Below are 56,029 nucleotides of genomic sequence, written 5' to 3'. Positions count from 1 at the left end.
CCGTTCTCTGGGGATGGATGTGTTTGAGGTGAAATTCTTGGGATTGAGGTTCTGGAGAGTTAAAGGCGGGTGCCGGTTGCGGCGTCGAACAGCGAAGCGCGCGTCGGATCAAAACCGATGCTCACGGTGTCGGCGTTGTTTGGCGTGCGCTCAGATGTCACCCGCACCGTGAAATTCTGATTTCCGAGCTTCAGCCAGACCAGCGTGTCGGAACCCATGGGCTCGACGACCACGACATTTGACATGGCTGTGAACGGCCATCCAGCGCCGCTGTTGAACGCGACATGCTCGGGCCGGATACCGAACACGGCCGCCCCCGGCACGGGCTCCTTTTCGAAAGCGTAGGTGGCAAGCGGGATCCGCACATCCTCGGCGGCGAAATACCAGTTGCCCTCGTCCTTCTCCAGCCTGCCGTCGAGGAAATTCATCGCCGGCGAGCCGAGGAAGCCGGCGACGAAACGGTTGACCGGGCGATTGTAGATCGTCTGCGGTGCATCGAGCTGCTGGATAACGCCGCCCTTCATCACCGCGATGCGGTCGGCCAGCGTCATCGCCTCGATCTGGTCGTGGGTGACGTAGATCATGGTGTTCTGCAGCTTGCTGTGCAGCAGTTTGATTTCGACACGCAGCTCCGCCCGCAGCTTGGCGTCGAGATTGGAAAGCGGCTCATCGAAGAGGAAGACGTCGACGTCGCGCACCAGCGCCCGCCCGATGGCGACACGCTGGCGCTGCCCCCCCGAAAGCGCCGACGGCTTGCGTTGCAGTAGTGGCTCGATCTGCAGGATTTCGGCGGCCCGCGCGATCCGCTTGGCGATCTCGTCCTTGGCGATGCCGGCGACGCGCAGCCCGAAGGACAGGTTCTTCTCAACCGTCATCTGCGGATAGAGCGCGTAGGACTGGAACACCATGCCGATGCCACGGTCCTTGGGTTCCTCCCAGGTGACGTTCTTGCCCTTGATGAAGATGCGGCCGTCCGAAACGTCGAGCAGGCCGGCGATGCAGTTGAGCAAGGTCGACTTGCCGCAGCCGGACGGCCCGAGCAGCACGATGAACTCGCCTTCGGCGACATCGATGTTGAGCGTCTCCAGCACCGACACCGCGCCGAAATTCAGCGACAGGTCCTGGATCGAGACACTGGGATTCCGGATTGAACCCATGGGATTTTCCATTCTTGTCATCATCATCCTTTCACCGCGCCGGCGGCGATGCCACGCACGAAGAGCTTGCCGGAAATGAAGTAGACGACGAGCGGTACAAGGCCGGTCAGGATGGTGGCGGCCATGTTGACGTTGTATTCCTTCACGCCTTGCACCGAGTTGACGATGTTGTTGAGCTGCACCGTCATCGGATAGGTGTCGGGGCGGGTGTAGACGACACCGAACAGGAAGTCGTTCCAGATGCCGGTCACCTGCAGGATGATAGCGACGACGAAGATCGGCAGCGACATCGGCAGCATGATACGGAAATAGATGCCCCAGAAGCCGGCGCCGTCGACGCGCGCCGCCCGGAACAGTTCCTCCGGCATGGAAGAAAAATAGTTGCGGAACAACAATGTCAGGATCGGCATGCCGAAGATGGAATGGACGATCACCAGGCCGCTTAGGCTGCCGTAGAGGCCGACTTCGCGCAGGATGATGACGATCGGATAGATCATCACCTGATAGGGGATGAAGGCGCCGACGATCAGGATCACGAAGAAAGTGTCGGCCCCCTTGAAGCGCCAGTTCGCAAGCGCGTATCCGTTCACGGAAGCGATCGCGATCGACAGGATGACCGACGGAACGGTGATGCGCACCGAATTCCAGAAGCCGCGCGAGAGCCCGTCGCAGTTGAGGCCGGTGCAGGCGCTGGACCAGGCCTTCACCCAAGGCTCAAAGGTGATCTCGAGCGGCGGTGAGAAGATGTTGCCGAGGCGGATCTCCGGCATGCCCTTGAGCGACGTCACCACCATCACATAGAGCGGCAGGAGATAGTACAGCGCCACCACGATGAGCGTGCCATAGAGGAAGATGTTGCGGCGCGAGAACACATGCCGCGGCTTCGGCCCTCGCGGCCCGGATGCCTCAAGCCCGATAGAGCCCGTGCCGGCAGGCAGGGAAGCGGCATGGTCAGACACGCTTCTTGCCTCCGAATTCGAGATAGGCCCACGGCACGATGACGACCACCACCGACAGCAGCATCATGGTCGAGGCGGCGAAGCCCTGGCCCAGGTTCTGGGCGAAGAACATGTAGTCATAGACATATTTGGCCGGCACTTCGGAGGCGATGCCGGGACCGCCGCTGGTCTGGGCGACAACCAGGTCATAGACCTTGACAATACCGGCAGCGATGATGACCAGCGCGGTGATGAAGACCGGGCGCATCATCGGGATGATGATGAAGAGATACGTCTTCAAGGTGGGTATCCCATCCACCCGCGCGGCCTTCCAGATATCCTCGTCGATGCCGCGCAGGCCTGCCAGCATCAGGCACATGATGAGCCCGGTGCCTTGCCAGAGCGCGGCGATCAATATGCCGTAGATGACGATGTCGGAATTGTAGAGCGGATCGAAGTTGAAGCTCTCCCAGCCGAGGCCGCGCACCACCCCCTGGATTCCGAACTCCGGATTGAGCAGCCATTGCCAGACAAGACCGGTGACGATGAACGAGAGCGCGAAGGGATAGAGGAAGATGGTGCGGAACGTGTCCTCGAAACGGATCTTCTGGTCGAGCAGCGCCGCCAGCAGGAAGCCGATTACGAGAGAGAACACCAGCGACAGCACGCCGTAGACCAGGAGGTTCTCAATGGAGACCAGCCAACGCGGCGTCGACCACAGCCGATAATACTGGTCGAGCCCGACGAAGTTCAGCCGCGGCAGCAGCTTCGAATTAGTGAAGGAATAGAGCACCGTCCACGCGCTGCCGCCGACGAAGATCACCAGTGCGGTGAGGACCATCGGAATAGAGGCAACCTTGGCGTTAAGGTTGCGGAAGAGTTGATTGGGGCGTTCGCTCTTGCTCATCTGCACAGCCGGGCTGGATCGGGTAAAGGCGGGAGGGTCAAGGCCGAAGGTTAGGGCCTTGACCCTGAGCTCCCGGCCCCGCGGCGGGCCGGGAGCGAGCGGTTCGTCGATCGTCAGTCCGCTGAGGCGACGATGTCGGCGAAGCGCTTTTGCGCCTCTTCCACGGTCATGTCCGGCTTGGCGAAGAACTCCGAGAAAAGGTCCTCCTTCTGCTTTTGGGTGTCCTGCGTCAGCAGCTGGTCGGTCCAGGGCATGACGCTGCCCTTGGCCAGGATGTCGAGCCCTTTCTTCATGCAGTCGTTCGCCGCCTGGAGGTCGATATCGCCGCGCACCGGCAGCGAACCCTTCTTGAGGTTGAAGGCGACCTGCGTCTTGGGGTCGAGCAGCGTTTCGGCCAGCGCTTCCTGCGCCTTGGACTTTTCAGCGTCTTGCAGCAGCGGGAAGTAGAAGGCGTCACCGCCGGTGGCGATGACCTCGTTCAGGCCAAGGCCGGGAAGACACGTATAGTCCTTGCCGGCGGTCTGGCCGGCTACCTGGAATTCGCCCTGCGCCCAGTCGCCCATGATCTGGCCGCCGGCCTTGCCGGCAATGACGAGATTTGTGGCCTGGTTCCAGTCCTGCACATTGGTGTTCTTCGCCATCTTGCGGGCATCGTCGGCGGCCTTGAACACCTTGGCGACCCCGGGCCCGGCAGCGAATTCCGCGTCCTTGTCGCGATAGACCTTCAAGAAAGTATCCGTGCCGCCGACCGCCGTAAGCAGCACGTCGAAGGTCCCGGAGGATTGCCAGGGCTGCCCGCCGACTGCGAGCGGTATGATGCCTGCTTTTTCCAGTGCAGGGGCGGCTGCGACATACTCGTTCCAATTCTTCGGCACCGGCACACCGGCCTTTTCGAAGGCAGCGTTCGACAGCCACAGCCACTGCCAGGAGTGAATATTGACCGGCACGCAATAGATCTTGCCGTCGAGGGTACAGCCGTCGAGCAGGCTCTTGGGCTGCACGATTTCCCTCCACTTGTCCCTGGTGGCGAGATCGGTCAAGTCGCGCATCAGACCGGCCTGCACCAATTCTTCCGCTTGCCGGCCGTGGTTGAACTGGGTGGCGCCCATCGGATCGCCGCCAGTGATACGGCTGATCATGATCGGCCGTGCCGTGCCGCCGGAACCGGCGATAGCGCCGTCGACCCAATGATTACCTGTCGCGTCGAACGCCTTGGCGAATTCGGCGACCGCCGCCGCTTCGCCGCCCGAAGTCCACCAATGGGTGACTTCCAGATCCGTCGCTGCCGCCGGGCCGGCGAATTGCAGCGCGGTTGTCACCGCCAACGCAGCGGTCATGACTTGGTATCGCATTTCGGCTCCTCCCAGAATCTGAAACGTTACAGATTTTCGATACGGCAATTGCGTTGGGCGTGCAACCCCCGAAATAGGAGCGGCCCGACATTTTTTCGAGCCGCGAACAAATCCGCAGGCCAATTGCCGGCCGTTGCGTCGCAGCAAGACAGGTTGCACTGCAAAAAATGATGCTGCACGCATGAAATTCGGCCAAATTCTGTTCCCGCTGGCAAGCCCTTGCCAACGTCCAACGACTTTGCCTCGAATGAAACGTCGCGCGTGCAGAGAACCTGCCCCGAACCGCTGCGCGATGGCAAGTGACAATCTGTAACGTTTCAGTGTATAGGATGTTCACCAGGCGGAGAGTCGCTGGCGAGCCGCAATCCGCCGATTGCCGGCCTGCACGGCAACTGCTATGCGCCTGACGGGCGGGGTGAATGGACAGACATCGAACGGAAAAGGACGACGAGGCGTCGGGACAGGGCCGGCCGACGCTGAAGACGCTTGCCTTCATGACCGGGCTGGGCGTCACCACCGTGTCGCGGGCGCTGAAGGACGCGCCCGAAATCGGCGCCGAGACCAGGCGGCGCGTCCAGCTCGTCGCCAAGCAGATCGGCTACCGCCCCAACCGTGCAGGCGTGCGCCTGCGGACCGGCAAGACCAACGTCATCAGTCTGGTGCTCAACACCGAGCACGAGATCATGAGCTTTGTCTCGGACATCATCTACGGCGTCTCGGAAGTCATCGCCGACACGCCCTATCACCTGATCGTCACGCCGTATTCACGCTCGCAGGATCCCCTGGACCCGATACGCTATCTGGTGGAAACCGGCTCTGCCGACGGCGTCATCATTTCGCGAACCCAGCCGAATGACCCCAGGGCCCGTTACCTGCTGGAGCGTGGCATCCCCTTTGCCACGCACGGCCGCACCGATATGGGGTTGATCCACCCCTATCATGATTTCGACAACTACGCGTTCGCGACCGAGGCTGTGCGCCACCTGGCCGGCATCGGCCGCCGCAGGCTGGCTCTGCTGGCACCACCAGTCGAGCTGACCTATCACCGCCATGCGCTGAACGGCTTTACCGATGCGCTGAGCGAGGTCGGCGCCAGCGAGATCCCGTTCAACACCGTTTCGATCGACCACTCGATCGAGCAGATCAGGATGAGGACCGCGCAGCTAATGCGTCGCGACGTCAGGCCGGATGGCTTCGTCAGCAGCGCCGCCGCCGCGACACTCGCCATCGTCGCCGGCATCGAGGACGCCGGCCTCAAGCTCGGCCGGGACGTCGACGTGGTGTCCAAGCAGTCGTCGGACCTGCTGCATCTGTTCCGCAGGGAATTGCTGGTCGTCAACGAGGACTTCCGGCTGGCCGGCGCCGAGCTGGCCCGTTCCGTGCTGGGCTGGATCGGCGGCGCCGCACCTGGCTCACTGCAGAGCCTGAGCGTGCCGACCGAAGTCCTGGCCTATCGCCGTCCCGACTAGAGCGGGATACGTTCAAATTGAACTGGGCATCCGGCTCCATCTATTTGCCTTAGCCGCATTTCTGCGACGCCAGTGATTCCACTTGCCTGCAAAAAACACGCTGCTGACTGGCAGCCTTGGGGCCGAAAGCGCCTGTCTGCTTTTTGGCGTCGAAACGCGGATAGCGGTCACTCCGACGGGACCACCGTTCGGATGGCACACGCACCGGATTGCAAATCAGCTGCAACATCAATGATTTCAACAGAGGCTGCGGCCATCGACGATCAGCCTCGCCAGATAGCCCTCCAGGATCTCGACCACGGTCGCTGGATCGCAGATGCAATCCACGTCGGCCACGAAGGCCGGCTCATGCGAGACCGGCATACCTTCGCCCGTCCGGCCCGCTGTGGTCCTCGTCTCGCCCTCCATGAAAGTACGAACATAATTTAATCCTTGCTTTGCGACTACCAAACGGCTATTGTCGTACGAACGTAATTCAAAACTTCAGGAGCTCATGATGACAACAACTCCGCAGGTTGCGCTCGTAACAGGCGCCACCTCAGGCATCGGCAAGGCCACAGCGATCGCCTTGGCCGCCGCAGGTTTCCAGGTGATCGGAACCGGCCGCAACACCGCGCAACTCACCGCGCCCGCCGGGGTGACCTACCTCGACCTCGACGTGACCAGCGACGAATCGGTCGCCTCAGCGGTCAAGCAGGTGATCGATCGGCTCGGCCACATCGACGTCCTGGTCAACAACGCCGGCGTTGGCACAACCGGCGCAGCCGAGGAGTTCTCGATTACCCAGACGCAGGACATCTTCGACATTAACGTCTACGGCATCATGCGGACGACCAAGGCGGTCCTGCCGCACATGCGCGTCCAAGGCCGCGGACGCATCATCAATGTCTCCTCCCTCAGCGGATTCGTCCCCAGCCCGTTCATGGCCCTCTACGTCTCGACCAAGCACGCGGTCGAAGGCTACTCCCAATCGCTGGACCACGAGGTTCGCGATTACGGCGTCCGGGTCCTGCTCGTCGAGCCCGGCCCGATCAACACTCCGTTCGCAGGCCACAGCGTGGAGGCCGACACCCCCATGCCGCTCTACGCGGCGGGACGGCGCAACTACGACGAGCTGCTGGAGAAGAACCTCAGCAGCGGCGACGACCCCGCCGTCGTCGCCAAGGTGATCGTCGCGGCGGCCACCGACCGGAACCCAAAACTACGGCGCACGGCCGGTACGACCGCCCGGATCATCAACGCGGTGCACCGCGTCGCCCCGGCCCGGATCTTCGACCGCGTCATCCGCAGATTCAACCGGATGCCGAGCTGATCGCTGCTTAGATCCACTGACAACTGACCAGGACATAGCGGTATCCGGAGCGCGAAACCCGGTTGAGATGGAGGAACGCATGGTGCGTTACACGAAAGAACACAAGCAGGAGACAAGGCAGCGGATCATTGCGACGGCCGGTCGACGGCTCAAGCGGGACGGTATCGACGGCTCCGGAGTCGCGACGCTGATGAAGGACGCGGACCTGACCAACGGCGCCTTCTACGCCCACTTCGAATCCAAGGACAGCCTCGTCGCGGAGGCGGTCACCGACCAACTGCACACACTGCACGCGAACATCGTCGAGCTGGCGGAGCCCGGCCTGGCCGGCCTCGAACAGATCGTGCGCTGGTACCTGTCGGCCCACCACCGGGACAACCCCGGCGACGGCTGCCCCAACGCCGCCCTGCTCGACGAGATCGGGCGCAGCGCGGACGCAATCAGGCAGGCGTACACCGACGGCGTGCTGGTCGTCATCGACGGCCTCGCTGCCCGCATGGCACCCGAAGATCCGCCCTCGGCCCGCGTGAAGGCGCTCAGCCTCCTCGGCCTGATGGCCGGGACGCTACAACTCTGCCGCGCCCTGACCGACCGACAACTCTCCGACGACCTCCTCGAGCAGGGCCTCCGCAACGCCCTGGCCCTGGTGGACGCCGAGCTCCGACCATGACCCTCATTTCTGTGACAAGCCCCGGCACACCCGGCGACGTCGCCCTCCATCAGACAGGAACCACGATGACCGAGCAACCCTTCAACCCACAACTGCGAGCCGCGCGGTTCCTTCCCCGCACCATCATCACCGCCGGAACGCTTCCCGCGCTCCGTGTCCTCACCAAGCTCACCGGGATCACCCGGCGGCCGGACGCGCAGGTCGTATCCGTGGACGCCAACGTGTCGGTACACGTCTTTCGCCCGGCTTCGGCCCGGCCTCGGACTCCTGCACTGTTGTGGATCCACGGCGGCGGAATGGTGCTCGGCGACGCGGCGCAGGACAGCGCCTTCTGCCGCCTGATCGCCGATCAGCTCAACATCGTCGTCGTCTCGGTGGAGTACCGGCTCGCGCCCGAGCACCCGTTCCCGGCGCCGCTGGAAGACTGCTACACCGCGCTGCAATGGCTCGCCGGCCAACCCGACATCGACCCCGCACGCATCGCCATCGGCGGCGCCAGCGCCGGCGGCGGTCTGGCCGCCGCGTTGGCGCTGCTGGCGAAGGAACGCGGCGAGATCCGTCCGGTCCTGCAACTGCTGTCCTACCCAATGCTGGATGACCGGACCACCACCCGCATCGACATCGACCCGCGGCGGCTCCGCCTCTGGAGCCCGGCCAGCAACCGGTTCGGCTGGCGCTCCTACCTCGGCCCAGCCACCGCGGACGGCAACGTGCCCCCGCTAGCCGCGCCGGCCCGCTATGACGACCTCTCCGGCCTGCCGCCCGCATGGATCGGCGTCGGCACCAACGACCTGTTCCACGACGAGGACGTCACCTACGCCCGGCGACTGCAGCAGGCCGGCGTCGCCAGCACCCTGCACGTAGTGCCCGGCGCCTACCACAACTTCGACGCCATCGAAGCGAAAGCCGCCATCTCCCAGGCCTTCGTCAAGGCCCAGACGACGGCACTGGACGAAGCACTCAACAGCGGCTGAACGGAACTCCGATGACCGCGCCCAAGGCCGGCCATGCCTGCACCACGCCGCATGTCGGCAGGTCACCGGCAGCTTTCACGGCAGCCTCAAGGCGACCCAACCGGCCGAAATGTAGCGCAGTCCCGACGTCCAGATGGCGAACCGCCGGACCGGCCCGAGAACACCCAACGGCGCGCTTGAGATCACCCGCGCGCGGCTCTACTAGTCCGAAAACCTCACGCTCACGCCGCGCTGCCGAAAATAGGCCTGCATCAACTTGCGCCCCGAGCGGTTGTTCTGCGCCAACTTGGTCGGATCGAACACCGCCTGTTTTATCCCTTCTCGTGTCAGCGCCGCTTTAAGCGTCGCGATATGTGCGTCGATGTCGGCATTGTCCGCCCGGAGGGAGGCATAGATACTTTCGGTCGCCTGGGCCACGGTCGGTTCGCTCACAGGTGTCGTCCTTTGGTTGGTTGAGCGGCGGCTTACCACAGATTCGCGGCTCCGCCGATACCGATGAGACGGTCAATCGTCTCTACCGGCATAGCAGGTTCCTGGCGCGACCCGACACCCAGTTGGTCGCTGGAGATGTCTGCTTTCTGGCAACCGCAAAATTGGACTCTAGGTCCAAGTCGCGGCGCTAACCCGCTGCTCCGCTGCCCCACGGGCCATGGAACGCGCCCGGCCCGTCGATGCGCTCGAAGCCATGCGCGCCGAAGAAATCGCGTTGCGCCTGGATCAGGTTCGAGGTGCCGCGGCCCTGGCGGTAGCTGTCGAAATAGGCCAGCGCCGACGACAGCGCCGGCACCGGCGAGCCAGCCTCCGACGCTCTTGCCACGATGCGCCGCAGCGACGGATGCGCCTCCTGCATCATCGCAATGAAGGCCGGCGCCATCAACAGATTGGTCGAAGCGCCACCGGCGCCAAGGGCTTCTGCCATCGTGTCCAGCATTTGCGAACGGATGATGCAGCCGGCCCGCCAGATCTTGGCGATGGTCGGCATTGGCAGGTTCCAGTTGAACTCCTTCGAGGCGCCGCTCATCACCGCGAAGCCCTGCGCGTAGGCCGCGATCTTGCCGGCGAACAGCGCCAGTTCGAGATCCCCGAGAAGAGCAGCCTTGTCGCCGGCAATCTTGGTCACGCCGCCATTGCCATAGGCCTTTTCGGCGGCCAGGCGCTCGTCCTTGATCGACGACAAGACGCGCGCCGCCACCGCCGCCTCGATCGCCGTGGCCGGAATGCCGAGCTGTTGCGCCTCGATGACCGACCATTTTCCGGTGCCCTTCTGGCCGGCGCGGTCGAGGATGATGTCGACCATCGGCTTGCCGGTCTTCGGATCGTCGGCGGCCAGCACCTTGGCGGTGATCTCGATCAGATAGGAGTTGAGCCGGCCCTTGTTCCAGCCGGCAAACACCTGTGCGATCTCCTTCGGCCCCATGCCCAAGCCGTCGCGCAAAATGCCGTAGATCTCGGCGATCATTTGCATGTCGGCATATTCGATGCCGTTGTGGATGGTCTTGACGAAATGCCCGGCGCCATCGGTGCCAAGCCATGCAGCGCAGGGCTCGTCCCTGAACTTGGCCGAAATGGCGGTCAGCACCTTTTCGACGCGCTTCCAGGACTCTTCCGTGCCGCCGACCATGATCGACGGTCCATGGCGCGCGCCCTCTTCGCCGCCGGACACGCCCATGCCGATGAAGGTGAGACCCGAATCGGAAAGCTCGGAGAAGCGTCGCATCGTGTCACGGAAATTGGCGTTTCCGGCATCGATGACGATGTCGTTGGCCGACAGCACGCCGCGCAGCGCCGCGATCTGCTCGTCGACCGGCTTGCCGGCCAGCACCATGATGATGATCGGACGCGGCGGCCGGATGGCGGCGGCGAGCTCCTCCAGGCTGTAGCAGGGCACGACCATGTTCTTCAGCGCGCCGGCATTCTCGACAAAGGCGTCGGTGCGCGCGGCGGTGCGGTTGAAGACGGCTATGCGGTGCCCCTTCTCGGCGATGTTGAGCGCCAGGTTGGAGCCCATCGTGCCAAGGCCGATCAGGCCGATTTCGGCTTTTTCCATCGTTTCTTCCCTGCTTTCGGATCTTTGTTGAGGCCGCGATTTGTAGCGATGCCCGTTCTTCTTGGGATGCCATTCTTGTCGAAAATGAATGACGGGCCTTCAAGCCTGCGTCAACCGCCTCGCCGAAATGTGTTGCGCAGACTGCCGGCTGGTCCTCATCGCCCGATATCGATCGAGGCCTCTAGCTTCACGATCTCGAAATCCGAGACGAGAATATCGAGCCGCGCCGTCCATCGGCCGGGGACCGGGACGACGAGATCGTCGACACGCCAGGTGCCACCGCCGCGCTTTGTCGCCGCGCGTTTGATCGGCTCGATGCCGGCATCGGGTTTTGACAGCACCAACGTCACTTGCTCAGCATCGAGCGGACCGAAATCGCCGGTCATGATGACGATAGACGCAGCAACCGGCCCAACTTGGCCGGGCGTGATGCTGAGGTCGGCCATCGCCTTCGGTGTGTGGATATGGATCGATGCCGGCTGCGCAGCTGCGATCGCCAGGGCGCGTGGCGGCGGCGTGAAGCGCCAGCCGGCGGCAACGCCGAAGATCGCCAGAATGATCAGCATTTCAACGCCGATGGAGCGGACCAGCCTCCTCTGCACTTCCGTCTCCCCCGCTTCGGCCGGAGCGGTCAGCTTCCAGCGGTTGGTCGCGGCGAGCGTGAACAGGAAGAACAGCAGCGCCAGCTTGACCAGCAGCAACTGGCCATAGGCGGTCTCAAGCAAAGCCGCGGGCGCCTGCACCTGGATGATGGCCAGCACGATGCCGGTGGCAGCAAGCATGGCCACGACAGGCAGGATCGCTTGGGAAAACCGGCGCAGGAAAGGCGTGGCCTCGACCGGCTTCCGCCTCATGGCGAGACCGAGCGGCGTCAGCGCCCCGGCCCAGAAGGCAATGCCGGCACCGTGCAGAAACACCATCGGCCTTGTCAGCCATTGCGGTTCGGCGGCACTTGCGTGCCCACTGGCGGCGAGAGCGGCACCGACACCGGCCAAGCCGGCAAGGGCAGACAGTTTTGCACCGCCGCGCGGCCCGACCAGCGACAGCAGGCCAAGCCCGAGCGCCACCAGCGCGACCAGCACCGTCCAGCCGAAGCTGGTGCCGAGCCCGGCCTGCCAGACGCCCGGCTGCGCCAGCCGGGCGAGCGGTGCGCCGAGCGCGTCCAGTCCCTGCAAGCCGACCGACAAGGGTGCCGCGACAAGGCCGCACAGGATTGCGGCGATGACGAAGCGCTGGCCGGAACGCCCGCCCTTCGCCAGCCAGGCGATGGCAAAGGCGCCGCCGACGCCGAGAAAGAGGCCGACATAGAGAAAGACCTTGCCGATCCAGATCGCCGACCCCAGACCCCGGTCGACAGCTTCGGAGACGGCCGGCGCAGCACTCGGCGCGCCAATGGAAAACAGCACCGAGCCGCCGACCGGATGGCCATCGGCGGAAATCACCCGCCAGCTCAGCACATGCGTGCCGGATCCAAGCGTCTGCGGATTGTCGATCTCGACCGTCTGGCCATTGAGCCGAAAGGATGTCAGCGGAACCGGCGTCCCGTCAGGCCGCACCAGGGTCAGCACCAGCGGCGAGACCGGCTCGCTGAAAGTCAGCGAGAACTGCGCTGGGCTCTGTGCCAGCACGGTGCCGTCGGCCGGGTCAGCTGTGACCAGCGCTGCGTGGGCAAAAGCCTGATTTGGCGCGATAATGACGGCGAGCAGCACGATCGCGGCCAGCAGGCCAATGGCAAGCCAACCGGCGCGCTTGCCGAACCTGCAGGTCGTCCACCGAAAAGATGCCAGGCTCATGTCAATGTCACAAAGGCGGCGGCGCGCTCTTTCGAACAAAGCGCGCCGCCAAAAAATCATTTCTTCGGCGAAAGCTTGAGGCCGGGCGCCGGATATTCCAGCGCATCCTCATCCTGGCCGGCCGCCGGAATCTCGATCCAGCGTTCGGCAACGCCGTCGCATTCCTGCACCACCGGGAAGTAGAGCGTTTGGCCGGCCGGCAGGTCCGCCGCCAATGTCCCGCGGAAGACGAATTCGTCGTAGAATTCGTCCGGCAGGCTGCCGCCGCTCCAGTCGACTTCCTTGACGCCGTTGCTCACCTCTTGACCATGGAGCTGATAGGATTTCTCGTATCTGCCTTTCTTGACCTGCAGCGTCCAGCCCGGCTTCGGCATCGGCTTCACCGAAATCACCCCTTCCGGGATCTGCACGCGCACGGCGGTCGTCGCCTTGCCGTCGCAGCCGTGTGGCACGCGCAGGACGGCCTTGTAGGTCGAACCGACCGCCGCTTCCTGCGTTTCGAGTGTGACGTGGGCAAAGGCCGCGCTTGTCCCCAAGACGAGAAACGCGCCGGCCGACAAAAGATACCTGTTCATGATGGTTCCCTCAAATTTCGAATTGTCCGGATCTGGCCGGGTCAGTTGGCGTGATTGTCCATACCCCCCGTTTCACCGATGCCTTCCACAGCGAAGTCGACGGTGACGGCGCCGGCCTTCTCGAAGGTCAGCGTGGCTGGAAAAGTCTCGCCTTGCTTTGGTTGCCGTTTCAGCCCGACGAACATCAGATGATAGCCGCCGGGTGCCAGCGCGACTTTACCGCCGGCTGGAATTTCAAGGCCGCCGGTGACCGGCCGCATGGTCATGACGCCATCGCTCACGCCCATTTCATGCAGTTCGGCCTTGGCCGAAATTTCCGAGGAAATCGACAGCAGCCGGTCCGGCGAACTGCCGGTGTTGGTGACGGTGAAATAGCCGCCAGCCACTTTGGCGCCGGGCGGTGTGGCGCGCGACCAGGGATGCCCGATCTCGAGGTCCCCAACCCTGAACTCATGCGCGAAAACGGCCTGGGCGCTGACGAACAGGAGGGCGAGGACGAACACGGTGATGCCGAGCCGCTCCTCGAAGCTGTGCAGGAAGAGGCTGTTGCGGCCGAACCGCGCGCGGAAAGAATGAGACATGATAGCTCCAAGAACTGAGAAATCGCGCCGTCGGCCGGTCGCGAACAGTTTCGATGTTGAATGAATGCGCTTGCGAAGGCTTTCGCAAGGCGATCTGGAACGGATCAGGCCGACGCCGGCGGCGCGCGCGGATTCGACGGCGAGCGGTCGCGGCTGAAATCGAGGTGCCGGAACGCCGGCAGCACAAACGCGACGGTTTCGACGGGAAAATTGCCGGGCACCATCCCGGCAGCGGGCGGCGGCACGTAAGTAGCCGAGGCCACACCGCAGCCAAGCATGCAGCAGGCCGGCATGTGCTGCTGGTGCGGATCGCCGCCCGGAAGCTGGGCGGCGCCCTCCTGAGTGCAGATGACATTGCCGAAAGCGTCGAGTTGCGAAGCATCCGGTCCGGTGCCGAAGGCGAATGCGCCGACTACCGACTGGAGCACGAGCAAATAGGCCGCGGCGAACGCGGCCGGCATGCTCCATCGTCTCCGCCGGATATTCAAAGACCTGCCTCTCCACGCAGCAACGGCCAGATATCTAGCACGGGCTCAGCAGGTGGAAAATCGCCAAATCATTGCTGCGGCAACGCGGCGCTTTAAGCCCGGTGCGGCTGCTGGCCTTCCGGTATCGATGTCAGCAGCGTATTGCGCGCCGACTTCAGATGCTTGCGGCAGGCGGCGTCGACCTTGCCGAGATCGCGCGATTTGAGCGCCGCGATATAGGCCAGATGCTCCGTGACGGCCACCTCGTTGCGCTCGCGCTCCTGCGCCTTGTTCCATTGGTAGTGGTAGTGGAAAATCATGGCGATGACGTCGTAGAAATCGACGATGAAGCGGTTGTGCGATGCGCGGTGGATCAGCCGGTGAAAGCGCTCGTCGAGCTCCGAGAATTCATTGAAACGCGTGGCGATCTCGCGTGCCAGCAGGCGATGCTCGTCTTCCAGGAGGTCGAGGTCGGCCCAGACCGGACTGTCTTCGGGCAGGGCGGCAAAGGCGGCGGCCGAGCGCAGTTCGAACATCTCGCGGATTTCGGTCAATTCCAGCGCGAAAGCGCGGGTAAAACCTTTCAGCACCCAATGGCTGTTGCGGCGTTTCTCGATCAGCCCGAAGCGGGAAAAGCGGATCAGGAACTCGCGCACGCTGGTGGTGCCGACGCCGATCTCGCGCGCCAGCTCGAGCTCGTTGATCTGCATGCCGGGCTCGGCGCCGCCGGCAAGCAGCCGCCGCATGAAAGAGCGCTCGATGATCTGCGACAGCGTGTCGGTCTCTTCCTCGGGGAAAAAATCGTCCGGTCGCGGCACGCGCAAAACGGTCTTGCTACGCTTGTTCCAGGCGATCAGCCCCGTCTCTTCCATGCGCGCAAGGATGGTGCGGATCGTCGTGCGGCTGACGCCGAGCAGCGTGCCCAGTTCGGGCTCCGACGGCAGACTTTTCGTTTCATCGAGCAGCCGCAGACCGCGATTGTAGGCGTCCTTGTAGACGTTGTTGCTCTTTGACATCCCCTGCCTCATTGCGCCAGCGCTTGCGGCGGCCGGCTTGAAGCGCAATATGGACAACGTTGCTAGCGCAGGCCCCCAAGAAGCGGAATCGCTTTTCGGACGTCAGCCCAGGTTCCAGTGTCCGGCCCTTCTGCACATCCATTAAGAACGCACGACGCTTTCGCGAAAAAACAATTGACGCAAAACTGTTTTTTCACGATAAAAGACATTATCTTTTAACAGGCGCGTGTCAATCCGCTCGCACATCCCAGGAACACCCAGGAAACTGCCCGTGAACGCCGCAAACAGCATTCTTCTGTCTCCCGCTGACAATGTCGCGGTCGCCAATGGCCGCATTGAGATCGGCGCGGTGCTGCCGGGCGGCGCCGTTGCCACAGCGTTGATCGAACCCGGGCACAAGGTTGCGATCAAGCCGATCGCCGCTGGCGAGGCCGTGGTCAAATACGCTCAGGCGATCGGCCGCGCCACTGAAGCCATCGCGCCCGGCGAGCATGTTCATTCGCACAATCTGGTCTTCGAGTCCGGGCGTTTGCCGGTGGTGCCGCCGAGCGAAGCCGTGCACGCGACCGAGGCCGATCGCACCCGCACCTTCATGGGCTATCGTCGCGCCGACGGCCGTGCCGGCACGCGCAACTTCATCGGCATTCTCGCCAGCGTCAATTGCTCGGCCACCGTTTGCCACGCCATCGCCGATGAGGCGAACCGCACACTGCTGCCCAGATATCCGGGGATCGACGGCTTTGTTCCTATCGTTCACGGCCAGGGCTGCGGCATGAGCGCCACCGGCGACGGCATGATGGTGCTGCACCGCACGCTTGCCGGCTATGCCCGCCATCCGAATTTCGGCGGCGTGCTGATGGTCGGGCTCGGCTGCGAGGTCAATCAGCTCACCCTCTATGGCCAGAAGGGTGTCGCCGCCGGAAAACGCCATTTCAACATCCAGGAAGCCGGTGGCTCGCGCAAATCTGTCGAGAAGGCGATGCTGGTGCTGGCCGAGATCGCCGAGGAGGTCGGCAAACTTGAGCGTGAGCCGATCCCGGTCAGCGAGATCGTCGTCGGCCTGCAATGCGGCGGCTCGGACGGCATGTCCGGCATCACCGCCAATCCGGCGCTGGGCGCCGCGGTCGACATCCTGGCGGGCGTCGGCGGCATCGGCATCCTCTCCGAGACCACGGAAATCTACGGCGCCGAGCATCTGCTCGCCTATCGCGCGGCGACCCCGGAGATCGCAGCCAAGCTGGACGGCTATGTGAAGTGGTGGGAAGACCATGTCGCCAAGCATGGCGCCTCCATCGACAACAATCCCTCGCCCGGCAACAAGCGCGGCGGCCTGACCACCATTTTGGAGAAGTCGCTCGGCGCGGTCGCCAAGGGCGGCCAGACGCCGCTCAACGGCGTCTTCGGCTATGCCGAGAAGGTCACCGGGCACGGGCTGGTGTTCATGGACACGCCCGGCTACGACCCGGTTTCGGCCACCGGCCAGGTGGCGGGCGGCGCCAACGTCATCGTCTTCACCACCGGCCGCGGTTCCTGCTTCGGCTGCCGGCCGACGCCATCGATCAAGGTCGCCACCAATTCGACCATGTATCATCAGATGGAAGAGGACATGGACGTGAATTGCGGCGTCATCGCCTCGGGCGAAAAGACCATTGCCGGCATGGGCCGCGAGATCTTCGAACTGATCGTCGAGACGGCTTCCGGCCGCAAGACCAAGAGCGAGGAGTTCGGCTACGGCGACAATGAGTTCGTGCCCTGGCACCTCGGGGCGACCCTCTAGACCAGCCACTAACTGACTTACGACATAGACGGGCCAGGCAAATGGCCGGTGGGAGGCTTTGCATGAAGAAACGCCGTGTCGGCAGCACCGCGCTGGAAATAACCGAGGTCAGCTTCGGCGGCGCGGCGGTCGGCGGCCTCTACCGAGCTTGCCCGCGCGAGGCGGCGATGCAGACGCTGCAGGTCGCCTGGGATACCGGCTTGCGCTATTTCGATACGGCGCCTTTCTATGGCTTCGGCCTCTCGGAACGCCGCTTCGGCGATTTTCTGCGCGACAAGCCGCGGGACTCCTACGTGCTGTCGACCAAGGTTGGGCGCCTGTTCCGGCCGGTGCCGGAAGACCAGGTTCCGGACCATTCCTATGTCGATCCGCTGCCCTTTGCGCTCGACTACGACTATTCCTACGACGGCATCATGCGCTCGGTCGAGTTCAGCTATGCGCGGCTTGGCCTCAATCGAATCGACATCCTGTTCGTCCACGACATCGGCGTCTACACGCATGGCGTCGAGAAAACGAAGCTGCATTTCCGCCAGTTGATGGATGGCGGGCTGAAGGCGCTGGAAGAGCTGAAGTCGTCCAAGGTCATTTCCGCCTACGGCCTTGGCGTCAACGAGGTGCAGATCTGTCTCGATGTGCTGCGCCAGGCGCCGCTCGACTGCATCCTGCTTGCCAGCCGCTATTCGCTGCTCGACCGCACCGCCGAAGCCGAATTGCTGCCGCTTTGCCGGCAACGGCAAACCTCGCTGATCATCGGTGGCGTCTTCAATTCCGGCATCTTGGCGACCGGCCCGGTGCCGGGTGCGCATTTCGACTACCTGCCGGCCACCCAGAACATTCTCGACCGCGTCGGCGCCATGGAAAAAATCGCCGCCGAGGGCGGCTATCCGCTTGCCGCGGCGGCGTTCCAGTTTCCGCTGCATGAGCCTGTGGTAGCTTCTGTGCTGACGGGCACCGCCAAACCGGCCAATCTGGCGCGAAATCTCCAACTGCTCGACATCCCGGTGCCCGAAACAGAGTTCGCCAAATATGATCCCTACACAGTCGTACAGAAACTTGGCTGATGCGCTGCGGCCTTCGCCATTCGCCGGTTAAACGGCGGACGGTGCGATCAGGAGGCGTCACAATCGTACGCCTCAAAAAAGAATGAATATTCCATATTGACTGGTTGGTGGAATTAATATTCCATACCTTTCGAAGAGGATCTGTAGGGTTGGAAATGAGGATCGGCAAGGAGGGCCCTTCCGGTCTAGCCATCTGGAGACCGATACGAAACACCGCTTGCGCCGGCCCATCCTATGCACTATCAAAATGCGGTAAATGTTTTTTATTGATAAAGTTCCGTTTGGGCAGCGCCTATCCAAACCGAGCTTCCGCAACGTTCACCGGGCGACTTAGGGAGGAAACCTAATGAAATTCGTGACCAGCATTCTCAACCGCCGCGCATTCGTGGCGCTCGCTGCCGCCTCGATGCTTGCCGGCGTGATGCATTCGGCGCCGGCTTCGGCGGCGGACGTGACCATTCCGATCATCGTCAAGGACACCACCTCTTTCTACTGGCAGATCGTTCTGGCCGGCGCCCGCAAGGCCGGCAAGGACCTCGGCGTCAACGTGCCGGAACTCGGTGCCCAGGCGGAGACCGATGTCAACGGCCAGATCTCGATCCTTGAAAACGCCGTCGCCGGCAACCCGGCCGCCGTCGTCATCGCACCGACCGAAGCCAAGGCGCTCGGCAAGCCGATCGATGAGGCTGCCAGCAAGGTCAAAATCATCGGCATCGACTCCGGCGCCGATTCCAAGGCCTTCACCTCGTTCCTGACCACCGACAACATCCAGGGCGGCCGCGTCGCCGCCGACGGCCTGGCGGCAGCCATCGGCGAGGCCAATGGCGGCAAAGTCGAGGGCGACGTCGCCCTGATCACCGCGCTTCCGGGTGCCGGGTCGCTCGAACAGCGCGCCCAGGGCTTCAAGGAGCAGCTTGCCGCCAAATATCCGGGCCTCAAGCTCGTCGCCGACAAATATGCCGACGGCCAGGCCACGACCGGCCTCAACATCGCGACCGACCTGATCACCGCCAATCCGAACCTCAAGGGCATCTTCGCCTCCAACCTGATCATGGCGCAGGGCGTCGGTCAGGCGATCGCCGAGAACAGCCTGGCCGGCAAGGTCGGGCTCGTCGGCTTCGACAGCGACGAGAAGCTGATCAAGTTCCTCAACGACGGCGTCATTTCGGCTCTCGTCGTCCAGGATCCGTACCGGATGGGCTATGACGGCATCAAGACGGCGCTCGCCGCCTCGAAGGGCGAGAAGGTCGAGGCCAATGTCGACACCGGCGCCAACCTGGTCACCAAGGCCAATATGAAGGATCCGAAGATCGACGCGCTGCTCAATCCGAAACTCGACTGAGCATCGGCGTAGGTGCATTGTTTCCGGGGCCTTTCTGCCCCGGAAACACTCCAACCAAGTGCCAATCGTGAGGCCAATCTGGGAGGATTGTCATGACGTCGACGGCGCAGGAACTGCATCCGGCCCTAACGCTGGAGCCGGGCAGGACGATCCTCGAACTCAAGGGACTGGAAAAGCGATATCCTGGCACGCACGCGCTGAAGCCGGTTAACCTCGCCTTCAAGGCCAGCGAAATCCACGCCATTGTCGGCGAGAACGGTGCCGGCAAATCCACCCTGATCAAGCTGCTGACCGGTGTCATGCCGCGCACCTCCGGCGACGTCATCTGGGAGGGCAAGCCGGCAGCGCTGGCGACGCCGCATGAGGCGATGGCGCTCGGCATCAATGCCGTGCATCAGGAGGTCGTTCTGTGCCGCCATCTCACTGTCGCGGCCAACATGTTCCTTGGCGAGGAGGATTCCCGCTTCGGCATCCTGCAGCAGCGGGCCATGGTCAGGGAAGCGCAGAAGATCATCGACGATCTCGGCTTCGATCTGCCGGCGCATGTCGTGCTGGGTGACCTGACCATAGGCCAGCAGCAGCTGATCGCCGCCGCCCGCGCCACCGTGCGCGGCACCAAGTTCCTGATCTTCGACGAACCGACTGCCTATCTCACCCGGAAGGAAGCCGATCAGCTGTTCACGCTGATCCGCCGGCTAAAGGGCGAAGGCGTCACCATCATCTACATCAGCCACCGCATGGAAGAGGTGTTCGAGCTCGCCGACCGCGTCTCGGTGCTGCGCGACGGCACGCTTGTCGGCACCAGGAACATCGCCGAGACCAACGACGCCGAGCTGGTCAAGATGATGATCAACCGCTCGATCGAGCAAGTCTATCACAAGGAGCATTTTACCCCGGGCGCGACGCTCCTCGAAGCCAGGAATCTCTCCGGCAAGGGCTTCGAAAATGTCTCGATGACGGTCCGGGCCGGCGAAATCGTCGGGCTCTACGGCCTGATCGGTGCCGGGCGCAGCGAGTTCGTCACCACGCTCTACGGCCGTCATCGCAAGTCGGCCGGCCAGATCCTCTGGGAGGGCAAGGAGGTTCAGGTCAACTCCGAGCATGACGCTATCAGGCTTGGCATGGCGCTGGCGCCGGAAAGCCGCCGTGACCAGGGCCTCTGCCTCAACCTGCCGGTCGGCCTCAATCTCAATCTGCCGATCTACAAGCGCATCTCCAGCAATCTGCTGATCTCCAGCGCACAGGAGAAGACCGAGGCGGATCGCCAGATCGCCAATCTCAGGATCAAGACGCCGACGCGCAACGCGCTCGCCTCCAGCCTGTCCGGCGGCAACCAGCAGAAGATCGTCATCGGCAGATGGCTGGCGCACGGCGCCAAGCTGTTCATCTTCGACGAGCCGACAGTTGGCGTCGATGTCGGCACCAAGGCGGAGATCTACCGTCTGTTCGGCGAACTGTTGTCCAAGGGCGCCGGCATCATCCTGATCTCGTCCTATCTGCCCGAGGTCTATGAACTGGCCGACACGCTGCATGTATTCCGGCGCGGCAAGCTGGTGGCCACGCATGGTTTCCGCACCGCCAATCATGAGGACATTCTCAACCAGGCGCTCGCCGAGAAACAAGAAAAACCGGGAGGACAGATATGAGCACCGAGGCGATCCCGGCCGAAAGGCCGAAACGCAACTACAACGCGCTGTTCGGGCTGACGCTGCTGGCGCTGCTGGTTCTTTTGTGGATCATCCTGTCGGTGGCGACGCCGAGCTTCGCCTCCGCCAACAATATCTCGAACCTGCTGCGGCAGGGCTCGATGATAGCCATCCTGGCGGTCGGCCAGACCTTCGTCATCATCACCGGAGGCATCGACCTTTCCGTCGGCGCCGTGGTCGGCTTCGCCACCGTCATCGTAGCGATGCTGATCAACGCCGGGGTGCCGGTCTTCCTCGCCATCCTGGTCACCTTGCTGGTCGGTGTCGCCATCGGCATGTTCCACGGCTTCGGCATCGTCAGGATGGGCCTGCCGCCCTTCATCATCACGCTGGCGACGCTGACATCCTTGCGCGGCATCGGCCTCTTGATGACCAACGGCAACTCGATCTCGATCAACAACGACGCCTTCCAGTTGTTTTCGCGCAGCTCGTTTCTCGGCGTCCCCAATCTGTTCTGGATGGTGATCCTGGTCGGCATCCCGGCCTATATCTTCCTGCATCACAGCCGCTGGGGCCGGTATCTGTTCTCGGTCGGCTCCAACGCCGAGGCCTCGCGTCTGTCCGGCGTCAATGTCCAGCGCACCATCTACATGGCCTATACGCTCTCAGGCCTCTGCGCGGCTTTCGTCGGCGTGCTGCTCGCGTCGCGCATCGGCATCGGCAATCCGACGCAGGCCGAGGGCTGGGAATTGCAGGCGATCGCCTCGTCGGTGATCGGCGGCACTTCGCTGTTCGGCGCCGTCGGATCGGTGCATGGACCGCTGCTCGGCGCCTTCATCCTAGCCACCATCAACAACGGCGCCAATCTGCTCAACGTCAACGCCTTCTGGCAACGCATCATCACCGGGGTGCTGATCATCGTCATCGTCTATTTCGACGGCCTGCGCCGCCGCGGCAAGTAGACCATATTAACAACCGCCGGCCCGGCTCTAGCGGGGACGGCGGTTCCATGAACAGACTGGATTGAAGCATGAAAGCCGTCGTCTGCCGGTCGCCCGGCGAGCTTGTTCTGGAAGACCGTCCGGCGCCGAGCACGCCACCGCCGGGCTGGGCGCTGGTCGCGGTCAGTCATGTCGGCATCTGCGGCACCGACTATCACATCTTCGAGGGCAAGCATCCGTTCCTGGCCTACCCGCGCATCATGGGCCACGAGGTTTCCGGCACTATGATCGAGGCCGGCGACGGCGTCGATCTGGCCGTCGGCGAGCCGGTGGTCATCAACCCCTATCTCGCTTGCGGCAAATGCATCGCCTGCCGGCAAGGAAAACCGAATTGCTGCGTGAAGATCGAGGTGCTCGGCGTGCATCGTGACGGCGCCATGTGCGAACGCATCCTGGTGCCGGCGCAAAATCTTTATCCGGCAAACGGCCTGTCGCTTGCCGATGCCGCCGCCGTCGAATTCCTGGCGATCGGAGCGCATGCCGTGCGGCGCTCGCTGGCACAGCCAGGCGCGCGCACCCTGGTCATTGGCGCCGGGCCGATCGGGCTCGGCACGGCGCTGTTTGCCCGCATCGCCGGTCTCGACGTGACGCTGCTCGACATGAGCGCGGAGAGGCTGGATTTCGCCGCTAGCGAACTCGGCTTCGCGACCCTCGACGGTTCGCGGACGTCTGCGACCGATCTGGTGCGGGAGGCGACCGGCGGCGAAGGTTTTGACGTGGTTTTCGACGCCACCGGCAACACCCAGTCCGTCCAGTCGGCCTTCGCCCATGTCGCCCATGGCGGGACGCTGGTCCTGGTCAGTGTCGTCAAGGACGACATCGTCTTTTCCGATCCCGAATTCCACAAGCGCGAAATGACGCTGATCGGCAGCCGCAATGCGCTGCGCGCCGATTTCGACCATGTCGCCGCCTCGATCCGCGATGGCGCCGTGCCGCTGGCGAAGCTCGTCACCCATCGCACGACGCTGGGCGAGACGCCGCGCGACCTCGCCCGCTGGGCGCATGAGAAATCCGGCCTGATCAAGGCGGTGATCGAAGTCGGGTCATAACACGGCAGGCGGTGAGCCCGGCCCGAATGACAACGCCCCGCGCAGGTCGACCCCCACTCCGTCTCGGCTTCGCCGAGCCACCTCTCCCCCGAGCGACGGGGTAGAGGAAGGGTGCGAGCCTATTGCAGCCAACGCTCCTCAACCAGACTCCCTACTTCTCTCGCCGTCAGCGGGCTCCCTTCCTCTCCCTCCGGAGGGGGGAGAGGTGGCTCGGCGAAGCCGAGACGGAGTGGGGGAAGGCGGTCCTCAAACGCCAAACCGCTGACATGTAAGCGCGACCGAGCTGGTATGATATCAGCGTGGGTCAGATAAATCACGGTCTCGTATAAGGCCGGCACTACCTACAGCGCCGACAGTTTGAGCTCGACGCGCTCAGCCGGAAACCGCGTTTCGGCGAACTGGATCGGCTGGCCGTCCGGCGTGACGTTGACGGCGACCGTGACCAGCACGATGGCGCCGGGCTGCAGATCGAGATCGGCAAGGTCGGCGGCATCCGCGTGGCGCGCCGACAGCACCGTCGATTGCCTGAGATAGTCACTGATGCCGAAACGCTGGAGCGAAGCGGTCACCGATCCAGTTTCCGCGATAGCGGTCTCGATGCCTGCGAAGCGTTTTGCATCGAACCAGCCGGTGGCACGCGAGACCGGCTGTCCATCGGCTTCACCGCGTGTCTCAAGGCGGATGACGCTGGAACCCTTGGCTAGACCTAAGCCTTCGGCGACACGCCGGCTGGCCGGCTCGACCGCCGACTCGAGCAGCACGCTGCGGCGCTCAGACGCTTGCCCTTGCAAGCCCTCCGAAAAACGGGTGCGGGCGCCGATCGGATAGGACAGGCGCTTGCGCGAAAGCACGAAAGTGCCGCGCCCCTGCTCGGCCCTGAGCACGCCATCCTGCACCAGTGCTGCGATGGCGCTGCGCACCGTATGGCGGTTGACACCATAGCGCTCGGCCAGCGCGACTTCCGGCGGCAGCGCGGTATTCTCGGCAAAGTCGCCGACGGCGATCGAACGCAGGATTTGATCGGCGATCTGCCGCCACAGCGAGACGCCGCTGCGCCGCTCTATGCTGCTGGGCTGCCCGATCATGTCTTGCCCCGATCTTTTCGCCCGTGTCATGCACCCGTCATAGACACGCATTAGATAATAGGTATAATTTGTATAATTGTCTATATCAATAGACAAATTTTCGATGCAAGGGAATGTTAACCATGCGAGGACAGGAAGCGCGCGATCAGGCTCAGCGCAAGGCCGTTATGGCAACGCTGGCGCAATCGACCGGCGACGATATCGTCCGGCTGTGGAACGAAGCCGGCCTGCCTTCTGAGGCGGAACTCCTGCGCGGCCCCGAAACCGGCTTGGTCACCGTGCGCGGCCGCATCGGCGGCGGCGGCGCGCCGTTCAACGTTGGCGAGGCGACGGTCACCCGCGCTACCGTCCGGCTCGCCTCCGGACAGGTCGGCCACTGCTACGCGCTGGGCCGTGACAGGCAGAAAGCAAAACTGGCGGCGATCGCCGACGCGCTCTGGCAGGACCCTGCCCTGCGCCGTGAGGTCGAGACCAAACTCATTGCGCCGCTGCAGGCCGCACTGGCCAGCGCACGTGAACGGCGTCGCGCCGAGACGGCGGCAACGAAGGTCGATTTCTTCACCATGGTACGCGGAGAAGACTGATGGACATCGTAACCCAAGCGATCGAAGGCGGCTTTGCCGATCCGGTGTTCGACGCCCAGACGGTGTTCCGCGCCGTGATGGACGCAATGGCGCGGCCGGGCACCCTGCAGCCTCTGCCGGTCTTTGCCCGCCCGCCGGCGCCGCTATCAGCCACCGCGGGCGCCATTGCGCTGGCGCTGTGCGACAACGACACGCCGCTGTGGCTCGACCCCGTTTTGCAGGCCCCAGTAGCGGTGAAATCCTGGCTCGGCTTCCACACCGGCGCGCCCCTGGCCAACACGCCGGCCGATGCGCATTTCGCGCTGATCGCCACGCCGGCCGAAATGATGGCGCTCGACGGCTTCTCACAAGGCACCCAGGATTATCCCGACCGCTCCACGACGCTGATCCTGCAAGTCGGCGATCTCGTTTCAGGTGCCCCTCTGTTGCTCGAAGGTCCCGGCATCGAAAAGACTGCAAGCATCGCGCCGGCGCAGATGCCGCGCCATTTCGTCGAACAGTGGAAGCAGAACAACCAACGCTTTCCGCGTGGCGTCGACATCGTCCTCGCCACCCCGGACGGCGTTGCCTGCCTGCCGCGCACGACGCGCATCAAGACGATGGAGGCGTGATATGTATGTCGCGGTAAAAGGCGGCGAAGCGGCCATCGCCAACGCCCACAGCCTGCTCGCCGACCGCCGGCGCGGCGACCGTTCCGTGCCGGCGCTTCGCCTCGACCAGATCGTCGAGCAACTGGCGCTCGGTGTCGACCGGGTGATGAGCGAAGGCTCGCTCTACGACAGGGAATTGGCGGCGCTCGCCATCGTCCAGGCGCGCGGCGACATGATCGAGGCGATCTTCCTGGTTCGCGCCTATCGCACGACGCTGCCGCGCTTCGGCTACACACGGGCGATCGACACCGGCGCGATGCTGGTCGAGCGGCGTGTCTCGGCGACCTACAAGGATCTTCCCGGCGGCCAGCTTCTCGGCCCGACCTTCGACTACACCCACCGGCTGCTCGATCCCGAGCTTGCCGCGGGCGGCGACGTCGCCGAGCCGCAGCAGCGTGCCAGCGAGGCGGAAGCCATGCCCCGTGTCTCCGCCATCCTCGCCCGCGAAGGCCTGATCGAGCCCGACGGCGACATGCCGCAGGACCATGTCCCCGGCGACATCACCCGCGAGCCGCTAGAATTCCCGATGGCGCGCGACATCCGCCTGCAGGCGCTGTCACGCGGCGACGAGGGTTTTTTGTTGGCGCTCGGCTACTCCACCCAGCGCGGCTATGCCCGCAACCATCCCTTCGTCGGCGAGGTTCGCATCGGCGAGGTGGAGCTGGAACTCGACGTGCCGGAGCTGCCCTTCGCCGTACCGCTCGGCTCCGTGCGTGTCACCGAGTGCCAGATAGTCAACCAATTCAAGGGCTCAGCCAAGGCGCCGCCGCAATTCACCCGCGGCTACGGCCTCGTCTTCGGCCAGAGCGAGCGCAAGGCGATGGCCATGGCGCTGTGCGACCGGGCGTTACGTGCTTCGGAATTCGGCGAAGATGTCGTCGCCGCAGCCCAGGACGAGGAGTTCGTCATCTCGCATTCCGACAATGTCCAGGCGACCGGCTTCGTCGAGCATCTGAAGCTGCCGCACTATGTCGACTTCCAGGCCGAGCTCGACCTGGTGCGCCGCATGCGCGCCGAGCATGATGCTCGCGAAAACGCCGGCAAAGCCGAGGAGAAAAGGGAGGCAGCGGAATGACCGCACAACCGACCGACATCGCCACCTACAACTTCGCCTATCTCGATGAGCAGACCAAGCGGATGATCCGCCGGGCGATCCTCAAGGGCATCGCCATTCCCGGCTACCAGGTGCCGTTTGCCTCACGCGAAATGCCGATGCCCTATGGCTGGGGCACTGGCGCCGTCCAGGTCACCGCTTCGATCATCGGCCCGGACGATGTGCTGAAAGTCATCGACCAGGGCGCCGACGACACCACCAATGCGGTTTCGATCCGTGCCTTCTTCAAGAAGGTCGCCAATGTCGCCGTCACCACCGAGACGGCGAAGGCGACCATCATCCAGACCCGCCACCGCATCCCAGAACATCCGCTGACATCAGGCCAGGTGCTGGTCTTTCAGGTGCCGATTCCCGAACCTTTGCGCTTCCTCGAGCCGCGCGAGACCGAAACGCGGAAAATGCATGCGCTGGAGGAATACGGCCTCATGCATGTGAAGCTCTACGAGGACATTGCCAGGCACGGCCGCATCGCCACCACCTACGCCTATCCGGTCAAGGTCGAGGGCCGCTATGTGATGGATCCCTCGCCGACGCCGAAATTCGACAATCCGAAGATGCATCGTTCGCCGGCTTTGCAGCTATTTGGCGCCGGCCGCGAAAAGCGCATCTATGCGCTGCCGCCTTTCACCGATGTGGTCAGCCTCGACTTCGAGGACCATCCGTTCGAGGTGCAGACCTTCGACCAGCCCTGCGCGTTGTGCGCGGCTGAGAACGTCTATCTCGACGAGGTCATCCTCGACGATCATGGCGGCCACATGTTCGTGTGCTCCGACACCGATCATTGCGAGAAGCGGCGCGAACAAGGCCATCGCGGCCGCCTTGCGCCTGAAACCCCTCTTGCCCTGGAAAAAACGGAGCCGGCGCAATGACCGACGAGCCGCTGCTGCGCGTTTCAGCGCTCTCCAAATTCTATGGCTCGCGCGTCGGCTGCGAGAACGTCACCTTCGACCTGTGGCCGGGCGAGGTGCTGGCGGTGGTCGGCGAATCCGGTTCCGGCAAGACGACGCTGCTCAACTGCCTGTCGACCCGGCTGCTGCCGAGTTCCGGCGCCGCCAGCTACCGCATGCGCGACGGCCAGTTTCGCGAGCTCTACCGGATGAGCGAGGCCGAGCGCCGCTTCCTGATGCGCACCGACTGGGGCTTCGTCCACCAGAACCCCGCCGACGGACTGCGCATGACGGTGTCCGCCGGCGCCAATGTCGGCGAGCGGCTGATGGCGGTGGGCGACCGTCACTATGGAAAAATCCGCGCCACTGCCGTCGACTGGCTGTCGCGCGTCGAGATTGACGAAGACCGCATCGACGACGAGCCGCGCGCCTTCTCCGGCGGCATGCGCCAGCGCCTGCAGATCGCCCGCAACCTGGTCACCGGGCCGCGGCTGGTGTTCATGGACGAGCCGACCGGCGGCCTCGACGTCTCGGTGCAGGCACGCCTGCTCGATTTGTTGCGCGGGCTGGTCACCGATCTTGGCCTCGCGGCCATCGTCGTCACCCACGACCTCGCGGTGGCGCGGCTTTTATCGCAACGCATGATGGTGATGAAGGATGGCCGCGTCGTCGAAAGCGGCCTCACCGACCGCGTGCTCGACGATCCGCGCGCGCCTTATACGCAATTGCTGGTTTCCTCGATTTTGCAGGTTTGACGATGGCGCCAAGTCACCCCCCTCTGGCCTGCCGGCCATCTCCCCCTCAAGGGGGGAGATTAGCAGCTTTCATGCCTCGCCCCTTCTGCAACGCAGGAGAATGGCGAAACCGAATACGACAGCCGATCTCCCCCCTTGAGGGGGAGATGGCCGGCAGGCCAGAGGGGGGTGCTGTCCCGCCAACGAACGACGATTGGAGCACCTTCTGATGGCAACCCCTCTCGTCGTCTCCGATGTCGCCAAGAGCTTCACCATGCATCTGCGCGACGGCATCAAACTGCCTGTCGTCGCCGGCGTCTCGTTCTCGATCAGGAGCGGTGAATGTGCAGTGCTCGGCGGCCCCTCTGGCGCCGGCAAGAGCTCGATCCTGAAGATGCTCTACGGCAACTACGCCGTCGACGCAGGCCAGATCATCGTCCAGCACGAGGATGGGCTCATCGATCTCGCAACGGCCAGCCCGCGCACCGTGCTTGCCGTGCGCCGGCTCACGATCGGCTATGTCAGCCAGTTCCTGCGCACCGTGCCGCGCGTCTCCGCTCTCGATGTCGTCGCCGAACCGCTGGTCGAGCGCGGCGCGGACCGTGAGGTTGCGCGCAACAAGGCGCGCGCCTTGCTGGCGCAGCTCAACTTGCCGGAAAAACTCTGGATGCTGCCGCCGGCGACGTTTTCCGGCGGCGAACAGCAGCGCGTCAACATCGCGCGCGGCTTCATCACCGAGCACCCGATCCTGCTACTCGACGAGCCGACCGCCTCGCTCGATGCCAGGAACCGCGATGTGGTGATTGCGCTGATCGCGGCCAAGAAGGCAACCGGCGTCGCCCTGCTTGGCATCTTCCACGACCACGACGTGCGCGAGGCGGTCGCCGACCGCGTCATCGACGTGACCGCCTTTGCCGCCGGGAAAATCGCCGCATGACCAGAAAGCTGTCGGAAACACCGCTGGTCCACGACACGGCGGAAGTCGAGAACTCGACGCTCGGCCGCTGGACCGAGATCGCCGACCGCTGCCGGGTTTCGGAGAGCACAATTGGCGACTATTCCTACATGATGCAGGACTGCGGTGTCTGGTGCGCGACGATCGGTAAGTTCGCCAACATCGCCGCCAGCGTCCGCATTAACGCCACCAATCACCCGACCTGGCGGCCGACGCTGCACCATTTCACTTATCGCGCCTCGGACTATTGGGACGACGCCGAACACGAGAGCGAATTCTTCGCTCAGCGTCGCGCCAAGCGCGTCACCATCGGCCATGACACCTGGCTTGGCCACGGCTCGACCATCCTGCCCGGCGTAACCGTCGGCGATGGCGCGGCGGTCGGCGCCGGCGCCGTGGTGTCGAAGGACGTTGCGCCCTACACCATCGTCGGCGGTGTGCCGGCGAAACCGATCCGCGAACGCTTCGACCGCCGCACGGCGGAACGTTATCAGGCGCTCGCCTGGTGGGATTGGGACCATATCAGGCTGCGCGCCGCGCTCGACGATTTTCGCGCGCTTTCGGCGGAAGCGTTTCTGGAGAAGTACGGTGAGTAGTGAGTAGTGAGTAGTGAGTAGTGAGTAGGAGATAGGAAGTCGCGGATTGGACGAAGGTCTCTCTTTTCACTACTCACTACTCACTACTCACTACTCACTCCCAACACACTACTCACTCCCACCACCACACCATTCATATCCCTGACACATGACTCGGACAAAGGCGGTCTTTCCCTGGAGATCGCCATGCCCATCAAACCTTCGCTCGCCGGATTCTTTGCCGGCTCGAACCCGAACCCTCCCGTGCATCTCGGCACGCGCTACGACACGTCAGGCAATTTCCTGACCGAGCCCGGCAACACGGTCGTCTGCCATCTCGTCAGCGGCTCAGCTTCCGAAACGGCAGTCATCGAAGTGCGTGAGCGGATGCGCGTTATGCCCGATGCCGACAGGCTGGCCTTCACGCCGATCTCCAGCCTGCATATGACGCTGTTCCAGGGCATCATCGAATATCGCCGCCGGCTTCCCTACTGGCCTGAGGATGTGCCCCTCGACACAAGCATCGACGACATGACCCGGCTCTATCTGGAGCGCCTGAATGGCGTCGGGGACCATGGCGCGTTTAAAGTCAGGGTTGTCGATGTCGTGCCGACCGGGCTTACCGTTACCGGCGTGTCGGACCAGGACGAGCGCATCATGCGCGCGTGGCGCGATGCCCTGTCGGTGCCGTTCGGATACCGGCATCCCGATCACGACAGCTATACTTTCCACATAACTTTCGCCTACCAGATCCGGCGCCTCGACGACGAAAGGGCCTCGCAATGGCAACAGCTATTCGATGACTGCCTCTCGCTGCTCGCCCTTCAGGCTCCGGTGATCGAGCTGCGGCCTCCGGCATTTTGCAGCTTCAAGGACATGAAGCATTTCGAGGAGCTTCTTGTCCTGGGCTGACGGCGCGACGTCTCTGCCTGTGGGCAGTAACAAAACTGACATCAATCCGACACCGCAGGTTCATGCGGCTGCGCTAGCGAAGGTTAACAGACCTTCGAAACGCGACTGGACTGGAACTTGCCTATGTCAGCAACCTCAGCCACGCTTGAAATCCGCGGCGTCACCCGCCGGTTTGGCAAGAACACCGCCGTCAGCAATGTCGATATCTCGATCCCGCATGGTCAGATGGTCGGCATCATCGGCCGTTCCGGTGCCGGCAAGTCGACCCTTTTGCGCATGATCAACCGCCTCATCGATCCCAGCCAAGGGTCGATTTTCTTTGACGGCGCCGAAGTCTCCAGCCTGCGCGGCTCGCTGCTCAGGCGCTGGCAGCGCGACTGCGCCATGATCTTCCAGCAGTTCAACCTGGTGCCGCGTCTCGACGTGCTGACCAACGTCTTGCTCGGCCGGCTCAATCACCGCTCGACCGTTGTCAATCTGCTCGGTGTCTTTTCTCGCGAGGAACGGGCCGAGGCGATCGCGGCGCTCGAGCGTCTCGACATTGCCCGCACGGCGCTGCAGCCGGCCGGCACCTTGTCCGGCGGCCAGCAGCAGCGCGTTGCGATTGCCCGTGCCATGATGCAGCAGCCGAAGGTGATCCTTGCTGACGAGCCGATCGCCTCGCTCGACCCGCTCAACGCCAAGGTGGTTATGGATTCGCTGCAGGACATCAATCTGCGCGAGGGCATCACCGTCGTCACCAATCTGCACACGCTGGATACCGCGCGCACCTATTGCAACCGCATCATCGGCATGGCCGCCGGCAAGGTCGTGTTCGACGGCCCACCCGAAGACCTCAACCGCGAGGCCGTGCGCCTGGTCTATGGTGCCGATAGCAATGGTGGCGAAATCTCCGAGGCCATCACCTCGACCAGCGTCACCATCAAGCAAAAAATCGCCGCATCCGCCGGACCGCTCGAGCCCGCATTTCCGGGCTACTAGTTCCATGATCCCGACAAGTGGATACCGGTATCCGGAAACGATCATGGACAAGCAAAAGAGCGCCTGGATCGCCGGCCCGCGTCAAGGGCGCTGTCAAAATTCGAACGCTACCGGCGCGATGCCGGAACCAACAGGAGAGACGCGACATGTTTAGAAAGATGCTTTTCGGTGCTGTTTCCATCGTCGCCATGGCGATGGGCGCGGTTCAGGCACAGGACCTGAAGGAATTCCGCGTCGGCATTTTGGGCGGCGAGAACGAAGCCGACCGTCTGCGCAACTACCAGTGCTTCGCCGACCACATCAAGGAAGTCCTCGGTGTCGAGAAAGTCTCGCTGTTCCCGGCCGCCGACTACGACGGCGTCATCCAGGGCCTGCTCGGCGGCACGCTTGACTATGCCGAGCTCGGCGCTTCCGCCTATGCCAAGATCTATCTCGAAAACAAGGACGCGGTTGAGCCTATCCTGACGACGGTCCAGACCGACGGTTCGACCGGCTATCATTCGGTCATGGTCGCCCGTGCCGATTCCGGCATCAAGACGCTCGCCGACATGAAGGGCAAGAAACTCGGTTTCGCCGATCCCGATTCGACTTCGGGTTACCTGATCCCGGTCACTTCACTGCCCAAGGACATCGGCATGGATGTGAAGAGCTACTTCGCGTCGACCGGTTTTGGTGGCGGCCATGAACAGCTCGTCCTCGAGGTCCTGAAGGGCACCTTCGATGCCGGCACCACCTGGGCCTCCGGCGTCGGCGACTTCAAGGACGGCTACAGCTCGGGCAATCTGCGCAAGATGGTCGACAAGGGCGTCCTCAAGATGGACGATCTTGTCGAATTGTGGCAGTCGCCGATGATCCCGAACGGCCCGCTGGTGCTGCGTGCGTCGATCGATGCCGGCGCCAAACAGAAGGTCACCGATTTCCTGACCAAGCTTCCGGAAACCGATCCAGCCTGTTTCTCGGCGATACAGGGCGGCGACTTCAAGGGCTATTCGCCGGTCACCCCGGAATTCTATCAGGCAATCATCGACGCCCGTAAGGCGAAGATCGGCTCGTAAGTAAACTGCCACAACGCCGCCGGGGCCATGTGCCGCCGGCGGCGTTGCCGCATCATGGGCCAGGGATCGATAAATGAGTGCGACCGACGTTTATCGTGCGCCTGCGCTTTCACCGGAGGGAGCCACTGTCGAGCGGCACTGGCGTGACCTCGCCGCCCGCCGGCGCCTTTACACGATCGGAGGCCTGGTTTTCCTGTTTCTGGCGCTCTCTGGCTCGCTCTGGTTCGCCAACGAAACCAACGCCGGAAAGTTCTTCGACCGCCTTCCCTACATCGCCGACTTTTTCACCGAATTGAAGCCGCGCGACTGGTTCGACCCGGTGCGTGCGCTGTTCGACCTGCCGTCACCCTATGACGATGGCAGCCTCAAGTTCGACTACCCCGAAGGCCGGGTCTACCTGACCCAAAGCATCTACGTTCCGGAATACTCCTACCGGATGATCGAGACGCTGAACATTGCCCTGTTTTCGACGCTGGTGGGCTCCACATTCGGTTTCCTGCTCTGCTTCCTGGCTGCGGGCAATATCACGGCCAGCCGCTGGCTCCGTTTCACCACGCGTCGCTTCCTTGAGATGGTCCGCGCCTTTCCGGAAATCGTAATCGCCGGCTTCTTTCTGGCGGTCTTTTCGCTAGGACCCATTCCGGCGATCCTCGCGGTCAGCATCCACACCGTCGGCGCACTCGGAAAAATGTTCTTCGAAGTGGTCGAGAATGCCGACATGAAGCCTGACGAAGGCTTGCGAGCCGTTGGCGCCAATTGGGTCGAACGGGTGTGGTTCGGCATCGTGCCTCAGGTTCTGCCCAACTTCATGAGCTATTTCCTGCTCCGCTTCGAGATCAATGTGCGCGCTTCGACCATTCTCGGCGCCGTCGGCGCCGGCGGCATCGGTGAATCCCTGCGTCTTTCGATCGGCAGAGGCCACGAGGCCAAGACGATTGCCATCGTCTTTCTGCTGTTCTGCACGATTGTCGCCGTCGACCAGTTTTCGGCATGGCTGAGACATCGTCTTGTCGGCCGGCAAGCGTTCGCATACGGGCGCGGAGAGTAAGGCCATGAACGCCGACGCCATCGACGACATCGCCACTCGCCATCCGGACGCGTTCCGGCGATCCCTATGGAAGCGCTATGCCGCCCCGATCGGCATCCTTCTTTGCATTCTCTACACATTCTATTGCGCGTGGTTCTTCTCGATCGGCACCGTTCTCGAAAAGGCGAACTGGAACCTTGCCGGCGCTTATCTTGCCGACTGGGTGTCTTACGAAATCCGGCCTGACATCGAATTCAAGGACAACTATCTGACGATCGACTACTCCCGCTTTTCCAAGCTGGGATCCAATCCAAATCCCGATTGGGTGGCCAAGCAGATGGCCGTGATCGAGCGGCGCGCCGACGCAGCACCGGCACCGGCGATCGCGACCGGCAAGTCATCGCAGGACTCGTTTATGGCGCCTGGCGCGCCAACCGCCGAGAAGCCGGCCGCCCCGTCGGACCAATCCGCCCCGGCTGCGCCTGAAACGGTGCGCGAAAACGCCGTCGTGGCGGCGGACGTCGTCTTTGGCAATGGCCGGATCGCCATCACGCCAAACCTTGTCACCGTGACGCGCGGCGCCGAAAGCGTCATCTTCGACATCGCCAAGGACAGTTCTGTGACGCCGCGCACGCCGCTGCCTGACTGGATCGAGCAACGCAGGCCAGGCTCGACAGCCTATATCTCGTTCGGATTTCTCGGTCGCGCCGAGGTGCAAGATGACGAAGTCGTCGCCTGGAGACGTTTCTTCGGTTGGGCCAATTTCGTGTTTGACACGAACTCGCCATTCTGGGGAAAGCCGTTCGGCGAGGTCGCGTCACTGATTATATCCGGGGCACGCATCGACCCGTCGCGATCAAACGCAGCGCTCGCCTGGGACAACATCCTCAACAACGCCGAGTGGCAGCACGGCGACGTCTGGCTGAAACTTTTGCAAACCATCGTCATGGCTTTTGTCGGCACGGTGCTGGCCTCGATCGTCGCCTTTCCGCTCGCCTTCCTGGCTGCTCGCAACGTCACGCCGAGCCGGATAGCCAATCAAGTAACAAAGCGCTTCTTCGATTTCCTGCGCTCGGTCGACATGCTGATCTGGGCGCTGTTCTTCACGCGCGGCTTCGGTCCGGGACCGCTGGCCGGCATGTCGGCGATCTTCTTCACCGACACCGGAACCTTGGGCAAACTCTATTCCGAGGCGCTGGAAAACATCGACGACAAGCAGCGCGAAGGCATCCGCTCGGTTGGCGCCACGCCGGCAATGGTGCAGCGCTATGGCGTGCTGCCCCAGGTTCTGCCGGTATTCCTTAGCCAATCCCTCTATTTCTGGGAATCGAACACCCGGTCAGCGACGATCATAGGCGCTGTCGGCGCCGGCGGCATCGGCCTGAAATTATGGGAGGCGATGCGCACCAACACCAATTGGGCCAATGTTTTCTATATGGTTCTGTTGATCCTGGTTGTCGTCTTTATCTTCGACAACATTTCCAGTTTTCTCCGCCGCAAACTGATGGGATCGGTCGGAAACGGCAACGAGGAGCGGCGCGAGCGAGCGCCCGCCGGCCTGCCGCCGGCGGCTCGGGTCGCCTGAAAGGAAGGCTTAGCTGCGTGCTAAGCACCAGCCCTCTTCCAGCCGCTCTTGATGTGCTTGTAGCCGTCGCGATAGACGGCTTCCGGACTTTCCGAAAAGTCGCGCCAGACCTTGGTTGCCGCCGCCAAATCCTTCAGCGAGCGGCCGAAGGCCTCGATCGTCAGCCAGTCGTCATAGCCGCTCTTGCGGATGGCCGAAAACGTCTCCTTCCACGGAATGTGGCCGCGCCCAGGCACGCCGCGATCGTTCTCCGAAATATGGATATGGACGATATTCCTGCGGTTGCGCGTATAGGCGCCGATCGGGTCGGCTTCCTCGATATTGGCGTGGAAGGTGTCGTACATCGCCTTGATGTGCGGCCGGTCGATTGCGTCGATATGCTCCGACAGATCATCCATCGTGTTGAGCAGATAGCATTCAAAGCGGTTGAGCGCCTCCAGCCCGATGGTGACGTTCTTGTTGCCGGCATGGTCGCCGATGGCGCGTTGCGAGGCAACGGAGCGCTTCTTCTCCGCCGCCGTCGGCCCACTGCCGGAAAAGGCGCCGAGCGTCGAATGCAGCGGGCCGCTCAACGTTTTGGCGCCGAGCGCAGCTGAGCAGTCGATCGCCCATCTCATATAATCGATGCCGACCTTGCGCGTTCCGCCATCGGCCGAGATCAGATTCATCGCCGGATCGCCCATTGCCGAAACCGCGGTGCGCTCCAGTCCGATGCGGTCGAGCAGTTCGCCAAGTTTTGTGTAGTCGTCGGGCGTGCCGGAAAAGACCGGAATCTCGACGCCATCAAAGCCGGTCGCCTTGATATCTCTGAGCAATGACTCGTGTTTCTTCGATACGGCCGTCGTCCACAAAAACATGCACATGCCGATTTTCATCGACACTCCCTCCCCTTTGACAGCCGGCTGGCTCCTCCGCCGACTTCGCCACAAGCCCCCTCATCCGGCCGCTTCGCGGCCACCTTCTCCCCGCTGGGGAGAAGAGGCAGACGCCAGCGCCGGCGATCTCCTCTCCCCTCGGGGAGAGGTCGGATTGCCCCGAATTGCCCTTGCAATTCGGCTGGCAATCCGGGTGAGGGGGCTTCCCGTTAACCGGGCGCAGCGATTAAAGCTTCGTCCAGGCTCCATTCTTCTTCGACGACTTCACGCAGGCCTCGATGAAGGCCATGCCTTCGACGCCATCCTGGATGGTCGGGAAGACGACATCCTTAGCCGGCTTGCCGCCTTTGCGGCGCGCCGCGCGGATGGCGCGGGCCGCCTCTTGATAGATATTGGCGAAACCTTCGAGATAGCCTTCCGGGTGGCCTGACGGAACCCGGCTGACACGCCCGGCGACGGGCAGCGCGCCAGCGCCATTGCGGGTGATCAACTGCTTCGGCTGGCCGAACGGCGTGTACCAGAGATAGTTCGGGTCGGCCTGCACCCATTCAAGCCCGCCCTTCGAGCCGTAGATGCGCAGCTTCAGCCCGTTCTCGTGACCGGGCGCCACCTGGCTCGCCCAGATCATGCCCTTGGCCGGGTGCGACTTGCCGACCGGTTTGAAGCGCAGCATCACGTTGACATTGTCATCGAGCTGCCGCCCCGGCACGAAAGCATCGAGATCTGCCGATAGCGAATCGAGCTCCAGCCCGCAGACGAAGCGCGCGAGATTGTAGGCATGCGTGCCGATGTCGCCCAGCGCACCCCCAGCGCCGGCCTGCTTGGGGTCGGAGCGCCAGGACGCCTGCTTCTGGCCGGTGGCGGCGAGGTCTTCGGTCAACCAGTCTTGCGGATATTCCGACTGCACGATCCGGATGTCGCCGAGCTGCCCCTTGGCCACCATCTCCCGCGCCTGCCGTATCATCGGATAGGCGGTGTAGTTGTGGGTGAGCACGAAGACCTTGCCGGTCTTTTCGACCAGTGCCGCCAGTCTCTTTGCCTCGGCCAGCGTCGTCGCCAGCGGCTTGTCGCAGATGACGTGGATGCCGGCCTCGAGAAATGCCTTCGCCGCCGGCACGTGCACATTGTTGGGCGTGACGATGGCTACCGCTTCGATGCCGTCCGGTCGCTTGGCCTCGGCCTTGGCCATCTCAGCGAAAGAGCCGTAGCTGCGCGTGGGATCGAGCCCGAGTTCCGCGGCGGACGCTTTCGCACGCGCCGGATCCGACGATAGGGCACCTGCCACCAGCATGAACTCATTGTCCATGCGCGCCGCGATCCGGTGCACGGCACCGATGAAGGCGCCTTGCCCGCCGCCGACCATGCCGTAGCGGATCGGGCCGCCTCCCGTTTCCGACTTCGATGCGCCGACCATGATTTTCTCCCTCGTCGTCTGAGATACCCCTCCCCCTTGAGGGGAGGGTGGCCCGAAGGGCCGGGAGGGGTCGGTTCATGCCGAGCTCTACGCCCAGCGACCCCACCCCGATCCGCTACGCGGATCGACCCTCCCCTCGAGGGGAGGGAAGCCGTGCTAGATTCCCATCATGGAGCGCAGCACCTTTTTGTCGGTCGCGCCGCCGGCGAAGTCGTCGAAGGCCTTTTCCGTCACCCTGATGATGTGGTGCTCGATGAAGGGAGCGCCTTCGGCCGCGCCGTCCTCCGGATGCTTCAGGCAGCACTCCCATTCCAGCACCGCCCATGAATCATAGTCATATTGAGCAAGCTTGGAGAAAATGCCGCCGAAATCCACCTGCCCGTCGCCGAGCGAGCGGAAACGCCCGGCCCGGTTTGTCCAGCTCTGATAGCCGGAGTAGACGCCTTGCCGGCCGGTCGGATTGAACTCGGCATCCTTGACGTGGAACGCCTTGATCCGCTCGTGATAGATGTCGATGAATTCGAGGTAGTCGAGCTGCTGCAGCAGGAAATGCGACGGGTCGTAATTGATGTTGCAGCGCTTGTGGCCGCCCACCGCGTCGAGGAACATCTCGAAGGTCGCGCCGTCGAACACGTCTTCGCCCGGATGGATCTCGTAGCCAAGGTCGACGCCATTGTCCTCATAGACATCGAGGATCGGCTTCCAGCGTTTGCCGAGTTCGGAAAATGCTTCCTCGATCAATCCCGCCGGCCGTTGCGGCCACGGATAAAGGTAGGGGAAGGCCAACGCTCCGCAAAAGGATACCGACGCCTTGAGCCCAAGATTTTTCGAAGCCTTGGCGCCGAATTTCATCTGTTCGACCGCCCACTGCTGCCTGGCTTTAGGATTGTTGTGAACCGCAGGCGGCGCGAAGCCGTCGAACTGCGCGTCGTAAGCCGGATGCACCGCCACCAACTGCCCCTGCAGATGCGTCGACAGCTCGGTGATCTCGACGCCGGCCTCGGTGCAGATGCCCTTTACCTCGTCGCAATAGGCCTGAGAAGACGCCGCTTTCTCGAGGTCGAACAGCCGGCTGTCCCAGGTCGGGATCTGCACGCCCTTGTAGCCCAGCCCGGCCGCCCACCTGGTGATCGACGGCAGCGAATTGAACGGCGCGGCATCGCCCGCGAACTGCGCCAGAAACAGCCCAGGCCCCTTCATTGTCGACGGCATCGGCATCCTCCCTAATTTTTCCACGACCAAGCATAGCGCCGATTGAAAGCAGGGCCAGCCTCTTTGGTCTTTTCGCACAGTGCGTTACGCATCGCTGCTCTGGTATTACCAAATGTCGAAATCTCGTCAAGCCACCTTGCTTGCCATCCGAAGCCTGCAACCATGCCGAGTTGCGCGACATATTGCAGTGTAATCAATGATGTAAACCGGCCATCAGAGCGAAAATCCTGCACTTCTTGCCGTTCAGATCAAATTGCTGTAGACCTCGCTTCAGGCCCAATTGGTCGAACCAGTTTACGAAGAACGCTGGAGCGCCTTGGGGAGGAATCATGCGGCGCGCTCCGATGGGTGCGTTGCAGGCGAGGTGTTACAGGCGAATTCTGGGAAGGACAGACCATGCATCTTTCGACGCACAACTGGATGCGGGCGGAGCCATTGGAGACGACGCTCAAGCGCATCAAGAAATTCGGCTATGAGTCGATCGAGATTTCCGGCGAGCCCGAGCAATACAAGACCAACGAGACGCGTGCGCTCCTGAAGGAGCACGGCATCCGCTGCTGGGGGGCGGTGACGTTGATGCTGGGCGAGCGCAATCTCGCCGCCAAGGACCAGGGCCAGCGCGAGCGCTCCGTGCAGTACGTCAAGGACGTGCTGACCATGGTCAGCGAGCTCGATGGCGAGATCATCACCCTCGTTCCCGCGACCGTCGGCAAGGTGGTGCCGGACGGCACCGAAGAAGAAGAATGGAAATGGGTGGTCGACGCCACCAGGGAGTGCTTCACCCATGCCAAGAAGGTCGGCGTCAAGATCGCGGTCGAGCCGCTCAACCGCTTCGAGACCTATCTGTTCAACCGTGGCGCCCAGGCGCTGGCGCTGGCCGATGCGGTCAGCCCCGAATGCGGTGTCTGCCTCGACGCCTACCACATCCACATGGAAGAATTTAACGTCTATGACGCCATCCGGCAGGTCGGCAAGCGGCTGTTCGACTTCCATGTCGCAGACAACAACCGCTTCGCCGCGGGGCTCGGACAGATCGACTGGCCGAAGATCGTCGGCACGCTGAAGGAGGTCGGCTACGACGGCGCGCTGACCAATGAGTTCGTCGCCCCTGTCGACCGCACGCCGGCCGCTCCCTATCCCGACATGGTCGAGCGCAATCCAGTCGACATCTCGCCGGAGCAGCTGAAGTTCATCCAAGACCACGGTTCCAGCGTGCTCACGGAGAAATTCTACACCGACCAGATGCGCATCAATGCTGAAACGCTGCTGCCGCTGATCAAGTAGTCGGTCCGTTTGGGAATGAGCCTTCCGCCCTGACCGGCGGCAGGGCCGGGGATGAACATGCGCATCAAGACGGTCCAAGCCTGGTGGGTCCGCATACCGATCGAAGCCGCGAAGCAGCATCGCAGCGACTTCGGTCAGGTGACGACGTTCGACGCCGCCATCTTGCGCATCGAGACCGCTGATGGGCTGGTCGGCTGGGGCGAAGGCAAGAATGCCGCCGGCAGCACCGGCAGCTACGGCGCCCTTGTCCACATGCTGAACCACGAAGTCGGCCCGCAGCTGATCGGCTGCGATCCGGCTGACATCGGGGTGATCTGGGAGATGCTCTACAATGGCGTGCGCCACGACAGCGCCGCGCAAAACGGCCACGCCATGCCGCAACTGGCGCGGCGCGGCATCAGTGTCGCGGCGATCAGTGCCGTCGACATCGCATTGTGGGATATTCTGGGCAAGTCGCTGGGGGTGCCGGTCTGGCGGCTGCTCGGCGGCCGCAAGCTCGAACGCATGCCGGCTTATGCTTCCGGTGGCTGGGCCTCCACCGAGGCGATCGGCGACCAGTTGAAATCCTATATCGCCAAGGGCGGCTTCAAGGCGCTGAAAATGCGGATCGGCGCGATGGACGGCACCCCGCACAATTCCGCCGCCCGCGTCCGCGCCGCCAGACAGGCGCTCGGCCCCGAAGTCGACCTGATGGTCGATGCGCATGGCACCTACACTGTGGCGGAGGCCAAGCGCTTCATCCATCTCGCCGGCGATCTCGATCTGGCCTGGTTCGAGGAGCCGGTCATCGCCGACGATAAGCCTGGGATGGCCGAAGTGCGGGCGTCCGGCTCCATCCCGATCGCCACCGGCGAAAGCGAGGCGACGCGCTATGCGTTCCGCGACCTCGCCATGCTCAAGGCGGCCGATATTTTCCAGCCGGATCCGGCCTTTTGCGGCGGCATCAGCGAGGCGATGAAGATCGGCACCATCGCCAGCGCCTTCAATTTGCGCTTCGCGCCGCATCTGTGGGCCGGCGCCCCTTGCTTCTTTGCCGGGCTGCATGTCTGCGCTGCTTCGCCGGCTAGCTTTACCGTCGAATATTCGCTCGGCGCCAACCCGATGATCCACGATCTTATCGAAGAGACTGTCGAAGCAAAGGACGGTATGATAGCGATCCCCGAGAAGCCCGGACTGGGATTCACCCTTTCGGAACGGTTCCTGGAGGCGCACGCGCTACGCGGCTGATCATGAAAGAAAAGAACCTCCTCGCGGAACTCGCCGCCTATCTGTTCTCCCATTCCGACAAGGCGACGGGCCGAACGCCGTCTGAGCGTGAACTGGCGGAGCATTTCGCCGTCAGTCGCGGCCAGATCCGCGAGGCGCTGGCCATCCTCGAAGCCATGCGCATCGTCGAGCGCCGGGCCAAATCCGGCATCTATATCGACACCAAGCAGCCCAGCGTTGAGGCGATGGCACTGTTTGCGCGGGCCGGCCTGCCGCTCGACCCGATTATGATCTACGAGACGGTCGAGTTGCGCAAGATCCACGAAATCAAGGCCGCTGAGCTTGCCTGCTCACGTGCCACCGAGGAAAATTTCGAGCGGCTGCGCGAAATCCTGAAGGCTTCGGAGGATCGCATTGCTGCGGGCGAAGGCCTCGCCAAGGAGGACCGCGAGTTTCATCTTGAGATCGTGCGAGCAACCAAGAACAGCGTTTTTCACAACATATGCAGCGTCTACTACATGATGGGCGAGCAACGCCTGCCGATCTATTTCAACGATCCCGAACGCAGCGTGCGCTCGCATGCGGAGCACATCCAGATCTATGAGGCGCTGCTGCGCCGCGACGGCAACCTCGCCCAGGCGCTGATGAGCGCCCATTTGCAAGGCGCGGAGAGCTACTGGAAAGGCTTGATCGAAGGCCGCGAAGAAACTCAAAGCCCAGCGCTCGAACAGGTCTGATATGCCTAGAATCCTGTCGACGCACACGCTGCACCCGCGCGCCTCCGCCATGCTGACCGGTGCCGGTGAACTCGTCGTCGCCTCCGCCCTCGATGCGCACACGCTGGCGACTGAGGCGAGGGACGCCGATATCATCATCGTTCGCGCGCCGCTGCCATCAGCGCTTTTCGAGGGCGCGACGAAGCTCCGGGCCGCAATCCGCCACGGTGCCGGGCTCGACATGGTCCCCATGGAAGCGGCCACCGCAGCCGGCGTGCTGGTCGCAAACGTGCCGGCGGTCAATGCACGGTCGGTCGCCGAATACGTGATGTTCGCGGCCCTGGCGCTGCTTCGGCGTTTCCGCCTGGTGGACCGCGACTTGCGGGCGAAGGGCTGGCTGGCCGGCCGCGACCACACCACTCTCGCCAGCGAGCTCGCCGGCAAGACGATCGGCATTGTCGGCTTTGGCGCTATCGGACAGGCAGTCGGCCACATAGCGGCGCATGGTTTCGACCTGAACGTGGTGGCGACGACGCGCAGCATGGGGCCGGCGCTGGACAGGGTCGGCTTTCTGTCGATCGACGCGCTGGTCGAGCAGAGCGACATCATCGTTCTGTGCTGCCCGCTGACACCGGAGACGCGCGGCCTGATCAACCGCGAGCGCATCGCCCGCATGAAGCCGCATGCGCTGCTGATCAATATTTCGCGCGGGCCGGTGATCGACGACGACGCGCTGATCGAAGCGCTGCAAAAGGGCCGTATCGGCGGTGCCGCGCTCGATGTCTTTGCGACGCAGCCGCTGCCTTCCAATCATCCTTATTTCGGCTTCGACAATGTCATCGTCACCCCGCATATGGCAGGGATCACCGAACAGTCGATGATGCGCATGGGCGTCGGGTCGGCTGATGAAACCTTGCTGGTGCTGGCCAACAAATTGCCGGTCAACCTGCGCAATCCCGAAGTGGTCGAGCACTACCGGCGGCGGTTTCCGGCCGACGCGTAGCGTCACCGCCGTTTCGCCCTATTTCTCCACGACGCTGGACCCATGCTCGTTCTTCGCCGCATGGCGCTGCTTGCTGCCATGTTTTCGATCTGCGTCCTGCCCTCGCTCGCTGTGGCGGAGAGCAGTTATGTCTATTGCGACAACGGCTTGCGCTGCGTGATGGCGCCCTGTCCATCGAACAGCGCGCTCGATCTTGCCACGGGCAAGATCATCAAGGGCGTGTCGATCGACATCGATGAATTGCCGCGGGAGGACGAGGCGCTCGATCTCTCGGACAAGCTCTACGCCGGCAAGGTCGTGGTTTTCGGCTCGATCGAGAACCGGACCCAGACCCTCAACGGCAAGCGATACACTCTGCCATGGCTGGTCGCGACCGGTATCGAACGCGCCTCCAGGGACAGCGAACGCAGCCACTGTTCGTCGCATTGACGTTCACGTCTTCAGTGGCCAAGCAGTGCCTCGACCCCCGCAGCGATGCGCAGGAGACGGTGGTCGTGGCCGTTGCGCGCCACCAGCATCAGCCCGGCCGGGCGCGCCATTCCCGGCATCGGCAGCGAGATCGCGCAGAGGTCGAACTGGTTGGCGACCTGGGTGTTGCGCAGCAGCAGCCCTTCCGTATGCTCACATAGAACTTCGTCGCTGGTCATTGACACGATAGTCGGCGCGGTGACCGGCGTGGCCGGCAGGGCCAGCACATCGACAGACGCCAGCCGCTCGTCCATGGCGGCGACAAGCGCCGTGCGGCGGCGGATTGCCCTTATATAGGCTGTGGCCGGAACGGCGGCAGCGCGCGACAGTGGCTCGCTCACCCGCGGATCGACCGGTGTCGTCGCACCTGTCGCCAGCCAATCTGCGTGGACCTCGGCACCCTCCATCGCCGCGATCGAGGCCCGCTTGGTTACCGCGCGCAAATCGGCAAGGAGGTCATCGATGGACAGATCGGCGAGACGCGCGCCCGCAAGCTCTACCTTGCCAACACATCGGTCGAACGCCGCCGCGACCTCTTCTTCCATATCCTCGAAGAGCACGCCGCGTGGAACGCCGATGCGCAGGCCGTCCAGCGGAAGCGGAACCAGTGCCACAGGCTCCTCGCCCGCCATCACCGCGTCGGCTGCGGCACATTCGGCAACGGTGCGCGCGAGTGGGCCGATGGAGTCGAGCGTGTTGGACAGCGGGAAAACGCCATCGCGTGGCACACGCCGTGCGGTCGGCTTGAAGCCGACGACACCGTTCAGCGACGCCGGAATGCGGACCGAACCGCCGGTGTCGGAACCGATCGAGATGTCGCTTGTGCCTTCGGCAACGGAAACACCGGCGCCGGAGGATGAGCCACCCGCAATCCGGCTGGTGTCGGTCGCATTGCCAGGCGTGCCGTAATGCGGATTGACGCCGATCGCGGTGAAGGCAAATTCGGTCATGTTGGTCTTGCCGAAGATGACGGCACCCGCCTGCCGTAATCGTCGAACGATGACGGCATCCCGCAGCGCCGGCGCCGCGGTGCCGAGCAACAACGAACCGGCTGTGGTCGGCTCGCCGGCGACGTCGAACAGATCCTTGATCGACACAATCGCTCCGTCGAGCGGTCCAAGTGTGACGCCAGCCTTGCGCCTGATATCGGCGGCATCGGCGGCTGCCCGCCCGGCTTCCGGATAGAGTTTTACGAATACGCTTTCATTGTCCGCGCGGACGGCGAGACGCGAAAGGACGACTTCGAGGCGGTCGCGGGCAGATTGCATTTTCGGTGTCGGACTCCGGACGCCTGCAACGTCTTACAGGCAACGACTGGTGCGTGACCTGCAGAGACATAACCCGGCACAAGCACATTTGCACCCCTATCGAACAGAAGGAGGAGACCGAATGCTCTACAAAGGCAGCTGCCACTGCGGCAAGATCGCCTTCGAGGTCGAAGGCGATCTGACCGGGGCCGTGCGATGCAATTGCTCGATCTGCTCGCGCAAGGGCGCACTGCTATGGGCCGTGCCGCACGACGCATTGCGGGTGCTTGCCTGGGGCGACGATCTTGGCCGGTACACTTTCGGCAACCATGTCATCGCCCACCGGTTTTGCCGGACCTGCGGCATTCACCCCTTCGCCGAGGATGTCAGCGAAGGGAGCGAACGAAGCGCCTATGTCAACATCCATTGCATAGACGATTTCGATCTGGCCGCTGTGCCGGTTTTCGACTTCGACGGCCGCGCGGTCTGAACCTACCTATAGCCAGTCGCATCGGCCGGCCTGCCGGCGTCCTGGACCTCCGGAACATATCGCCAGGCGTCAGGCTGCGACCCATCGAGATCGGTAAAGCCATAAACCCGCGCCAGCCCGCCGCTGGACAGCGACTGCCCGTTCCAGCGTGAGAGATCAGGGTCCGTCGCCAGCGCCGTCACCGCGCGGCCAACGAAGCGCGGTGTCTCCGAAATGATGAAATGCGGCACCTTCGCTGTCGCATCACGCCAGTTATCCTCCGTCACCCCAAAAGCTTCCAACATCATTTCCGAACGCAGCCAGCCGGGTGTCAGCGAAATCGAGGTGGCACCGTGCGGGGCAAGGTCCTGGGCATGGGCCCAGGCCATGCGGGTCACCGACACTTTGGCGAGGTCGTAGAACGGGGAAAGCCGATAGTGGTCTGCATTATACTCGGCGGTGCCGTCGGTGACTTCGACAAGCAGCCCGCCCGGACGCTCGATCAGAAGCGGCAGCGCGTAATGCGCGGTGATCAGATGCGTGTCGATGCCCAGCCGCAACATGCGCAAACCATTCGTGAGATCATGCTCCCAAACCGGCTTGTTCCATTCGAACAGCTTTTCGCCGCCCCAGATGTCGTTGACCAGTATATCGAGACGGCCCTGCTCCGCACGGATTCGGTCGACCAATTTGCGCACGTCTTCCGAAATCAGATGATCGACCTGCACGGCAATGCCCTTGCCGCCAAGCGCCGAAACCAGTTCCGCCGTTTCCTCGATGGTTTCAGGACGCGCATATTCGGACGGATGCCCGCGCGTCGACCTGCCGGTGACGTAAACAGTTGCGCCGGCAGCGCCCAGTTCGACTGCAACGCCTCGGCCGGCGCCACGCGTGGCGCCCGCGACCAGAGCGACTTTTCCACGAAGCCTCATTAGGCTCTCCCAAAGCTCGATTCGACCAGGAGGTGCTGGTCTCTGCCGGTGCCATAATATATAAATGATCATTCGGTTATAAATGGATGTCAAGATGCCCCGGCCAAAAACCCAGTCCGACGAAGACGTGCTCGAAGCGGCGAACCGGCTGATCCACGCGCATGGCCCGGAAGCGCTCACCTTTGAGCGGCTGTCCGTAGCCTGCGGGCTGTCCGGCTCGACGCTGGTGCAGCGTTTCAAAAGCAAGGCCACTCTGAAGCAGAGGGCTCTGTTGCAGGCATGGGACCGGCTTGATGACAAGACGGCGAGGCTGTCGAAGACGATCCCAAGAACCCCTGGTGGAGCGATTGGGCTGCTGGTGGCGCTATCGCAGGACTATGGCGGCATAGAATCCTATGCCGAAGGCCTTCTGGTGCTGCGCGAGGATCTGCGCGATCCGCTGCTTCGCGGACGCGGCGCGTCGTGGAAAGCTTCTCTGTGTGACGTGCTCGACGCCTGTTTTGCCTCAGCAGCCGATCCGCCTGAAGGCATCGGCCTGCTCATGGCTTCGCACTGGCAGGGCTCGCTGCTGTGGTGGAGCTTCGACCCCAAGGTCGAAGTGGCCGCTTATGTCGAAAACAGCCTGACCCGTTTCGTAACGGCGATAACGGCCCGAAGAGCGTAACCGATCTCCGGGCCGATCAAAGATGAATCCGCAAGGGCGGACGGGCTAGTCTGCGTGCTTCGGACCAAGCAGGAACGCCGCCAAGGCCGCCAGCAGCGTCGCGATCCCGCAATAGGCGAACGCACTGGCAACGCCGGCATTGTCGACCAGCAGGCCGCCGAAAACGGCGCCCAGCGCAATGGCCACCTGGAACGTGGCCACCATCAGCCCGCCGGCGCTTTCAGCCTGATCGGGAGCGGCTCGCACCAGCCAGGTTTGCAGTCCGACCGGCACCGCGCCGAAGGCAAAGCCCCAGGCGGCAACCGCTATCGCCGCAACGACTGGCGAGGCTCCGAGAGTAAGCAGCAAGGCGGCTGCCACAGCAATCAGCAAAGGCGCCAGGCCGACGGCGGTTTTGAGGCTGCGCTCGGCCATGAAGCCACCGGCAAAATTGCCGAAAAACCCACCGATGCCATAGGCGAGCAGCACCAGAGAGATCGTCTCGATGTCCAGCGCAGGCACCTTCTCAAGAAACGGGCGGACATAGGTGAAGCCGGCAAAGTGTCCCGAAGCGACCAGCAGGACCACCAGAAGCGCAATCCTGATCATCGGGCGCTTCATCACGTCCAGCAAGGTCCGAACGCTTGCCACGCCCGCCGGCGGCAGCTTCGGAAGGGTGGCGATCTGCACGAGCAGCGCCAGGGCGCCGACAACAGCTGCGATCATGAAGGCCGTTCGCCATCCCCAGATGTCGCCGACATAGGCACCGACCGGGGCGGCGCAGACCGTCGCCACCGAAACGCCGGTGAGGATGATCGACATGGCGCGCGGCATCAGCCGCATCGGTACAAGCCGCATCGCCATGGCCGCCGACATCGACCAGAAGCCGCCGAGACTGATCCCGAGCATGATGCGAGCGATCAGAAGAACGGGAAGCGAGGAGGCAAACGCCGCCACCAGGTTCGACAGGATCAGCAGCACCGTCAGTCCCCACATGACCAGCCTGCGGTCCAGGCGTTTGGTGATGATGGCCATGGTCGGAGCGGCTATCGCGCCGACAACGGCCGTCGCTGTCACCGCTTGGCCCGCAGTCCCTTCCGTCACGCCGAGGTCCTGCGCCAGCGGCGTCAGCAGACTGGCAGGCAGGAATTCTGCGGTCACCAGCCCAAACACCCCAAGCGCAAGGGACACGACCGCCCCCCACGCCGGCTCGGCTCGTTCGTCGGTTTCCGCGGGATCAAGAACGGCGTCCATGACGCCTGTCGCGGGTTCGGTCATGATGGAATCTCCGGTCTGGTTGCAGCGCAGCATTTGGCTGCAATGCAACATAGGGAATGACCGCCTGGAGTTTCCATGCTAGAAACACCATCATGCTTGACTATTCGTCCAAAGTTCCGATCACCGGCGATCCGCTGACAGACATATTGCGCGGGTTACGGCTCGACGGCGTCGAATACGGCCGCTGTGAAATGCAGGAGCCCTGGGGCCTCCAGTTTCCGGCCCAGACGGCGGCACGGTTTCATTTCATCGGCCGCAAGGGATGTTGGCTGCTGCAACCGTCCGGCGAATGGGTGGAGCTCAAGGCGGGCGACGCGGTGCTGCTGCCGCGTGGTGCAGCACACGTCCTGGCGAGCGAGCCGGGTATCGAGGCTTCGCCGATCCAGGGCTACAAGGTCGCCGAGGTCTGCAAGGACGTTTACTGCATGTCCAATGAAGGTCGCCGGCCGGGGACGCTGCTTTTTTTCGGCAGCATGTATTTCAATCTCGACGGTTTGCACCCATTGCTCGGCATGATGCCGGACGTGATGCGCGCGCACGAGTTGGAAGCCTATGAACCCGGCATCCCGCATCTGCTGGAGGCCATGGCCCGCGAAGTGACGATGGAGCGCGTCGGATCCGGCGGCATCCTTGCACGGCTTGCCGATGTGCTCGCCGCCACCGTCATCCGCTCGTGGGTCGAGCGCGGCTGCGGCGACTCGTCCGGATGGATCGCGGCGGTGAGAGACCGCGAGATCGGCCGCGTGCTGGCGGCAATCCACCTCGAACCGGACCGCGATTGGACCGTGGAAACGCTCGCCAGGATGATGGGCGCCTCGCGATCGGGTTTCGCGGAACGCTTCGCGACGATCGTCGGTGAAACCCCGGCCAGATATGTCACCCAGGTGAGAATGCACCAGGCACGGCAATGGCTGGTCCGCGACCGGCTGAAGATTTCCGTCGTCGCCGCGCGCCTGGGCTATGAATCCGACGCGTCCTTCAGTCGGGCGTTCAAGCGCGTCATCGGATCGGCTCCCAGCCATTTCCGGGCCGAGGAACAGGCCGAGACCCGTCAAGCCGGCTAAGCCTGGCCAGAGGCTTCAAGCCGCGTAGTATCTCCTCCGCCGAACTGACGCGCTCTAGCCCGCGTGACGGAGGCTTATCCCGCTAGCCTTGTCGAACAGCACCACCTTGTCCGGATCCCAGGCAAAGCGCACCGGCTGCTCGATCTCGACATCGGTTCTGGCCGGCACCGTGGCCCGCAGCATGGCGTCGCCGACGCGCAGCGTCAGGATCTTTTCGACGCCATGGTTCTCGACATCGTGGACGCGCGCCTCCACCGGCGCCCCGCTCTCGAGATAGACATCCTCGGGACGAATACCGAAGACGAGCGGGCGACCGTCGGTCGCACCGCTCGTCTTGGCCCCCCCCGCAAAAGGCAGTTCGAAATTCAGCGGTGCCATCACCGCGCGGCCGTTGACGAGCTTGCCGTCGATGAGGTTCATCGGCGGCGAGCCGACGAAGCTCGCCACATAGGTGTCGCGCGGATTGTTGTAGATCTCATACGGCGTGCCGGTCTGGACGATGCGGCCATGGTTGAGCACGCCGACCTTGTCGCCCATCGACATCGCCTCGATCTGGTCGTGCGTCACGAACAGGAAGGTCTGACCAAGGTTCATTTGGATGTTCTTCAGCTCGGTGCGCAGCGCTTCGCGCAGCTTGGCATCGAGCGCCGAAAGGGGCTCATCCATCAGGAATACGCGGGGCTTCCTGACGATGGCGCGACCAATCGAGACGCGCTGCATCTCGCCGCCCGAGAGGCGATCCGTCTTGCGCTCGAGCAGATGCTCGATGCGCAAGGTCTTGGCAACGCGGTCGACGCGCGTCTTGATCTCATCGGGCTCGATGCGCCGGATTTTTGGCTTCAGCGGGAATTCGAGGTTTTCGCGAACCGTGTAGCGCGGATAAAGCGAATATTGCTGCAGCACCAGCGCCACGTCGCGCTCGGCTGCACCCCAGTCAGCGACGTCAGCGCCGTCGATGAGTATTTGCCCCTCGTCCGGCTTTTCCAGGCCGGCGATCATGCGCAGCGTCGTCGTCTTGCCGGCGCCGGTCTCGCCGAGCAGCACGAAGAACTCGCCGTCGGCAATGTCGAGATTGAGCCCGGTCAATGCGGTGTGATTGCCGAATGTCTTCGAGATGTTCTTGAGCTGGATATGGGCCATCAGAGTCTCACCCCCAGCGAATTGCCGCTTGTCGTGTCGAAGAAGTGCGCCTGCGCCGGGTCGAGCTTGGCGAAGACCTGGACCCCGGGCTTGCCGACGAAACCGGAGCGGGTGCGGGCACGCAACATCTGTGCCCCGACCTTGAGGTCGACAATGTCGTAGGAGCCAAGCGGTTCGATGATGTGCGCCTCGACCGGCAGATAACCGTCCGCTGCCTCGCGCGAGACCATCACTCCTTCGGGGCGGATGCCGAGCGCAAGGCGGTCCTGCCCGACGTTCGCGGCGTCGAGCTGGCCGACCAGCTCGGCCGGGAAAAGGAACCCTTCCGCGGCCCCGTCGACGGTGACCCTGGCGCCGGAGCCGTTCATCGTCACCGCCGCGTTGGCGACGTTCATCACAGGCGAGCCGACGAATTGCGCGACGAACAAATTGGCCGGGTGCGTATACACGTCCGATGGGCTGCCTACCTGTTGCAGAACGCCCTCATGCATGATGACGATGCGGTCGGCTAGGCTCATCGCCTCGATCTGGTCGTGGGTGACGTAGATGGTGGTCGAGCCCTGCTTGATGTGCAGCCGCTTGATCTCCGCGCGCATCTCCTCGCGCAGCTTGGCGTCGAGCGCGCCGATCGGCTCGTCCATCAGCATCGCTTTCGGCCGCCGCACCAGCGCCCGGCCGATGGCCACGCGCTGCATGTCGCCGCCCGACAGCGCCGACGGCTTCTTGCCGAGCAGGTCGGTGATCTGCAGCACTTTGGCGACCGAGCGCACCTCGCCGTCGATCTCCGCCTTGCTCTTGCGCATGGCGCGCAACGGAAAAGCGATGTTCTCGTAGACGCTCATATGCGGATAGAGCGAGAACGATTGGAACACCATGGCGATGTCGCGGTCGGCAGCCTTGAGATGCTGGACCGGCTTGCCGTCGATGAGAACATCGCCGCCGTCGATCGTCTCCAGCCCGGCGATGGCGCGAAGCGTCGTCGTCTTGCCGCAGCCCGACTGTCCGAGCAGCACGATGAACTCGTTGTCGTCGATCTTGAGATTGAGGTCCTTGATGACCTGAACGGCGCCAAAGAATTTCTGGACGCCACGAAGCTCGATCTGGGTCATGCGTGACCTTCTTTTTCCGGGGTGCCGGTCGCCTGCGGCTTCTGCCTTGGACCGACCCAGCCGGTGATCATGAACGTTAGCAACCCGACGATGATGATCGTCAGCCCGTAGCGGTGCAGGAAGAGATTCCACGGCTGGCAGAGCGCGATGATGCCGCACACCATCACGATCTCGGCCGTGCGCTGGATTGTAGCATGGCGGATCATTTGCGGATCGCTCCGAAGGACATGCCGCGCAAGAGGTGGTTGCGGAGCAGGAAGGTGAAGATCGCGACCGGCAGCAGGAACAGGAAGGTTCCGGCGGCGATCACCGTCCAGTCCGACAGGCCGGAGCCGACCTGGCTGGGGATGAAGGGCGGTGCCGTCTGGGCGCGTCGGTTAGTCATGATCAGCGCGAAGGCATATTCGTTCCACGCCGTGATGAAGCAGAACACGGCGGTGGCGGCGATGCCGGTGGCGGCCTCAGGCAGCACGATCTTGAAGAAGGCTTCTATGCGCGTGTAGCCGTCGACGAGCGCCGCCTCCTCGTACTCCTTCGGAATTTCGTCCATAAATCCCTTCATCAGCCATACAGAGAAGCTGAGGTTGAAGGCGGTGTAGAGAATGATCAGGCCCCAATGCGTGTCGTTGAGGCCGACGACCCGGTACATCAGGAACATCGGGATCGCCACCACCACCGGCGGCAGCATGCGGGTCGACAGGATGAAGAACAGCAGGTCCTGTTCCCCCTTTATCTTGAAGCGCGAGAACCCGTAAGCGGTGAAGGTGCCCATGCCGACGGCCAGGATCGTCGAGGTGATGGCGACGATCAGCGAGTTCATGAAGCGGCTCGGATAACCGGACCACTGCACCTCGCCCCTGCCCGAGCGCACCACCTTCTCGCCGCCGTCAAACACCAGCCGCTCCCACCACGGGGCGGCGGCGTATTGTTCCGGCGTCGGCGCAGTGCGCAACTGCGACCGCTTGGTGAAGAGCTTTACGAAGGGTGATATCTCAGGCTGGAACATCACCGTCGGCGGAATGGTGGTGGCAAGGTTGCGCGGCTTGAAGGCCGTCGAGGCTATCCAGTAGATCGGCGCCAGGAAGATCATCGTGATGATCAGCACACCGACGATGGCGAGCTTGTTGAGCGAACGCTCGGTAGAGGTGGTGACAGCGGCCATTCTAGCGCTCCTTCACCTTGTTCAGGTATTTGACGTAGATGTTGGTGATAGCCAGGATCATGATCAGCACGATGTAGGCTAGCGCGCAGGAGCGCCCGGTCTGCCACTCCTGGAACGCCATCTTGTAGAGCCGGATCGAGATCACCTCGGTGGTTGGCTGGCTGGTCAGGATGTAGGCGAGATCGAAGGTCTTGAACGCCTCCATGGTGCGAAAGATGATCGCGATCATCAGGATCGGCGCGACCAAGGGCAGCGTGATGCGAAAGAAGGTGTAGAACGAGCCGGCGCGGTCGATCGCCGCCGCCTCGTAGAGGTGCTTCGGCACTGCCGACAGGCCGGCGAGCGACAGCAGCATCACAAAGGGTGACCACATCCAGATGTCGGTGATGGCAACCGCGTAGAGCGCCATGTCGGGGTTGGACAGCCACTCGAAGGAGCCGAGGCCGAGCGTATAGTTGATGATGCCGAAGGACGGATCGTAGAGCAGCTTCCAGAACAGGCCGACGACAGCCATCGACAGCATCATTGGCAACAGCAGCAGGGTCGTCAGCAGGCCCTTCAACGGGATATCGCGGTTGAGCAGCAACGCCACGCCGAAGCCGACGATGACCTGGCCGACGACGGAGACGATGACATATTTGGCGGTGATGGCGAAATTCGACCAGATGAACGGGTCGTTGAGCAGCTCGCGGTAATTCTGCAGTCCGACGAAATTGGCCGCCGCCGGGCTCGATGCGCGAAAGTCGGTGAACGAATAGCCGAGCGAATAGATCAGCGGAAAGATGTTGAAGACGATCAGGAAAACGATCGTCGGAACGATGAAGAGATTGCGGATCGTGAGATCGCTCATGCCGCGGGCGGCGGAGCGCGAGTTGGGATCCAGGGTGGTCATGACTGCAGTGGCCAAGGCCCGTTCCTTCCTTGTCCGGAAAAGAAAACGGAAGGGGCAGGCTACCGCCCCCTCCGAGCGTTAATGCCGTTTACTTCACGCGGTTGTATTTCTTGAACGTCGCGTTCCAATCCGCGGCGAGCGAATCGAGCACTTCCTTGGCCGTGCCCTGATTGCCGGTGATGTACGGATAGACGCGTTGGTTCATCTGGATGAGCAGCTCGGCATATTCCGGCGTCGCCCAGAAGTCCTTCACCTTGAACATGGTTTCGTAGAAGGCCTTGTTGTAAGGCGTGGCGTTTTGGAATTCAGGCGACTCGAGCACCTTGGCGCTTGCCGTGTAACCGCCGAGTTCCGCCCATTTCTTCTGCGTATCTTCCTTGATGAACCATTCCAGGAACTTCATCGCCTCTTCCTGATTCTGGGAATAGGAGATGACGGAGATGCCCTGGCCGCCGAGCGCGGCGAACTGGTCGCCGTTCGGTCCTGGAGGGTTGGCGAAGAAGCCGGTGGCCTTTGCATTCGGGTTCGAGGCTTCGTTGATGAGCGCCGGGAAGAAGGCGAAATAGTTCATGCTCATCGCCGCCAGGTTTTCTGTGATCGCCTGGTTGTCCTCGATGAAGAAGCTCTTGGCCCAACCAGGAGGAGTGAAGGAGTAGAGCTCCTTGTAAGCCTCGAGCGCCTTGACGTTCTGCTCGGAGTTGATGATCCCGTCGACCTTGTAACTGGCATAGTCGCCAAGTTCGCCGCCGAAGGAGAAGATGGCGTTCTCGACGCCCATCACCAGAGCGTCATACGAGTTATCGGTATAGATGGCGACGCCGTAGCGCTTCTCGTCGGGACGGTGGAAGAATTCGGCGATGTCGCGCAGCTGCTTCCAGTCCTTCGGTATGCCGAGATCGTAGCCGTACTTGGCCTTGAAGGCCTCCATCTCCTTCGGATCCTCGAACCAGTCCTTGCGATAGGACCAGCCGACCGCGTCGCCCTCGGCCGGGATCGACCAGTATTTGCCGGAGTTGGACGGATATTCGGCGTAGTATTTCACCGTCGCCGGCGCCATCACTTCCTTCAGATTGTGCTTGTTGAAGAAGTCGGTGAGGTCGACATAGTGGCCGGCCTCAGAGGCGGCGCCGATCCACTGGGAGTCGCCGACCACCATGTCGTAGGCGCTGCCCTTGGCGTTGAACTCGGTGAACGCCTTGGTCTGGAAGTCGGGCCAAGGCGTGGTTTCGACCGTGACCTTCACGCCGCTTTCGGCCTCGTAAAGGTTGACGAGTTCCTGCAAATAGTTTGCCGGATCCCATTCAGCCCAGAATATGGTGAGTTCCTTATCCTGCGCGTAGACGGACGTTCCGCAGGCGAGCACTAAGCCGATACCAGCAAGCATACTGGTCATTGTCTTGCGCATAATGATTTCCTCCCTTGTGCGCATTCTACCGTATCATGCGAGCCGGCGGCGAGCCGACCCTGGTAGTTCCTCCCGTGACGGCAGCGTTCCGGTTTTGAGCCTCCTCGCCCAGCCAGAAATGGCTCGCAGCCCTCACATTTAATCCGCTTTATTGTCCTGATCTGGTATTACCAATTTCCGGCGCACGTCAAGCTCTTTCTTGGACGATGGCAGGCCCTCAGACAAGCGGATTCCAGCAACATCTGCCTGTTTTTCTTAAATTTTCCTACTCCTTGATACGCAAGAGCCTTGTTTTGGCTGCGGCGCTACGATTATTGTCGGTACTTGACATCCCAATCTGGTCGAACCAGATCGATACTATTTCGTGGCTATCGCCGGCGCGCTTCTGTCTCCTTTGGCCATCGATTCCACCACTGCAGCTCGTACCAGGGCGCCGGCTGCCCATTGTGCTACCGACATCCTCTTGCGGCTGTCCAGCCCCCATATATCCTTCAGCACGATGAGCACTTCAACGCCGAAGATCAGCGACAGGGCCTGGGCCAGGCGCTTGAATTCGCGTGGCGGCAGCCTGTCCTTGAGCGGCGCGATCGCGTCCTTGAGCAGATCGACGCGATGGCCGCGCGTAAACGCCGGCTCGCCGCCCAGTGTGCCGGCCTGCCGCCGCGCCCACTGGTCGAGCGACAGCTTCAGCGCCGCCTTGAAGGTTGCCTCGAAGGCCTCGATGCGCGGCATGGCCGTGTCGAACAGTTCGACCACCCGGCGCTCGGGATCGGTCGAGGCTGATTTCCAGGTGAGGATCGGCCCGAGCCCTTCGTTGACCACCGCCTGCACCAGCGCCGCCTGGCTTGGAAAATACCGATAGGCGGTGGCGCGCGAGACTTCCGCCGCTTCGGCGACCTCGCTGACCGAGGGCGTGGCGCCCGCCTGCATCAGCCTTGTCGCCGTCTCCAGCATCAACCGCCTTGTGCGCGCCCGCGGTCCGCGCGCGGCAGAGCCGGCGTCCTCGGACACTGCCGCTTGTTGACGTGAGACATTCATGTCAATACGATACGCGCGTCTCAAAAAATTGCAATGGCCATCCCTCTGGTTACGTTGAAGCCCTACGGCGCCCCCCTCTGTCCTGCCGGACATCTCCCCCACGAGGGGGGAGATTGGCTGTCATCTGCACCTTCGCCAATCTCCAACATCGCATGGAAGGCGCCGATCGAGCGAACTGCCGATCTCCCCCCAAG

At 63.0% G+C, this 56,029-nt stretch carries 56 protein-coding genes; 30 read left to right on the top strand and 26 right to left on the bottom strand.

What is annotated here, in order from left to right; all coding sequences use genetic code 11:
- Positions 1-59: 59 nt before the first annotated feature.
- The 4 genes from EOB36_RS09245 to EOB36_RS09230 form a co-directional block, all read right to left on the bottom strand.
- On the bottom strand, positions 60-1,157 hold the full coding sequence (locus EOB36_RS09245) for an ABC transporter ATP-binding protein (RefSeq protein ID WP_127204947.1): 1,098 nt from the start codon (positions 1,155-1,157) through the stop codon (positions 60-62).
- A gap of 23 nt (positions 1,158-1,180) precedes the next feature.
- Positions 1,181-2,116, bottom strand: coding sequence for a carbohydrate ABC transporter permease (locus EOB36_RS09240; RefSeq protein WP_164897483.1), 936 nt, complete (start codon positions 2,114-2,116; stop codon positions 1,181-1,183).
- Complete coding sequence (locus tag EOB36_RS09235; RefSeq protein WP_127204949.1) at positions 2,109-3,002, bottom strand: sugar ABC transporter permease; 894 nt, start codon at positions 3,000-3,002, stop codon at positions 2,109-2,111. The genes EOB36_RS09240 and EOB36_RS09235 overlap by 8 nt, the downstream gene beginning before the upstream one ends.
- A gap of 113 nt (positions 3,003-3,115) precedes the next feature.
- Positions 3,116-4,354, bottom strand: coding sequence for an ABC transporter substrate-binding protein (locus EOB36_RS09230; protein ID WP_127204950.1), 1,239 nt, complete (start codon positions 4,352-4,354; stop codon positions 3,116-3,118).
- A 419-nt stretch (positions 4,355-4,773) separates the two neighbouring features.
- On the opposite strand from EOB36_RS09230, the gene EOB36_RS09225 reads away from it, so the two are divergent.
- A complete protein-coding gene (locus tag EOB36_RS09225; RefSeq protein WP_095488321.1) occupies positions 4,774-5,823 on the top strand; it encodes a LacI family transcriptional regulator in 1,050 nt (349 codons plus the stop codon).
- Between the two features lie 237 nt (positions 5,824-6,060).
- Here the strand turns inward: EOB36_RS09225 and EOB36_RS35715 are convergent, their stop codons facing one another.
- The gene (locus EOB36_RS35715) at positions 6,061-6,186 is read right to left on the bottom strand and encodes a hypothetical protein (RefSeq protein WP_280953389.1); all 126 of its coding nucleotides are present in this window, start codon (positions 6,184-6,186) and stop codon (positions 6,061-6,063) included.
- Positions 6,187-6,316: 130 nt separating this feature from the next.
- Between EOB36_RS35715 and EOB36_RS09220 the strand changes: the two genes are divergently transcribed.
- The 3 genes from EOB36_RS09220 to EOB36_RS09210 all read left to right on the top strand — a co-directional run bounded on the left by EOB36_RS09220 (position 6,317) and on the right by EOB36_RS09210 (position 8,779).
- A complete protein-coding gene (locus EOB36_RS09220; RefSeq protein WP_126104855.1) occupies positions 6,317-7,135 on the top strand; it encodes an oxidoreductase in 819 nt (272 codons plus the stop codon).
- A gap of 79 nt (positions 7,136-7,214) precedes the next feature.
- Complete coding sequence (locus EOB36_RS09215; protein ID WP_127204951.1) at positions 7,215-7,805, top strand: TetR/AcrR family transcriptional regulator; 591 nt, start codon at positions 7,215-7,217, stop codon at positions 7,803-7,805.
- A gap of 65 nt (positions 7,806-7,870) precedes the next feature.
- Complete coding sequence (locus EOB36_RS09210) at positions 7,871-8,779, top strand: alpha/beta hydrolase (protein ID WP_126104853.1); 909 nt, start codon at positions 7,871-7,873, stop codon at positions 8,777-8,779.
- A 201-nt stretch (positions 8,780-8,980) separates the two neighbouring features.
- On the opposite strand, the gene EOB36_RS09205 is transcribed toward EOB36_RS09210, so the two are convergent.
- The 7 genes from EOB36_RS09205 to EOB36_RS09175 form a co-directional block, all read right to left on the bottom strand.
- Positions 8,981-9,211, bottom strand: a complete 231-nt coding sequence (locus tag EOB36_RS09205) for a hypothetical protein (RefSeq protein ID WP_095488311.1) — start codon at positions 9,209-9,211, stop codon at positions 8,981-8,983.
- Positions 9,212-9,398: 187 nt separating this feature from the next.
- Positions 9,399-10,826 carry an NADP-dependent phosphogluconate dehydrogenase gene (gene gndA, locus EOB36_RS09200; protein ID WP_127204952.1) on the bottom strand — a complete coding sequence of 476 codons (1,428 nt, stop codon included), beginning with the start codon at positions 10,824-10,826 and terminating at the stop codon, positions 9,399-9,401.
- Between the two features lie 155 nt (positions 10,827-10,981).
- Positions 10,982-12,619 (bottom strand): copper resistance CopC/CopD family protein, encoded by a 1,638-nt coding sequence (locus EOB36_RS09195; RefSeq protein WP_128284717.1) that lies wholly within the window; start codon positions 12,617-12,619, stop codon positions 10,982-10,984.
- Between the two features lie 56 nt (positions 12,620-12,675).
- Complete coding sequence (locus tag EOB36_RS09190) at positions 12,676-13,194, bottom strand: YcnI family protein (protein ID WP_127204954.1); 519 nt, start codon at positions 13,192-13,194, stop codon at positions 12,676-12,678.
- Between the two features lie 41 nt (positions 13,195-13,235).
- A complete protein-coding gene (locus tag EOB36_RS09185) occupies positions 13,236-13,775 on the bottom strand; it encodes a copper chaperone PCu(A)C (RefSeq protein WP_127204955.1) in 540 nt (179 codons plus the stop codon).
- 104 nt (positions 13,776-13,879) lie between these two features.
- Positions 13,880-14,236 carry a DUF2946 family protein gene (locus tag EOB36_RS09180; RefSeq protein ID WP_127204956.1) on the bottom strand — a complete coding sequence of 119 codons (357 nt, stop codon included), beginning with the start codon at positions 14,234-14,236 and terminating at the stop codon, positions 13,880-13,882.
- 119 nt (positions 14,237-14,355) lie between these two features.
- Positions 14,356-15,258 carry a GntR family transcriptional regulator gene (locus EOB36_RS09175; RefSeq protein ID WP_128284716.1) on the bottom strand — a complete coding sequence of 301 codons (903 nt, stop codon included), beginning with the start codon at positions 15,256-15,258 and terminating at the stop codon, positions 14,356-14,358.
- Positions 15,259-15,529: 271 nt separating this feature from the next.
- On the opposite strand from EOB36_RS09175, the gene EOB36_RS09170 reads away from it, so the two are divergent.
- The 6 genes from EOB36_RS09170 (at position 15,530) to EOB36_RS09145 (ending at position 23,134) form a co-directional block, all read left to right on the top strand.
- A complete protein-coding gene (locus EOB36_RS09170) occupies positions 15,530-17,035 on the top strand; it encodes an altronate dehydratase family protein (protein ID WP_127204958.1) in 1,506 nt (501 codons plus the stop codon).
- 62 nt (positions 17,036-17,097) lie between these two features.
- Positions 17,098-18,096 (top strand): aldo/keto reductase, encoded by a 999-nt coding sequence (locus tag EOB36_RS09165; protein WP_128284715.1) that lies wholly within the window; start codon positions 17,098-17,100, stop codon positions 18,094-18,096.
- A gap of 346 nt (positions 18,097-18,442) precedes the next feature.
- Entirely contained in the window at positions 18,443-19,438 is a 996-nt protein-coding gene (locus tag EOB36_RS09160; RefSeq protein WP_095488293.1) for an ABC transporter substrate-binding protein, read from the top strand.
- A 92-nt stretch (positions 19,439-19,530) separates the two neighbouring features.
- Positions 19,531-21,084, top strand: coding sequence for a sugar ABC transporter ATP-binding protein (locus EOB36_RS09155; RefSeq protein WP_095488292.1), 1,554 nt, complete (start codon positions 19,531-19,533; stop codon positions 21,082-21,084).
- A complete protein-coding gene (locus EOB36_RS09150; protein ID WP_095488290.1) occupies positions 21,081-22,046 on the top strand; it encodes an ABC transporter permease in 966 nt (321 codons plus the stop codon). Before EOB36_RS09155 ends, EOB36_RS09150 begins: the two co-directional genes overlap by 4 nt.
- Positions 22,047-22,114: 68 nt before the next feature.
- Complete coding sequence (locus tag EOB36_RS09145) at positions 22,115-23,134, top strand: zinc-binding alcohol dehydrogenase family protein (RefSeq protein ID WP_095488288.1); 1,020 nt, start codon at positions 22,115-22,117, stop codon at positions 23,132-23,134.
- Between the two features lie 341 nt (positions 23,135-23,475).
- Here EOB36_RS09145 and phnF read toward each other — a convergent pair whose 3' ends face one another.
- Entirely contained in the window at positions 23,476-24,219 is a 744-nt protein-coding gene (gene phnF / locus EOB36_RS09140; RefSeq protein ID WP_095488286.1) for a phosphonate metabolism transcriptional regulator PhnF, read from the bottom strand.
- Positions 24,220-24,341: 122 nt separating this feature from the next.
- Here phnF and phnG point away from each other — a divergent pair, with 122 nt between their 5' ends.
- The 12 genes from phnG (at position 24,342) to phnE (EOB36_RS09075) (ending at position 35,278) form a co-directional block, all read left to right on the top strand.
- Complete coding sequence (phnG, locus tag EOB36_RS09135; protein ID WP_095488284.1) at positions 24,342-24,803, top strand: phosphonate C-P lyase system protein PhnG; 462 nt, start codon at positions 24,342-24,344, stop codon at positions 24,801-24,803.
- Positions 24,803-25,414: a phosphonate C-P lyase system protein PhnH gene (gene phnH / locus EOB36_RS09130; protein WP_095488282.1), complete on the top strand. Its 612-nt coding sequence runs from the start codon at positions 24,803-24,805 to the stop codon at positions 25,412-25,414. The genes phnG and phnH overlap by 1 nt, the downstream gene beginning before the upstream one ends.
- Before the next feature lies 1 nt (position 25,415).
- Positions 25,416-26,528 (top strand): carbon-phosphorus lyase complex subunit PhnI, encoded by a 1,113-nt coding sequence (locus tag EOB36_RS09125; RefSeq protein ID WP_126104840.1) that lies wholly within the window; start codon positions 25,416-25,418, stop codon positions 26,526-26,528.
- Complete coding sequence (locus tag EOB36_RS09120; protein WP_128284714.1) at positions 26,525-27,436, top strand: alpha-D-ribose 1-methylphosphonate 5-phosphate C-P-lyase PhnJ; 912 nt, start codon at positions 26,525-26,527, stop codon at positions 27,434-27,436. The genes EOB36_RS09125 and EOB36_RS09120 overlap by 4 nt, the downstream gene beginning before the upstream one ends.
- Positions 27,433-28,209 carry a phosphonate C-P lyase system protein PhnK gene (phnK, locus tag EOB36_RS09115; protein WP_126104838.1) on the top strand — a complete coding sequence of 259 codons (777 nt, stop codon included), beginning with the start codon at positions 27,433-27,435 and terminating at the stop codon, positions 28,207-28,209. The genes EOB36_RS09120 and phnK overlap by 4 nt, the downstream gene beginning before the upstream one ends.
- A 208-nt stretch (positions 28,210-28,417) precedes the next feature.
- Positions 28,418-29,125 carry a phosphonate C-P lyase system protein PhnL gene (gene phnL / locus EOB36_RS09105; protein ID WP_128284713.1) on the top strand — a complete coding sequence of 236 codons (708 nt, stop codon included), beginning with the start codon at positions 28,418-28,420 and terminating at the stop codon, positions 29,123-29,125.
- Positions 29,122-29,739 carry a DapH/DapD/GlmU-related protein gene (locus EOB36_RS09100; protein WP_095488270.1) on the top strand — a complete coding sequence of 206 codons (618 nt, stop codon included), beginning with the start codon at positions 29,122-29,124 and terminating at the stop codon, positions 29,737-29,739. Before phnL ends, EOB36_RS09100 begins: the two co-directional genes overlap by 4 nt.
- 186 nt (positions 29,740-29,925) lie before the next feature.
- Positions 29,926-30,630: a DUF1868 domain-containing protein gene (locus tag EOB36_RS09095; protein WP_206073003.1), complete on the top strand. Its 705-nt coding sequence runs from the start codon at positions 29,926-29,928 to the stop codon at positions 30,628-30,630.
- Positions 30,631-30,753: 123 nt separating this feature from the next.
- Positions 30,754-31,611: a phosphonate ABC transporter ATP-binding protein gene (gene phnC / locus EOB36_RS09090; protein WP_095488266.1), complete on the top strand. Its 858-nt coding sequence runs from the start codon at positions 30,754-30,756 to the stop codon at positions 31,609-31,611.
- Between the two features lie 146 nt (positions 31,612-31,757).
- Positions 31,758-32,666 carry a phosphonate ABC transporter substrate-binding protein gene (phnD, locus tag EOB36_RS09085; RefSeq protein WP_095488264.1) on the top strand — a complete coding sequence of 303 codons (909 nt, stop codon included), beginning with the start codon at positions 31,758-31,760 and terminating at the stop codon, positions 32,664-32,666.
- Between the two features lie 73 nt (positions 32,667-32,739).
- A complete protein-coding gene (phnE, locus tag EOB36_RS09080; protein ID WP_128284712.1) occupies positions 32,740-33,714 on the top strand; it encodes a phosphonate ABC transporter, permease protein PhnE in 975 nt (324 codons plus the stop codon).
- A 4-nt stretch (positions 33,715-33,718) separates the two neighbouring features.
- A complete protein-coding gene (gene phnE / locus EOB36_RS09075) occupies positions 33,719-35,278 on the top strand; it encodes a phosphonate ABC transporter, permease protein PhnE (RefSeq protein WP_128284711.1) in 1,560 nt (519 codons plus the stop codon).
- 20 nt (positions 35,279-35,298) lie between these two features.
- On the opposite strand, the gene EOB36_RS09070 is transcribed toward phnE (EOB36_RS09075), so the two are convergent.
- The 3 genes from EOB36_RS09070 to EOB36_RS09060 form a co-directional block, all read right to left on the bottom strand.
- Entirely contained in the window at positions 35,299-36,153 is an 855-nt protein-coding gene (locus tag EOB36_RS09070; RefSeq protein WP_128284710.1) for a sugar phosphate isomerase/epimerase, read from the bottom strand.
- A gap of 226 nt (positions 36,154-36,379) precedes the next feature.
- Positions 36,380-37,567, bottom strand: coding sequence for a Gfo/Idh/MocA family oxidoreductase (locus tag EOB36_RS09065; RefSeq protein ID WP_128284709.1), 1,188 nt, complete (start codon positions 37,565-37,567; stop codon positions 36,380-36,382).
- 156 nt (positions 37,568-37,723) lie between these two features.
- On the bottom strand, positions 37,724-38,779 hold the full coding sequence (locus EOB36_RS09060) for a sugar phosphate isomerase/epimerase (RefSeq protein ID WP_128284708.1): 1,056 nt from the start codon (positions 38,777-38,779) through the stop codon (positions 37,724-37,726).
- A gap of 396 nt (positions 38,780-39,175) precedes the next feature.
- On the opposite strand from EOB36_RS09060, the gene EOB36_RS09055 reads away from it, so the two are divergent.
- Genes EOB36_RS09055 through EOB36_RS09035 form a run of 5 tightly spaced genes read left to right on the top strand, consistent with a single transcriptional unit; the run spans position 39,176 to position 43,417 of the window.
- On the top strand, positions 39,176-40,063 hold the full coding sequence (locus tag EOB36_RS09055) for a sugar phosphate isomerase/epimerase (RefSeq protein ID WP_128284707.1): 888 nt from the start codon (positions 39,176-39,178) through the stop codon (positions 40,061-40,063).
- A gap of 57 nt (positions 40,064-40,120) precedes the next feature.
- Positions 40,121-41,290: a mandelate racemase/muconate lactonizing enzyme family protein gene (locus EOB36_RS09050; protein WP_128284706.1), complete on the top strand. Its 1,170-nt coding sequence runs from the start codon at positions 40,121-40,123 to the stop codon at positions 41,288-41,290.
- A gap of 2 nt (positions 41,291-41,292) precedes the next feature.
- A complete protein-coding gene (locus EOB36_RS09045; RefSeq protein ID WP_126104826.1) occupies positions 41,293-42,006 on the top strand; it encodes a FadR/GntR family transcriptional regulator in 714 nt (237 codons plus the stop codon).
- A 1-nt stretch (position 42,007) separates the two neighbouring features.
- The gene (locus EOB36_RS09040; protein ID WP_128284705.1) at positions 42,008-42,988 is read left to right on the top strand and encodes a hydroxyacid dehydrogenase; all 981 of its coding nucleotides are present in this window, start codon (positions 42,008-42,010) and stop codon (positions 42,986-42,988) included.
- A 42-nt stretch (positions 42,989-43,030) separates the two neighbouring features.
- On the top strand, positions 43,031-43,417 hold the full coding sequence (locus EOB36_RS09035; RefSeq protein ID WP_245467704.1) for a hypothetical protein: 387 nt from the start codon (positions 43,031-43,033) through the stop codon (positions 43,415-43,417).
- A gap of 11 nt (positions 43,418-43,428) precedes the next feature.
- On the opposite strand, the gene EOB36_RS09030 is transcribed toward EOB36_RS09035, so the two are convergent.
- A complete protein-coding gene (locus EOB36_RS09030) occupies positions 43,429-44,724 on the bottom strand; it encodes an amidase (RefSeq protein ID WP_128284704.1) in 1,296 nt (431 codons plus the stop codon).
- Positions 44,725-44,845: 121 nt separating this feature from the next.
- Here EOB36_RS09030 and EOB36_RS09025 point away from each other — a divergent pair, with 121 nt between their 5' ends.
- A complete protein-coding gene (locus EOB36_RS09025; protein ID WP_128284703.1) occupies positions 44,846-45,193 on the top strand; it encodes a GFA family protein in 348 nt (115 codons plus the stop codon).
- A gap of 2 nt (positions 45,194-45,195) precedes the next feature.
- Here EOB36_RS09025 and EOB36_RS09020 read toward each other — a convergent pair whose 3' ends face one another.
- Positions 45,196-46,104, bottom strand: a complete 909-nt coding sequence (locus tag EOB36_RS09020; RefSeq protein ID WP_128284702.1) for an SDR family oxidoreductase — start codon at positions 46,102-46,104, stop codon at positions 45,196-45,198.
- Positions 46,105-46,198: 94 nt separating this feature from the next.
- On the opposite strand from EOB36_RS09020, the gene EOB36_RS09015 reads away from it, so the two are divergent.
- Positions 46,199-46,768: a helix-turn-helix domain-containing protein gene (locus EOB36_RS09015; protein ID WP_128284701.1), complete on the top strand. Its 570-nt coding sequence runs from the start codon at positions 46,199-46,201 to the stop codon at positions 46,766-46,768.
- 45 nt (positions 46,769-46,813) lie between these two features.
- Here the strand turns inward: EOB36_RS09015 and EOB36_RS09010 are convergent, their stop codons facing one another.
- Complete coding sequence (locus EOB36_RS09010) at positions 46,814-48,025, bottom strand: MFS transporter (RefSeq protein WP_095488467.1); 1,212 nt, start codon at positions 48,023-48,025, stop codon at positions 46,814-46,816.
- 92 nt (positions 48,026-48,117) lie between these two features.
- Between EOB36_RS09010 and EOB36_RS09005 the strand changes: the two genes are divergently transcribed.
- Complete coding sequence (locus EOB36_RS09005) at positions 48,118-49,089, top strand: AraC family transcriptional regulator (protein WP_095488245.1); 972 nt, start codon at positions 48,118-48,120, stop codon at positions 49,087-49,089.
- A gap of 54 nt (positions 49,090-49,143) precedes the next feature.
- On the opposite strand, the gene EOB36_RS09000 is transcribed toward EOB36_RS09005, so the two are convergent.
- From EOB36_RS09000 to EOB36_RS08970, 7 genes are all read right to left on the bottom strand, one after another.
- Positions 49,144-50,229 carry an ABC transporter ATP-binding protein gene (locus EOB36_RS09000; RefSeq protein WP_095488243.1) on the bottom strand — a complete coding sequence of 362 codons (1,086 nt, stop codon included), beginning with the start codon at positions 50,227-50,229 and terminating at the stop codon, positions 49,144-49,146.
- Complete coding sequence (locus EOB36_RS08995; RefSeq protein WP_128284700.1) at positions 50,229-51,338, bottom strand: ABC transporter ATP-binding protein; 1,110 nt, start codon at positions 51,336-51,338, stop codon at positions 50,229-50,231. The genes EOB36_RS09000 and EOB36_RS08995 overlap by 1 nt, the downstream gene beginning before the upstream one ends.
- Positions 51,335-51,544 carry a hypothetical protein gene (locus EOB36_RS08990; RefSeq protein WP_128284699.1) on the bottom strand — a complete coding sequence of 70 codons (210 nt, stop codon included), beginning with the start codon at positions 51,542-51,544 and terminating at the stop codon, positions 51,335-51,337. Before EOB36_RS08990 ends, EOB36_RS08995 begins: the two co-directional genes overlap by 4 nt.
- Entirely contained in the window at positions 51,541-52,500 is a 960-nt protein-coding gene (locus tag EOB36_RS08985; protein ID WP_128284698.1) for a carbohydrate ABC transporter permease, read from the bottom strand. Before EOB36_RS08985 ends, EOB36_RS08990 begins: the two co-directional genes overlap by 4 nt.
- Before the next feature lies 1 nt (position 52,501).
- Positions 52,502-53,407 carry a sugar ABC transporter permease gene (locus EOB36_RS08980; RefSeq protein ID WP_128284697.1) on the bottom strand — a complete coding sequence of 302 codons (906 nt, stop codon included), beginning with the start codon at positions 53,405-53,407 and terminating at the stop codon, positions 52,502-52,504.
- A 73-nt stretch (positions 53,408-53,480) separates the two neighbouring features.
- Positions 53,481-54,797: an ABC transporter substrate-binding protein gene (locus EOB36_RS08975; RefSeq protein ID WP_095488235.1), complete on the bottom strand. Its 1,317-nt coding sequence runs from the start codon at positions 54,795-54,797 to the stop codon at positions 53,481-53,483.
- A gap of 357 nt (positions 54,798-55,154) precedes the next feature.
- A complete protein-coding gene (locus EOB36_RS08970; protein WP_126104816.1) occupies positions 55,155-55,835 on the bottom strand; it encodes a TetR/AcrR family transcriptional regulator in 681 nt (226 codons plus the stop codon).
- Between the last annotated feature and the right edge of the window lie 194 nt (positions 55,836-56,029).

The sequence above is a fragment of the Mesorhizobium sp. M6A.T.Cr.TU.017.01.1.1 genome (assembly GCF_004023115.1).
GTDB lineage: Bacteria > Pseudomonadota > Alphaproteobacteria > Rhizobiales > Rhizobiaceae > Mesorhizobium > Mesorhizobium mediterraneum.
The sequence above is the reverse complement of the archived record's forward strand: the minus strand, read 5'-3'. Positions and strand labels throughout refer to the sequence as shown.

Bases quoted from the DNA above. Each gene is read 5' to 3' on its own strand.
- EOB36_RS09245 (WP_127204947.1), bottom strand. From the start codon at position 1,157: ATGGGTTCAATCCGGAATCCCAGTGTCTCGATCCAGGACCTGTCGCTG.
- EOB36_RS09235 (WP_127204949.1), bottom strand. From the start codon at position 3,002: ATGAGCAAGAGCGAACGCCCCAATCAACTCTTCCGCAACCTTAACGCC.
- EOB36_RS09230 (WP_127204950.1), bottom strand. From the start codon at position 4,354: ATGCGATACCAAGTCATGACCGCTGCGTTGGCGGTGACAACCGCGCTG.
- EOB36_RS09225 (WP_095488321.1), top strand. From the start codon at position 4,774: ATGGACAGACATCGAACGGAAAAGGACGACGAGGCGTCGGGACAGGGC.
- EOB36_RS35715 (WP_280953389.1), bottom strand. From the start codon at position 6,186: ATGCCGGTCTCGCATGAGCCGGCCTTCGTGGCCGACGTGGATTGCATC.
- EOB36_RS09220 (WP_126104855.1), top strand. From the start codon at position 6,317: ATGATGACAACAACTCCGCAGGTTGCGCTCGTAACAGGCGCCACCTCA.
- EOB36_RS09215 (WP_127204951.1), top strand. From the start codon at position 7,215: ATGGTGCGTTACACGAAAGAACACAAGCAGGAGACAAGGCAGCGGATC.
- EOB36_RS09210 (WP_126104853.1), top strand. From the start codon at position 7,871: ATGACCGAGCAACCCTTCAACCCACAACTGCGAGCCGCGCGGTTCCTT.
- gndA (WP_127204952.1), bottom strand. From the start codon at position 10,826: ATGGAAAAAGCCGAAATCGGCCTGATCGGCCTTGGCACGATGGGCTCC.
- EOB36_RS09195 (WP_128284717.1), bottom strand. From the start codon at position 12,619: ATGAGCCTGGCATCTTTTCGGTGGACGACCTGCAGGTTCGGCAAGCGC.
- EOB36_RS09190 (WP_127204954.1), bottom strand. From the start codon at position 13,194: ATGAACAGGTATCTTTTGTCGGCCGGCGCGTTTCTCGTCTTGGGGACA.
- EOB36_RS09185 (WP_127204955.1), bottom strand. From the start codon at position 13,775: ATGTCTCATTCTTTCCGCGCGCGGTTCGGCCGCAACAGCCTCTTCCTG.
- EOB36_RS09180 (WP_127204956.1), bottom strand. From the start codon at position 14,236: ATGCCGGCCGCGTTCGCCGCGGCCTATTTGCTCGTGCTCCAGTCGGTA.
- EOB36_RS09175 (WP_128284716.1), bottom strand. From the start codon at position 15,258: ATGTCAAAGAGCAACAACGTCTACAAGGACGCCTACAATCGCGGTCTG.
- EOB36_RS09165 (WP_128284715.1), top strand. From the start codon at position 17,098: ATGAAGAAACGCCGTGTCGGCAGCACCGCGCTGGAAATAACCGAGGTC.
- EOB36_RS09160 (WP_095488293.1), top strand. From the start codon at position 18,443: ATGAAATTCGTGACCAGCATTCTCAACCGCCGCGCATTCGTGGCGCTC.
- EOB36_RS09155 (WP_095488292.1), top strand. From the start codon at position 19,531: ATGACGTCGACGGCGCAGGAACTGCATCCGGCCCTAACGCTGGAGCCG.
- EOB36_RS09150 (WP_095488290.1), top strand. From the start codon at position 21,081: ATGAGCACCGAGGCGATCCCGGCCGAAAGGCCGAAACGCAACTACAAC.
- EOB36_RS09145 (WP_095488288.1), top strand. From the start codon at position 22,115: ATGAAAGCCGTCGTCTGCCGGTCGCCCGGCGAGCTTGTTCTGGAAGAC.
- phnF (WP_095488286.1), bottom strand. From the start codon at position 24,219: ATGATCGGGCAGCCCAGCAGCATAGAGCGGCGCAGCGGCGTCTCGCTG.
- phnG (WP_095488284.1), top strand. From the start codon at position 24,342: ATGCGAGGACAGGAAGCGCGCGATCAGGCTCAGCGCAAGGCCGTTATG.
- phnH (WP_095488282.1), top strand. From the start codon at position 24,803: ATGGACATCGTAACCCAAGCGATCGAAGGCGGCTTTGCCGATCCGGTG.
- EOB36_RS09125 (WP_126104840.1), top strand. From the start codon at position 25,416: ATGTATGTCGCGGTAAAAGGCGGCGAAGCGGCCATCGCCAACGCCCAC.
- EOB36_RS09120 (WP_128284714.1), top strand. From the start codon at position 26,525: ATGACCGCACAACCGACCGACATCGCCACCTACAACTTCGCCTATCTC.
- phnK (WP_126104838.1), top strand. From the start codon at position 27,433: ATGACCGACGAGCCGCTGCTGCGCGTTTCAGCGCTCTCCAAATTCTAT.
- phnL (WP_128284713.1), top strand. From the start codon at position 28,418: ATGGCAACCCCTCTCGTCGTCTCCGATGTCGCCAAGAGCTTCACCATG.
- EOB36_RS09100 (WP_095488270.1), top strand. From the start codon at position 29,122: ATGACCAGAAAGCTGTCGGAAACACCGCTGGTCCACGACACGGCGGAA.
- EOB36_RS09095 (WP_206073003.1), top strand. From the start codon at position 29,926: ATGCCCATCAAACCTTCGCTCGCCGGATTCTTTGCCGGCTCGAACCCG.
- phnC (WP_095488266.1), top strand. From the start codon at position 30,754: ATGTCAGCAACCTCAGCCACGCTTGAAATCCGCGGCGTCACCCGCCGG.
- phnD (WP_095488264.1), top strand. From the start codon at position 31,758: ATGTTTAGAAAGATGCTTTTCGGTGCTGTTTCCATCGTCGCCATGGCG.
- phnE (WP_128284712.1), top strand. From the start codon at position 32,740: ATGAGTGCGACCGACGTTTATCGTGCGCCTGCGCTTTCACCGGAGGGA.
- phnE (WP_128284711.1), top strand. From the start codon at position 33,719: ATGAACGCCGACGCCATCGACGACATCGCCACTCGCCATCCGGACGCG.
- EOB36_RS09070 (WP_128284710.1), bottom strand. From the start codon at position 36,153: ATGAAAATCGGCATGTGCATGTTTTTGTGGACGACGGCCGTATCGAAG.
- EOB36_RS09065 (WP_128284709.1), bottom strand. From the start codon at position 37,567: ATGGTCGGCGCATCGAAGTCGGAAACGGGAGGCGGCCCGATCCGCTAC.
- EOB36_RS09060 (WP_128284708.1), bottom strand. From the start codon at position 38,779: ATGCCGTCGACAATGAAGGGGCCTGGGCTGTTTCTGGCGCAGTTCGCG.
- EOB36_RS09055 (WP_128284707.1), top strand. From the start codon at position 39,176: ATGCATCTTTCGACGCACAACTGGATGCGGGCGGAGCCATTGGAGACG.
- EOB36_RS09050 (WP_128284706.1), top strand. From the start codon at position 40,121: ATGCGCATCAAGACGGTCCAAGCCTGGTGGGTCCGCATACCGATCGAA.
- EOB36_RS09045 (WP_126104826.1), top strand. From the start codon at position 41,293: ATGAAAGAAAAGAACCTCCTCGCGGAACTCGCCGCCTATCTGTTCTCC.
- EOB36_RS09040 (WP_128284705.1), top strand. From the start codon at position 42,008: ATGCCTAGAATCCTGTCGACGCACACGCTGCACCCGCGCGCCTCCGCC.
- EOB36_RS09035 (WP_245467704.1), top strand. From the start codon at position 43,031: ATGCTCGTTCTTCGCCGCATGGCGCTGCTTGCTGCCATGTTTTCGATC.
- EOB36_RS09030 (WP_128284704.1), bottom strand. From the start codon at position 44,724: ATGCAATCTGCCCGCGACCGCCTCGAAGTCGTCCTTTCGCGTCTCGCC.
- EOB36_RS09025 (WP_128284703.1), top strand. From the start codon at position 44,846: ATGCTCTACAAAGGCAGCTGCCACTGCGGCAAGATCGCCTTCGAGGTC.
- EOB36_RS09020 (WP_128284702.1), bottom strand. From the start codon at position 46,104: ATGAGGCTTCGTGGAAAAGTCGCTCTGGTCGCGGGCGCCACGCGTGGC.
- EOB36_RS09015 (WP_128284701.1), top strand. From the start codon at position 46,199: ATGCCCCGGCCAAAAACCCAGTCCGACGAAGACGTGCTCGAAGCGGCG.
- EOB36_RS09010 (WP_095488467.1), bottom strand. From the start codon at position 48,025: ATGACCGAACCCGCGACAGGCGTCATGGACGCCGTTCTTGATCCCGCG.
- EOB36_RS09005 (WP_095488245.1), top strand. From the start codon at position 48,118: ATGCTTGACTATTCGTCCAAAGTTCCGATCACCGGCGATCCGCTGACA.
- EOB36_RS09000 (WP_095488243.1), bottom strand. From the start codon at position 50,229: ATGGCCCATATCCAGCTCAAGAACATCTCGAAGACATTCGGCAATCAC.
- EOB36_RS08995 (WP_128284700.1), bottom strand. From the start codon at position 51,338: ATGACCCAGATCGAGCTTCGTGGCGTCCAGAAATTCTTTGGCGCCGTT.
- EOB36_RS08990 (WP_128284699.1), bottom strand. From the start codon at position 51,544: ATGATCCGCCATGCTACAATCCAGCGCACGGCCGAGATCGTGATGGTG.
- EOB36_RS08985 (WP_128284698.1), bottom strand. From the start codon at position 52,500: ATGGCCGCTGTCACCACCTCTACCGAGCGTTCGCTCAACAAGCTCGCC.
- EOB36_RS08975 (WP_095488235.1), bottom strand. From the start codon at position 54,797: ATGCGCAAGACAATGACCAGTATGCTTGCTGGTATCGGCTTAGTGCTC.
- EOB36_RS08970 (WP_126104816.1), bottom strand. From the start codon at position 55,835: ATGAATGTCTCACGTCAACAAGCGGCAGTGTCCGAGGACGCCGGCTCT.